33 protein-coding genes and 1 pseudogene (1 of these 34 only partly in view) are annotated in these 41,951 nt (G+C 50.6%); 9 read left to right on the top strand and 25 right to left on the bottom strand.

Features of this window, described 5'->3' with window-relative positions; all coding sequences use genetic code 11:
• Positions 1-280: 280 nt before the first annotated feature.
• The 3 genes from ACFVVF_RS22045 to ACFVVF_RS22035 form a co-directional block, all read right to left on the bottom strand.
• Positions 281-1,111 carry an energy-coupling factor transporter transmembrane component T family protein gene (locus ACFVVF_RS22045; protein ID WP_387814260.1) on the bottom strand — a complete coding sequence of 277 codons (831 nt, stop codon included), beginning with the start codon at positions 1,109-1,111 and terminating at the stop codon, positions 281-283.
• A complete protein-coding gene (locus tag ACFVVF_RS22040) occupies positions 1,108-2,820 on the bottom strand; it encodes an ABC transporter ATP-binding protein (RefSeq protein WP_387814258.1) in 1,713 nt (570 codons plus the stop codon). Before ACFVVF_RS22040 ends, ACFVVF_RS22045 begins: the two co-directional genes overlap by 4 nt.
• A 130-nt stretch (positions 2,821-2,950) precedes the next feature.
• Positions 2,951-3,511 (bottom strand): ECF-type riboflavin transporter substrate-binding protein, encoded by a 561-nt coding sequence (locus tag ACFVVF_RS22035; protein WP_387814256.1) that lies wholly within the window; start codon positions 3,509-3,511, stop codon positions 2,951-2,953.
• Between the two features lie 398 nt (positions 3,512-3,909).
• On the opposite strand from ACFVVF_RS22035, the gene ACFVVF_RS22030 reads away from it, so the two are divergent.
• Positions 3,910-5,874: an amidase family protein gene (locus tag ACFVVF_RS22030; protein ID WP_387814254.1), complete on the top strand. Its 1,965-nt coding sequence runs from the start codon at positions 3,910-3,912 to the stop codon at positions 5,872-5,874.
• A gap of 96 nt (positions 5,875-5,970) precedes the next feature.
• Here the strand turns inward: ACFVVF_RS22030 and ACFVVF_RS22025 are convergent, their stop codons facing one another.
• The 5 genes from ACFVVF_RS22025 to ACFVVF_RS22005 all read right to left on the bottom strand — a co-directional run bounded on the left by ACFVVF_RS22025 (position 5,971) and on the right by ACFVVF_RS22005 (position 12,360).
• Entirely contained in the window at positions 5,971-6,399 is a 429-nt protein-coding gene (locus tag ACFVVF_RS22025; RefSeq protein WP_387814252.1) for a DUF6157 family protein, read from the bottom strand.
• Positions 6,400-7,901: 1,502 nt separating this feature from the next.
• On the bottom strand, positions 7,902-9,317 hold the full coding sequence (locus ACFVVF_RS22020) for an NAD(P)/FAD-dependent oxidoreductase (protein ID WP_387814250.1): 1,416 nt from the start codon (positions 9,315-9,317) through the stop codon (positions 7,902-7,904).
• 10 nt (positions 9,318-9,327) lie between these two features.
• Positions 9,328-9,666 carry an antibiotic biosynthesis monooxygenase family protein gene (locus tag ACFVVF_RS22015; protein ID WP_387814248.1) on the bottom strand — a complete coding sequence of 113 codons (339 nt, stop codon included), beginning with the start codon at positions 9,664-9,666 and terminating at the stop codon, positions 9,328-9,330.
• A gap of 110 nt (positions 9,667-9,776) precedes the next feature.
• Positions 9,777-11,468: a dihydroxy-acid dehydratase gene (ilvD, locus tag ACFVVF_RS22010; protein WP_387814245.1), complete on the bottom strand. Its 1,692-nt coding sequence runs from the start codon at positions 11,466-11,468 to the stop codon at positions 9,777-9,779.
• Positions 11,469-11,694: 226 nt separating this feature from the next.
• Entirely contained in the window at positions 11,695-12,360 is a 666-nt protein-coding gene (locus tag ACFVVF_RS22005; protein WP_387814243.1) for a GntR family transcriptional regulator, read from the bottom strand.
• Positions 12,361-12,693: 333 nt separating this feature from the next.
• On the opposite strand from ACFVVF_RS22005, the gene ACFVVF_RS22000 reads away from it, so the two are divergent.
• Positions 12,694-14,049 carry a dicarboxylate/amino acid:cation symporter gene (locus ACFVVF_RS22000; protein ID WP_387814241.1) on the top strand — a complete coding sequence of 452 codons (1,356 nt, stop codon included), beginning with the start codon at positions 12,694-12,696 and terminating at the stop codon, positions 14,047-14,049.
• Positions 14,050-15,347: 1,298 nt separating this feature from the next.
• On the opposite strand, the gene ACFVVF_RS21995 is transcribed toward ACFVVF_RS22000, so the two are convergent.
• Together ACFVVF_RS21995 and ACFVVF_RS21990 are read right to left on the bottom strand one after the other, a co-directional pair.
• On the bottom strand, positions 15,348-18,236 hold the full coding sequence (locus tag ACFVVF_RS21995; RefSeq protein WP_387814239.1) for an S-layer homology domain-containing protein: 2,889 nt from the start codon (positions 18,234-18,236) through the stop codon (positions 15,348-15,350).
• 57 nt (positions 18,237-18,293) lie between these two features.
• The gene (locus ACFVVF_RS21990) at positions 18,294-19,043 is read right to left on the bottom strand and encodes a hypothetical protein (RefSeq protein WP_387814237.1); all 750 of its coding nucleotides are present in this window, start codon (positions 19,041-19,043) and stop codon (positions 18,294-18,296) included.
• Positions 19,044-19,516: 473 nt separating this feature from the next.
• On the opposite strand from ACFVVF_RS21990, the pseudogene ACFVVF_RS29225 reads away from it, so the two are divergent.
• The 4 genes and pseudogenes from ACFVVF_RS29225 to ACFVVF_RS21975 form a co-directional block, all read left to right on the top strand.
• A pseudogene (locus ACFVVF_RS29225) lies at positions 19,517-19,881 on the top strand (ATP-binding cassette domain-containing protein); the annotation flags it as partial.
• A complete protein-coding gene (locus tag ACFVVF_RS29220) occupies positions 19,876-20,373 on the top strand; it encodes a hypothetical protein (protein ID WP_483875032.1) in 498 nt (165 codons plus the stop codon). The pseudogene ACFVVF_RS29225 and the gene ACFVVF_RS29220, both read left to right, overlap by 6 nt.
• Positions 20,373-21,176 (top strand): ABC transporter permease, encoded by an 804-nt coding sequence (locus ACFVVF_RS21980; protein ID WP_387814234.1) that lies wholly within the window; start codon positions 20,373-20,375, stop codon positions 21,174-21,176. Before ACFVVF_RS29220 ends, ACFVVF_RS21980 begins: the two co-directional genes overlap by 1 nt.
• Before the next feature lie 5 nt (positions 21,177-21,181).
• Positions 21,182-21,958: an ABC transporter permease gene (locus ACFVVF_RS21975; protein WP_387814232.1), complete on the top strand. Its 777-nt coding sequence runs from the start codon at positions 21,182-21,184 to the stop codon at positions 21,956-21,958.
• 76 nt (positions 21,959-22,034) lie between these two features.
• Here ACFVVF_RS21975 and ACFVVF_RS21970 read toward each other — a convergent pair whose 3' ends face one another.
• The 5 genes from ACFVVF_RS21970 to ACFVVF_RS21950 all read right to left on the bottom strand — a co-directional run bounded on the left by ACFVVF_RS21970 (position 22,035) and on the right by ACFVVF_RS21950 (position 26,780).
• Positions 22,035-22,454 carry a hypothetical protein gene (locus tag ACFVVF_RS21970; protein WP_387814231.1) on the bottom strand — a complete coding sequence of 140 codons (420 nt, stop codon included), beginning with the start codon at positions 22,452-22,454 and terminating at the stop codon, positions 22,035-22,037.
• A gap of 185 nt (positions 22,455-22,639) precedes the next feature.
• Positions 22,640-23,770: a GerAB/ArcD/ProY family transporter gene (locus tag ACFVVF_RS21965; RefSeq protein ID WP_387814229.1), complete on the bottom strand. Its 1,131-nt coding sequence runs from the start codon at positions 23,768-23,770 to the stop codon at positions 22,640-22,642.
• A 28-nt stretch (positions 23,771-23,798) separates the two neighbouring features.
• Positions 23,799-24,011, bottom strand: a complete 213-nt coding sequence (locus ACFVVF_RS21960) for a hypothetical protein (protein WP_387814227.1) — start codon at positions 24,009-24,011, stop codon at positions 23,799-23,801.
• A gap of 13 nt (positions 24,012-24,024) precedes the next feature.
• Positions 24,025-25,221 carry a Ger(x)C family spore germination protein gene (locus ACFVVF_RS21955; protein WP_387814226.1) on the bottom strand — a complete coding sequence of 399 codons (1,197 nt, stop codon included), beginning with the start codon at positions 25,219-25,221 and terminating at the stop codon, positions 24,025-24,027.
• The gene (locus tag ACFVVF_RS21950) at positions 25,218-26,780 is read right to left on the bottom strand and encodes a spore germination protein (RefSeq protein WP_387814224.1); all 1,563 of its coding nucleotides are present in this window, start codon (positions 26,778-26,780) and stop codon (positions 25,218-25,220) included. The genes ACFVVF_RS21955 and ACFVVF_RS21950 overlap by 4 nt, the downstream gene beginning before the upstream one ends.
• Before the next feature lie 196 nt (positions 26,781-26,976).
• Here ACFVVF_RS21950 and ACFVVF_RS21945 point away from each other — a divergent pair, with 196 nt between their 5' ends.
• From ACFVVF_RS21945 to ACFVVF_RS21935, 3 genes are all read left to right on the top strand, one after another.
• Positions 26,977-28,506 (top strand): MDR family MFS transporter, encoded by a 1,530-nt coding sequence (locus ACFVVF_RS21945; protein ID WP_387814315.1) that lies wholly within the window; start codon positions 26,977-26,979, stop codon positions 28,504-28,506.
• A 143-nt stretch (positions 28,507-28,649) separates the two neighbouring features.
• Positions 28,650-29,276 (top strand): adenylyl-sulfate kinase, encoded by a 627-nt coding sequence (cysC, locus tag ACFVVF_RS21940; RefSeq protein ID WP_387814313.1) that lies wholly within the window; start codon positions 28,650-28,652, stop codon positions 29,274-29,276.
• A gap of 2 nt (positions 29,277-29,278) precedes the next feature.
• Positions 29,279-30,040, top strand: coding sequence for a sulfotransferase family 2 domain-containing protein (locus tag ACFVVF_RS21935; protein ID WP_387814222.1), 762 nt, complete (start codon positions 29,279-29,281; stop codon positions 30,038-30,040).
• A gap of 41 nt (positions 30,041-30,081) precedes the next feature.
• Here ACFVVF_RS21935 and ACFVVF_RS21930 read toward each other — a convergent pair whose 3' ends face one another.
• From ACFVVF_RS21930 to ACFVVF_RS21885, 10 genes are all read right to left on the bottom strand, one after another.
• Complete coding sequence (locus tag ACFVVF_RS21930; protein ID WP_387814221.1) at positions 30,082-30,531, bottom strand: acetyltransferase; 450 nt, start codon at positions 30,529-30,531, stop codon at positions 30,082-30,084.
• A 144-nt stretch (positions 30,532-30,675) separates the two neighbouring features.
• The gene (locus ACFVVF_RS21925) at positions 30,676-31,524 is read right to left on the bottom strand and encodes an NAD-dependent epimerase/dehydratase family protein (RefSeq protein WP_387814220.1); all 849 of its coding nucleotides are present in this window, start codon (positions 31,522-31,524) and stop codon (positions 30,676-30,678) included.
• Positions 31,525-32,004: 480 nt separating this feature from the next.
• Positions 32,005-33,465 carry a Sapep family Mn(2+)-dependent dipeptidase gene (locus ACFVVF_RS21920; RefSeq protein ID WP_387814218.1) on the bottom strand — a complete coding sequence of 487 codons (1,461 nt, stop codon included), beginning with the start codon at positions 33,463-33,465 and terminating at the stop codon, positions 32,005-32,007.
• The gene (locus tag ACFVVF_RS21915; protein WP_387814216.1) at positions 33,466-34,311 is read right to left on the bottom strand and encodes a carbohydrate ABC transporter permease; all 846 of its coding nucleotides are present in this window, start codon (positions 34,309-34,311) and stop codon (positions 33,466-33,468) included.
• Positions 34,308-35,195 (bottom strand): carbohydrate ABC transporter permease, encoded by an 888-nt coding sequence (locus ACFVVF_RS21910; protein WP_387814214.1) that lies wholly within the window; start codon positions 35,193-35,195, stop codon positions 34,308-34,310. Before ACFVVF_RS21910 ends, ACFVVF_RS21915 begins: the two co-directional genes overlap by 4 nt.
• A gap of 99 nt (positions 35,196-35,294) precedes the next feature.
• Positions 35,295-36,584 carry an ABC transporter substrate-binding protein gene (locus ACFVVF_RS21905; RefSeq protein WP_387814212.1) on the bottom strand — a complete coding sequence of 430 codons (1,290 nt, stop codon included), beginning with the start codon at positions 36,582-36,584 and terminating at the stop codon, positions 35,295-35,297.
• Positions 36,585-36,607: 23 nt separating this feature from the next.
• Positions 36,608-37,942, bottom strand: coding sequence for an ABC transporter substrate-binding protein (locus tag ACFVVF_RS21900; protein ID WP_387814210.1), 1,335 nt, complete (start codon positions 37,940-37,942; stop codon positions 36,608-36,610).
• Between the two features lie 71 nt (positions 37,943-38,013).
• Entirely contained in the window at positions 38,014-39,198 is a 1,185-nt protein-coding gene (locus tag ACFVVF_RS21895; protein WP_387814208.1) for an acyl-CoA dehydrogenase family protein, read from the bottom strand.
• Positions 39,199-39,319: 121 nt separating this feature from the next.
• The gene (locus ACFVVF_RS21890; protein ID WP_387814206.1) at positions 39,320-40,519 is read right to left on the bottom strand and encodes a response regulator transcription factor; all 1,200 of its coding nucleotides are present in this window, start codon (positions 40,517-40,519) and stop codon (positions 39,320-39,322) included.
• Positions 40,516-41,951 carry the 3' portion of a cache domain-containing sensor histidine kinase gene (locus tag ACFVVF_RS21885; protein WP_387814204.1) on the bottom strand. Its footprint extends 343 nt past the window's final position, so the window shows 1,436 of its 1,779 coding nt (coding positions 344-1,779); its start codon lies beyond the right edge, outside the window — the gene reads right to left on this strand; it ends in the stop codon at positions 40,516-40,518. Before ACFVVF_RS21885 ends, ACFVVF_RS21890 begins: the two co-directional genes overlap by 4 nt.

Genomic DNA, 41,951 nt, shown 5'->3' with positions numbered 1-41,951 from the left:
TTGGGTTATTTATCACCCAATCAATTTGAGTTGAATTATTACAAAAAAGTAAGTTGATACACTTAAGCAGTGTCTACTTTCTTGACAGAGGTCCACTATTGCATTTTGAAGCGGATAATCAGCGATTTCGCCACTCACAACCTGCACTTTTGCATTTTGATTCGCGATGCTGCCGCCTGCAGCAAACTGCTTCGCTAAGCAGAACAGCAAAGTTCACTTTAGGGTGAAGCGTGCGGCTGACAGGCAGGTGCCGCGCACCGTCTCACCCCGGTTGTCCAAGTTAAACAAACGGATTATAAAACCGTGAGCCGTTGCTAACTGTCAACACAATGGACACCGCCAATACGATTGCAATAACAGCAAACGCGGCATAGTCCCGCGCGGTGAACGGCTTAGCGTTATACCACGTTCTGCGCTTATGGCGGCCGAAGCCGCGCAGCTCCATGGCTGCACTGACTACCTCAATCCTCTCCACACTGGAGAGAGTGAGCGGCAAAAGGATCGAAACGACGTTCTTAAGCCGCTTGAACAGCTTTTCCTTTCGCGACGTATCAATCCCCCGTGCTTGCGCAGAAAAGGAAATATTCTGATAGTCGCGCTGAATATCGGGAATGTAGCGCATCGCCAGCGCCACGGCGTACGATATTTTATAACTGACCCCGATCCGGTTGAGCGACGCCGCAAACTCGCTTGGATCTGTTGTGAGAATAAACAACAGCGCAATTGGAACGACGGTCAAATATTTCAGCATAATGTTGAACTGATAGAATAATTGCTCCAGCGTGACGTTATACCATCCGGCAATATGGAACAGTTCATGCGTTGTTCCGTATAATTTGACGCCCTCATGCGGGGAAAATAAAAAGATCGCGATATGGTTAAGCAAAAAGAAAAACAGAATTAAATAGAGCACGAACGAATAGTCGCGGAACTTCACCTTCGAAATAGCGAACATGATCAAGCTGAACAGAAACATCGCTAGCAGGCTGCGGGTATCATACGTAATCATCGAAACGACGGACCATAAGGCGAAAAAAATGAGCTTCGTCGAGCCTGCCAGCCGGTGAATGGGCGAATCCAGACGCTTATAGCTTAGCATTTGTACCTTCATCTGCCCCTCACCCTCCGGTCATATGCAATAAATCGGCTGACAAATTCCCGCGGCTTCGCAAGTCCCGCCCGCTTCGCTAGTTCAAAGACAGACGTCTCCTTCAAATCAGCCGCTTCCACAATAGAGGCATCCGTCAAAATACGGGCAGGCGCATTGTCAGCCAGCTTCTTGCCGTCCGCCAAAACAATCGTCCGATCCGCATATTCCAGCATCAAATGCATGTCATGCGTAATCATCACTACAGTCATGCCCTCTCGGTTCAACGTCCGCAGAAATTCCATCATTTCATTGTAATGTTTAAAATCCTGGCCGGCCGTCGGCTCGTCCAAAATAATGACCTCAGGCTCCAGCACGAGAATCGACGCGATAGTTACGCGCTTTTTTTGCCCGAAGCTTAAGGCAGAGACCGGCCAATTGCGGAACGGATACAGCCCGCATATTTTCAACACCTCATGAACGCGCCGCTGGAGCTCCTCTCCCGCTACGCCGCGCACCTGAAGCCCCAGCGCCACTTCATCGAAAATTTGCGTCTTGGAGATCATATGGTTCGGATTTTGCATGACGAAGCCAATACGTTCAGCACGTTCCTTAATGGTATCGGAGCGCATGTCCGCACCCTTATATTTCAACACGCCGGAGCTCGGCCGATAGAAGCCGCAAATCAGCTTGGAAAGCGTCGATTTGCCCGCGCCATTTTTGCCAACGATGCTGACCATTTCCCCTTTATTAATGCGCAGGGACACATTCTGTAAAATAAGGGAGTCCGGATCGTATCCGAACGTCAGATCTTCAATCTCCAGCAAAGGCTCGCTCTCCTTCGGACGCTCCTCCTCGGACTGGGCATCCTGCCACGCCTGCAATTCTGCTGAGCAATGCCCGACCTGAAGTCCGTCCACCCGCTCCAGCTTCATCTCTGTCCGCAGCTGGCAGCCGGCATATTTCAAAGCGGTAATATAAAGCGGCTCCCGAATACCGGTCTGCCTCAGCAGCTCGGAGCGCAACAGCTCGCCGGCTGATTGGTCAGCAATAATGCTCCCCTCCTGCATGACGATAATCCGGTCAACGTCACGATGCAGCACATCCTCGAGCCGATGCTCAATAATGACGACCGTCTTCTTCATTTCCCGGTGCACACGATCGATCAGCTCAATCGCAAGCTTGCCTGTATGAGGGTCCAAATTGGCGAGCGGCTCATCGAACAGCAAAATGCTGGCATCGCTCACGAGCACGCCCCCAAGCGAGGTGCGCTGCTTTTGACCGCCTGACAGATTTTGCGGAGCAGCGCCCAAATGCTTTTCCATACCGACAGCCAGCGCCGCTTCCGCCACTCTCCGGTGAATCTCGGCTTGCTCAATCGCTTCGTTTTCCAGCTTAAAGGCGATATCCTCGGCTACTGTTAGTCCAACAAACTGCCCATCAGGATCCTGAAGCACCGTTCCGACCATTTCGGAGAGCTCAAATATGCCAAGCTCCTTTAACGGTTTCCCCTGAATAACAGCCGAGCCGCTAATCTCACCTGGATAAAACGCAGGAACCAGGCCGCTGATGCAGTGGCCAAGTGTGCTTTTACCCGAGCCTGAAGGACCAACAATCAGCAACTTTTCCCCTTCGTATATCGTCAGATTGATAGCGTGAAGCGTCGGCTCGGCTTGCGCTCTGTATTGAAAGGTAAAATTCTCGAAATGGATGACTGGTTTTCTCTCGCTCATGTCAGTTTCCTCTTCATTGTTGAAAAATAGGAAAGCCGGTGCAGTTCACCGGCTTTCGCTCTTAACCTATCAAGTTCCGGTCCATCTAGACTGATGACGTTCAAATAGGCAGGCAGGACCGGCCGGTCGTTTACACTTCTTTCGTCAGACTCCCCTGCCTCGTTCTCGTCCGGGAATAGGCGAGCAGGAGCAGCGTACCGATAACGCCTACTGCTGCAATATTGCTCCCGCCTGCAACGACACCTTGCGCGAATACCTTGTTAACCGGCTCCGCATAGATGAGAATATCCAGGAAAGGCGCTACAACAAGCCATGCAATGACGTTCGCAGCGATTTGGAACAGATTGAATTTCAAAATTTGCCGTCCTCCAAATTGGCCGTCCTCAATCTTCAACCTGCCGGATGCCAAGCCAATGATGAGTCCAACAACAGCAGATGCGATGACCCAGCTGAACCAAGGCGATCCATAAAAGATTGCATCCTTTAGCGTATGACCGATTAATCCCACCAATACGCCTGCAATCGGCCCGTAAAGCACCGCTATAAGCGCAAGCAATGCGTAGGTCGTTTCAATATTCGTATCCGGGAGACCGGACGGGATGGATCCGAATCTTCCCAGAATGACGAATAATGGCGATCCGATGCCTACCGCTACAATCGTACTGATTGAAATTCCGTTTCTTTTGGCCATTTCCTATTCCTCCTAACCGAGTATAAATACCTGCCTATTTAATCGTTCATTCGCCTCTTGCGAGTTATTATATATCGGAATAGTCGGAATTACAAAGGCTTTTTTATCAGGGGTATAGAAATAGCTTATGGTTTTTTCGGCCTCTTATTTAAATGTTATATTACATGACATATTTTATTTTGTTTTTGATAGATTTAATGAGTTTTCTTTATATTACGTTATATTTTATAACATAATAATTGATTGAAGAGAATGAAAGAGAATAGGGAAGATTCGTAGAGAAAACGCCGCTTCACTTCTCTTTTTTTATTAAATATAGGCATTGCCCCTTATATCACTCTACTACTATAATCACTTTAATGTTAGAATACCTTACACAAAGGAATGGGGCATACTTCATGAACAAACAGCTAAGATGGACCCGGAAAGCAGCCTTTGCCATCGTGACAAGCGTCATGCTGGCGACAGCGCCGCTCTCCGCATTTGCAGCATCACCAGCTTCAGCTACAACAGCAGTCTCCGTGTACACGGGGGATGCAGCTAAAGCTATCTCTCTTCAATTCGGATCTGAGAGCAAGGCCAAAAACAAGCTCGTTACAGCCTCCGAACTGAACACTATTTTTAACAAAGCTGCAAAAGCTGCCGGCGGTACTCAAAGCTTTAAGCTGAAAAACAGCGATTCCGTAACCCGCAAAGACGCTGCAACGCTAATTGCAGGAACGCTAAAGCTGCCGGCTAAGCCTGAATCCTATAAGGATGTTCCGGACAAAGAAGCCTATGCTTCGGCTGTTGGTGCAGTGTCCGCCTTCCAAATTATGACCGGATCAACTGAGGATCGTTTTAATCCGTCAGGAAAGCTCACTTATGAGCAAGCCTATGCACTCGCCTATCGGATCTATGATTATATTAAACCGTTCGAATTGGTAGAGGCGACGATCAGCTCGATCCAAAAAGCGGTTGACCAAGAGAAACTGACCTACGAAGGGCTCGTTCAGCAGTATCTGGATCGTATCGCAAAATATGATGATCAGAACGCATCGATCAACGCTCTCATTACCATTAATCCTAAAGCGCTCGAAATCGCTAAAGAGCTTGATAAGGAACGCAAAGTGAAAGGCAAGCGCAGTTCGCTGCACGGCATTCCAATCATCGTAAAGGACAATTTCGACACTAGCGACATGCCTACTACAGCCGGTTGTCTTTGCCTGAAGGATTCGATTCCTAAGGAAGATGCCGATCAAGTGGCGCTGTTGAAAAAACAAGGAGCGATTATCCTTGCCAAAGCCAATCTGCATGAATTCGCGTTCGGCATTACAACCGAAAGCTCGCTTGGCGGACAAACGCTTAATCCTTACGCGCTTGACCACTACCCAGGCGGATCAAGCGGCGGCACCGGCGCTTCTATCGCTGCAAACTTCGCACTCGCAGGACTTGGCACCGACACCGGCGGTTCGATTCGTATTCCGTCTTCGTTCAACAGCCTCGTCGGCATTCGTCCAACTGTCGGTCTGTCCAGCCGTGACGGAATCATCCCGCTCGCACTGACTCAGGACGTTGGCGGCCCAATGGCCCGCACAGTAACGGATGCAGCAATTCTGCTGGATGCTACAGCCGGCTATGACAAGGACGATGTTGCAACTGCATATGCAGTTGGACATATTCCTAGCAGCTATACCAACTACCTCGATGTGAACGGCTTAAAAGGAGCCCGCATCGGCGTAGCAGTAGAATTGCTGCCTGAGACCGCAGCAGAGAAGCCGGTAACCGATATCGTGAAAGCTGCAATTAAAGATATCGAGAAGCTCGGCGGCACAGCTGTTCCGATTGAAATTCCGAACATCAAAACATTGCTGGGATACCCTAGCTTGAGCGGCTACGAATTCAAGTTTCAACTGAATGATTACCTGGCCGAGCTGGGTGACAGAGCTCCTTACCACACACTGACGGAAATTATCGATTCCGGCCAGGTTCTTAAATCGCAGCTGGAATCCATGAAAGCCCGCAACGCGAGAACAGAGCTCGAAACCCAAGAGTACAAGGATATTATTTTGTACCGTACGAAGCAAAACCGCGATGCCATGCTGAAGCTGATGGCCGACAATAACCTGGATGCCATCGTATATCCGTCAACAAGCCAAACGGCGGCTAAAATCGGCGAAGGCCAAAATGCCGGCGTCAACAACCGCCTTAGCGCATTCACCGGCTTCCCTGCTATTTCCGTTCCGGCCGGCTTCACTCTGGAAGGCTTGCCAGTCGGCATTGAATTTATGGCACGGTCGTTCGACGAGCCAACACTGATCAAGCTGGCTTATGCTTACGAGCAAGGCACGCATAACCGCAAAGCGCCTGCTTTGCTTCCTTAGAAGCATATAGCAAAAGAAGCCCCGTACCGCCTTAAGTGGTAGGGGGCTTCTTTGTATAATGAATCGCGGCTCAATAACGAACCTGGTACGTTGGAATTATTTTGGCTTGCTGTTTCTCATAGCCGCTACTACAGTTATAGCTTTGTCTTCCCCGCTTGCAAATCTTTCATACTCGGGCGAACCAACTTCATATAGAGCCAATTTGCCTTCGGCGTTGAAATGGATGCCCCAGCCGTACTTTTTCGGCAGCATCGAAGCTCTTAGACATGCCGTCGGCCGCTGGTAAAACTCATCTTTAAGCTGCGTTCCGTTAGCCTCGATCTGCTCTTGCGGTATCTGCTTATGGCGAACGTGCACCTCATAGAGCAAATCTTCTTGGCTATATTGATAAGGATGATCAGCAACAAGCTCGTACTCAATACCGGGCTTTGACTTGCCGGTTTTCTTCTCAGGCGGAACCAGGCCCTGCTCTGCCGGACAATCCGGCGCCACTTTGATAAAGGTATTGTAGTAGTTCCATTCCACGCTAAGAATCCCCCTTATGGATTGATCGCTTAATATCCTCCATTATAAACGAATGGAGATCAAGTTATAAGGCGTTATGGTTTCTCTTAAACAACGCGACTCATTTTGTTCTCACGCAGCTTTCATCTCCGTCATCTAACACCAGACCGCGAGCTAAGCAGTCTTCATGCAAAACTTTTCCGAGAACTGCGTTCAAGCAATTGAACTCCACTCCATAAGGACACAGCTGTCTGAAGCTGTATCTGGCCGTTCCAATTCTATAAGTAACATTCGTTCGCAAAGCTGCTTCCCCAGGTAGGTGATGTGTAGTGCGCTAATTTACCTAGTACGCCTCTATCCATGAAGTTTAGTAACAATGATCAAATCCAAAGTAACCTAGTTAGCTGGTTTATGGCGGAATTAGCAGCATTGGCTTTATGGTGCAGGTTTGGATCATGTGAGCTCAACATGAACAACCGTACGAAATGAATTAGCGAACCCGATTCGCTTTTTAACGAACCTAATTTCGCTACAGTTCGCCTCGCAGCAGGCCATTCTCCCATTAGCGAAGAGATTTTCGCTATCCGTGAACCTGCGTTCATGAGTAGCGAAGATTGCTTCGCTGTGCTCTAAGGAGGCGTGAGCTACACCCTCCTACAGCGAAAATGTCTTCGCTATTTTGCGAACATGCTTCGTTGTAGACCCCGCATCAATGCGTAAAGCGAATTAGCGAACCCGATTCGCTTTTTAACGAACCAAATTTCTCTATAAACCGCCTCGCAGCAGGCCATTCTCCCATTAGCGAAGAGATTTTCGCTATTCGTGAACCTGCGTTCATGAGTTGCGAAGATTGCTTCGCTGTGCTCTAAAGAGGGACGATGTACACCCTCCTACAGCGAAAATGTCTTCGCTATTTTGCGAATCTGCTTCGTTGTAGACCTCGCATTCACGTGCGAAATGAATTAGCGAAGCTGGTTCGCTTTTTAACGAACCAAATTTCGCTATAGACCGTCTCGCAACAGGCCATTCTCCCATTAGCAAAAAGATTTTCGCTATCCGTGAACCTGCGTTCATGAGTAGCGAAGATTGCTTCGCTGTGCTCCAAGGAGGCGCGAGGTACACCCTCCTACAGCGAAAATGTCTTCGCTATTTTGCGAACATGCTTCGTTGTAGACCTCGCATCAACGCGTGAATCGAATTAGCGAAGCTAGTTCGCTTTTTAACGAACCAAATTTCGCTATAGACCGTCTCGCAACAGGCCATTCTCCCATTAGCGAAGAGATTTTCGCTATCCGTGAACCTGCGTTCATGAGTAGCGAAGATTGCTTCGCTACTCTCTGGGTTGGCTCATGCACACCCTCCTACAGCGAAAATGTCTTCGCTATTTTGCGAATCTGCTTCGCTATTTAACTCGCAACGCGATCACAGCGAATGCAACTTCGCTATTTGCGAATGCAGCTTCGCTTTTCGCGAACCTGCTTCGCCCAGCGCCTTCCCATCACAACCGTGCGTGCCTGCTCCGCCTAAGCTTCCGCCAGGTCGCCCGCTAATTGCCGGGCGACCTGACGGGCGACGTGAATGCCGCTCGCTGCCGCTTGCGACAGCGAATGCGTGACGCCGGAGCAATCGCCGGCGGCATATAATCCCGGGATGCGCGTCTCCAGCGCCCCGTTCATCTCTATGCTTGGCGCGTAAAACTTGCCATCGATACCATAGATCATCGTATCCTCGTCAATCGGCTCGCCAAGCAGCCGTTCCAGCGCTGCCAAAAAATCAAGCAGCGCCTTCGTATACAACGAAGGAACCTCGTCCGTCAGCCGCCCGGGGTCAACCTGAAGCGTTGGCGTTACACGGTTCCGCCGCATTGCCTCCGGCTCGGTCGCTCTGCCGAGCCGCAAATCTCCAAGCCGCTGGGCGACAATCCGCTCGCCGCCGCGATTGATGCCTCCAATAACGCCGCGTGCGAAGTTATCGGCGGCCTCCATGGAACCAAAATATCTCGGAACGAACAATGTAAAGTTCAGATTCGAAGAACCTCCCTCATCTCGCTCCCGGAAATTTTGGCCGTCCGGCATGACCATTCCGTCCTGATGCTTGCGAATGACGCGGCCGCTCGGGTTCATGCAATAGGTAGTCGCGATATAATCCTCGCTCGCATATTGCAGCTTTGTCTCGAACGTTTCCCCCAATATAGTATCCAACTGGTCACCACGCATTTCTACACGCAGACCAAGGTCTACTCTAGCCGAGTCTTGTCCAATACCAAGCGCCTGGCATTGCGCAGCCATCCAGTCGGCTCCGCTTCGCCCCGTCGCAAAAACGAGCTTCCGTGTAGTGAGCGTCCGCCCCGCTTCCGCACCTTCAACGTTAAGCTCAAGCCTAAAACCGCCTTCCACCACTTGAATTGCCGCCACTTCCATCTCAAACGACATTGTGATTCTGCTCAGCAAATAGCGCTGCAGCTTCTCCAGTATGACAGACGACAACGCCGAGCCAAGATGGCGCGTTCTCGTCGTTAACACCGATAGCCCGGCCTGCCGCGCACGCTCCGTTAACGCCGGATTTTCCGTGCTGTAATCTGCAGCAGCATCCCCGCCATACTCACAGAGCACGGCATCCACTTCATCCATTAAAGCCATGGCGTTCTCGCGGCCGACCTTTCTTTCCAAACCGCCGCCAAAATCATTCGTATAATTGAACTTTCCTTCCGATTTGCCCAGACCGCCAAAACCGATGTATTTGGCGCAGGATACACAGTCGCAGCTTTCCCCCCGGTCCAGCGGGCAAAGACGTTCTTCTACTCTTTTCCCCTTGTCGATCAGCAAAATATTCAGCGGCCTCTGTTCACTCTGTTCCCGCTTTTCCTGCATTTTCGCCAATTCATGAGCCGCGAACACGCCGCCGACTCCGGCACCAATTATCGTTACGTCATAATCCATATCGATCACCCTACTCTTTTAGCTCCGAGGAGTAGAAATCATATTCTTTTTCCACCTTGCATATTTTTACCTGATAGCTGGAGTACCACTGCTCCCGGCCGTTCCGTTGAGCGGTAAGATGCTCCTCGTTCCGCTTCCATGCGCGAATCGCCTCCAGGCTGTCCCAGTAGGATACCGTAATGCCTGCTCCGGAAGAATCTCTTACACTATCGGCACCGATAAAACCGGGCTGCTGCGATGCAAGCTCATCCATTCGTTCCGCTATCTCCCCATATCCATTATCGCCATTCGTCCGTTTGCTCGTAAAAATAACGGCATAGCGGCTGTCCGAACGTCCCGTTGTCTCCATTCGCTTTCCACCCTCCCAGCTAATCTTTCTATAGTATAGCGCACCAGCCCTTCCAACAACGACAAAAAAAGCCCCGCCGGACTCATCCGGACGAGGCTTTCCGCTCTCCTCTATTCAAAAAGATCGGTTACTGCGCCTTTCGAAGCGGAGGACACCAGCCTGGAATATTTGGCCAATACCCCTTTCGAAAATTTCAGCGGCGGCTGAACCCATGCCTTGGCCCGGCGCTCCAGCTCCTCCGCGGTTACCTCGAAGCCAATCTCCTGTGTTTCGCTGTCAATGACGACCTGATCGCCGTTTTGCAGCAGTCCGATTGGCCCGCCCACTTGCGCTTCAGGCGCGACATGACCGATAACAAAGCCATGCGAACCGCCCGAAAATCGGCCATCCGTAATCAGCGCTACTTCTCCGCCTAATCCTTTACCGACGATTAACGCCGTTACTGACAGCATTTCCGGCATACCCGGACCGCCCTTCGGACCGCAATAACGAATAACGAGAACATCCCCTTTATGGATTTCATCGTTCAAAATCGCTGCCGTTGCCTCATCTTCGCTGTCAAACACTTTGGCCGGGCCGGTAAAACGAAGCTTTTTCATGCCCGACATTTTCGCAATCGCACCTTCTGGAGCCAAATTGCCTCTCAGAACAACCAGCGGTCCGGTTGGTTTCAAAGGCTGGTCGAACGGCCGGATGATCTCTTGATCAGCCTGCAGCGGTTCGGCATCCGCCAAGTTTTCCGCCAGCGTCTTGCCTGTTACGGTCAAGCAGTCGCCATGCAGCAGCCCTTGCTCCAGCAGCAGCTTCATAACCCCAGGCACGCCGCCGATATCGTTCAAATCCTGCATGACGTATTTGCCGCTTGGCTTCAAATCTGCAATATGCGGTACGTTCAGACGAATCCGTTCAAAATCATCATACGTAAGATCGACGCCAACCGAATGAGCAATGGCAGTCAAATGAAGAAACGCATTAGTCGAGCCGCCGAGTGCCATGACAACGGTTATGGCGTTTTCGAACGCTTTTTTCGTCATAATGTCTCTTGGGTAGATTTCTTTCTCCAGCAGTTCTAGTACCTGCTTGCCAGCTTCAGCGCATTCTACAGCCTTGCCTGGCGAAATCGCCGGCGTCGACGAAGAACCGGGAAGGCTCATCCCCAGCGCTTCTGCGGCGGAAGCCATCGTATTGGCGGTATACATGCCCCCGCAAGCGCCCGGCCCCGGACATACACTGCATTCGACTTTGTGCAGCTCTTTATCGGTCATTTTACCGTCATGATACTGTCCAACCGCTTCAAAAGCAGTAACGATATCGACGTCTTTGCCATCCAACTTGCCAGGCTGAATCGTTCCTCCGTATACATATACGGCTGGAATATTCATTCTTCCGATCGCCATCAGGCAGGCAGGGGTGTTCTTATCGCAGCCGCCTACCGCAACGAGACCGTCGAAACGCTCCGCATTCGTTACAATCTCAATGGAATCCGCAATCGTCTCCCGGCTTGGCAGTGAGAACAGCATGCCTTCATGTCCCATAGAAATGCCGTCGGATACCGTAATCGTGTTAAAAATAAGCGGAGCACCGCCGCTCGCCTGAACTCCTTTTTTCGCATGAAGGGCCAGTCCGTCAATATGCATATTGCATGGCGTAACCTCGCTCCATGTACTGGCAACGCCGATCATCGGCTTTTTGAAATCCTCATCCTTAAATCCAACGGCCCGAAGCATCGCCCGGTTTGGCACCCGATTAGCGCCCTCGCTGATTACTTTACTCCGAATTCTTAAATCCTTCCCGGTTGTCATGCTGATCCTTCCTTTCATCATAATTTGATTGTGAATAGGACTACACGGTTGTTATGATATATGCAATATATCGCATACATATATGGAATGCAAGAGGTTTGTTTCTTGCTTTGGCTCTACTCGGCTTCAGCTATGGGTGCCAACATAAACAGCTTACGCCCCGATATATTAAATTACACATTACGGAAAATAAAAAACGCCCCTCGGGCGTTTTTTTTAGATAGGCCTAAATGAGCGAGTACAACTCATTCATCGGCCGGATTAAATTTTGCTTCATAATGGCGGAAGCTGCGGCGGCATCTCTATTTTCCAACGCGGAAATTAAAGCGGCATGCTCCTCGACTGAACCTAATGTCGACGTATTCGGCTGCTTCAAAAACACATACTTGAATCTGCGAATATGAATTTGCAGTGAGGCGCTGAACGAGGCGATGTAGGCGTTATCCGACGCTTCTACGATTATATTGTGCAGCTGCTCATCGATCTCCATCGCTTGATACGGCTGTCCGCTATCGATTGCAGCGCCGAATTGTTCATTTAATGACTTCAGCGTCTCGATCTGCTGCGGCGTGATGAGGGCAGCGGCATGCTCTGCAGCTAGGGCGTGCAGCACGGCCATCGTCGGATACATTTTCAGAATATCATCTTTCTCGATAAGCGTGACCCGGGTTTCTTTGCCCGGATGCATGGAGACGAGCCCTTGTACCTCAAGTAGCTGGAGCGCCTCCCGGATCGGCGTACGGCTTACCGCAAGAGATTCCGCAAGCTCAGCATCGAGCAATTTTTCACCCGGCAGCAAAGTGCCCTCGATAATCCATCGTTGAAGCTGGGAGAACGCCCGCTCTTTGGCCGTCATTCGGATCGGCGAAGCAAAATCTTTCGGTACCGGCATTTAGCTCATCCTTCTCTATCTTTTCTTCGCAATATATCGCATAAACATGCAGAATGCAAGCGTTGTCCAAAAGCTTAACTATGCCTGATGGACAGCCTATTGTTACTAGAATATCCGCCAGTATGAGAACATAAAATGATACCGGATCAGGCAATATATTGAAGAGTCTATCCGCAATCGCAACGATACCAAATGCAACCGAAACGATTGCTTTACATAAAAAATATCGTTGACAGTCTCGTTAAACGGGTGATATATTGTTTTCATTCTAAAGCATAGTAATCAGGTCGGCTTTATTCAAATACTATGTTATTTCGAGAGAGGATGTTCATCATGGAAAATAATCTGGTCACCGCCTTTCAGGATAACTGGATTACACTAGGCGTTTCCGCAGTACTTCTTGCACTGCTTTATTTTATGGCTAAAAAACGTGTCGGCTTCGGTACTCGGGTACTGGTCGCACTCGGCCTCGGCCTCGTTGCAGGCGTTATCTTCAACAACTTCCAGCTGAAGTTTGAAGGCGTCGGCACAATCGGCTCCATCTATGTCAGCTTGATCCGCATGATCGTAATTCCGCTAGTATTTGTACTCGTCATTAACAGTATTATTTCGATAACCAACATCGCTTTTCTTAAAAAAATCGGGATCAAAACCGTTGCCTGGTTCCTCGGCACGACTGGCGTAGCTGCTATTATCGGCTTGCTGGTTGCACTGGCAATCAACCCGGCCGGCACATTTGAGGCTAGTCAGCCTGAAGGATTCGAAGCCCGTGAAGTGCCAAGCTTCTTCCAGGTTATTCTCGATCTGGTGCCATCCAATCCGGTTAACGAAGCCGCTACTGGCAAAGTCCTTCCGGTATTGATCTTTGCCCTTTTCATTGCGATTGCAATCGTTAAAGTAGGCTCTAAAAAGCCAGAAGCCGTTCAGCCGGTTAAAGCACTGTTCGCTTCCCTAACTGAAGTGCTGCATCAAGTTGTAAAATTCGTTCTTCGCTTCACTCCATACGGTGTGTATGCACTGATCGCCGTAATGGCAGCGAAATACGGCTTGGAAACGTTGAAGCCGCTGGCAACACTCATTCTCGTCAGCTACATTGCATTGATTTTGCATTTTGTCTTCGTATTCGGCGGCCTTGTGGCTTTCGTTGGCAAGCTGAATCCGCTTCGCTTCTTTAAAAAGGCTTACCCGACAGTTGCCGTTGGTTTTACAACCCGCAGCAGCTACGCAACTTTGCCAATCAACCTTGAAGTTATTACGAAACGCCTCGGCGTATCTCCGAGAATCGCCAGCTTTGTTGCTCCGCTTGGCGCTACCATGAACTTCAACGGCTGCGGTGGCATCTGGCCGGCTATCGTTTCCGTATTCGTTGCTAGCGTGTATGGCATTCAATTAAGCTTTACCGACTACATCCTTATCGTAGCTGTCAGCATTATTTCTTCTATCGGCGTTGCAGGCGTACCTGGACCTGCCTCGATCTCGACAACTGTCGTATTGACGGCGCTTGGCCTTCCGCTTGAAGGACTTGCAATGGTTGTTGCCGTTGAGTCGCTGATCGACATGGGCCGTACTGCAGTTAACGCAACAGGCACAACGGTTACAGCGGTACTCGTTGCCAACTCCGAAGGCGAGCTCGACCGCGACGTTTTCAACAGCAATGACAACGATGAATTGGAATTGAACCCGGCTTAATGCCGGCTTGCAAAAGAGCTGCCCCTGATCACCGATGGTGATAGGGGCAGCTCTTTTGTTACTTGGAAACTGCGGCACTCGTATTACGCCACAATCGCAAACCTTAGATTAAGGACGAGCGCTGCTGCTGGCAGCGAAAAACGCCGACAGCGAAGCGGATTTGCTAATTTGCGAAGTTTGCTTCGCTGTAGGCTGATCTGCCTCCGCTTCACTAGCCAATAACGAAGCAGGTTCGCTAATTTACGAAGTTTTCGTCGCTGTAGGCTGATCCGCCTCCGCTTCACTAGCCAATAACGAAGCAGGTTCGCTAATTTACGAAGTTTGCTTCGCTATACGCTGATTCCCCTCGCTTCATAAGCCCATAGCGAAGCAGGTTCGCTAGTTTGCGAACCTAATTTCGCTCTCGAGTACCTAACAGCTTGCGCCCTCTCCTGGAGCGAACCTATTTTCGCTATTCGCGAACTTAGGTTCTCCAGTTGCGAAGCTAGCTTCGCTATCCGCTGATATGGCTCTGTTTCACTAGCTTACAGCGAAGTTTACTTCGTTATTTAACGAAGCCGCTTCGCTGTTGGCTGACTCTAATGACTCAGTTCATTAGAAGCAGTATTGCTTGGTTTACGACAGTGGTCGCCACTATCGTAAACCTTAAACCAAGGGCAAGCATTGCTGTTAACAGTTAAATAACGCCCACAGCGAAGCCGATTCGCTATTTTGCGAAGTTTACTTCGCTATCCGCTCATATGCCTCACTTCATAGACCTACAGCGAAGCAGGTTCACTAATTTGCGAACCTAATTTCGCTCTGGCGTACCTAAGAGCATGCGCCCTCTCCTGGAGCGAACCTATTTTCGCTATTCGCGAACTTAGGTTCTCCAGTTGCGAAGCTAGCTTCGTTACCCGCCAATATGTCTCTGCCTCACTGATCTGCAGCGAAGTTTGCTTCGTTATTTAACGAAGCTGCTTCGCTGCAGAACAAAATCACATGTTACTCTAAATAACGTGAAAGTTACTGCGTCGCTTAACCAAGCTAATCCTTATTCGCCCTTACGCCATACAGTTCCGTTAATTCCTGCCTCTAACTTGCTCCCAACAGTCCCATTAACTCCTACCTCTACCTTACTCCCAATAAACAATACTTCTTCGGTTAGCCGCCCAAGTAACTTGGCTCGTCTGCGACTGTACGCCATTTAGATTCTTCCGCACACCAGCATGTGTAGAACTCTGTGTCTCCTCCCGGCCTAAGCACATCCGCGCAATCAAACAAGGGCAGCCGATTGGCTGCCCTTGTTTGGTTCTTTCTTATTTGCTAAGCAAGTTGTAAATGACTTGAGCTGCTTCTGCTCTTGTCGTAACGCCAAGCGGGTTAAGCTTGGCGTTGCTGCCGGAGACAACTCCGCCTTCAACCAGCGCTTTGAATGCTTCAGCAGCATAGCCTGCGATTTGATTCGCATCGCTGTAGCTTGCAATCGTCGCATTCGTTTTCTCGGTTGGAAGCTCACCGATAATCGTCAGCGAACGATAGAGCAGCGTAAACAGATCTTGACGCGAGATCGCTTTGTTTGGCTCGAATTGGTTGTCGCCTGTGCCATTGGCAATGCCCAGACGCTTAGCAACCGCCAGGTATGGCGTGTAATACGTATTGCCTGCATCCGAATAGTTTTCGGTTGCATTGCTGTCAGCCTCGATACCGTACGCATTAAGCAGCAGGACGATAAATTGGCCTCTAGTAATCGTTGCATTCGGACTAAAATGGGTGTCGTCCGTTCCGTTAGCGATTTCTCTCGCTGCCAGATAGTGTACCGCATTAGCATACCAAGCGGCTGGCGATACGTCCGCAAAGGTTACTGCATTCAGACCGATAATGTATTGCGAGAAATGCTTCGTCGCAAATTGTACCGTTCCCGTCTCCGCACGGTACTGGCCGCGGATCGTCTCCAAGCCTTCTTCAGATACGTAGTAAACGACAATCGCGTTCGCATCTTCTCCAGCTTTGAGTGTGTACGGAATGCTTACGTTAACCGTACCGCCTCCGAAAGTAGTGATTTCCTTATCACCTGCAAAAATAGTCAAGTTATATACCGGGCGGTCGCCCAGCGCTTCCTTGCCTTCTGCAGTAAGCTCACCCTTCGAAATTCTTACGTTAATGTTGTTCGAACCCGCTTCCGTTCCGATGCTTTTAACGGCTGCTGCGTCAAACTCAATCGTACCCACATTTGCAAAATCAAACTGTACAGCCGCTTTTGTGCCGCTTCCGATTTGGGCAAAAGCACTGCCAGGGATCGTTACATCTGCGGATTTCGTTTGCGCAGGCGCATCGATCTTGATCGCTGCAAGCGCCGGTTTCCCTTCTGCTTCTACTTTCTTAATATTCTCGAGCAGGCCGGTCACCGCAGTCGCCGACACGGTTGCGCTTGTTGTACCCTTTGCTGCATTAGAAGTGGATACCGCTGTTATCGTTGTGGATACGGAAGTACCCGGATTTGTCGTACCCGATCCACCGGAAGCTGGAGGCGTACCGCCGCCTGTGTTGCCGTTGCCGCCATTGCCTCCGTTACCGCCGTTACCTCCGCCACTGTTGCCGCCATCTCCGCCACCCGTTGGAGGAACGTATGCCGGAACGTCCAATTTCACGGACGGACTTGGCTTGAAGCCTTCTTTGGCAGCGTATCGGATATAGTAAGTACCAGCGCCGAGACCTGTAATTGTAGTATCCGTAACTGGAGTGTAGGCCGTTGCCTGCGCCAGCTTGTACTCAAGGCCGACAGCTGCACCTGTAATTTTGCCGTCATTATTGCTTGCCGAAGTTGGCGCCGATGCCGTAAATGGCAAAGAAGGAGCTGTCTGCGCCGATTGACCTGTTAACGTTGGGAAGAGATTGTCCAAGCCTTCTGTATAGTTGTTGTAATTGACGCCTGTAGCGCCGTTGCGTACATAGTTCGGTTGAATATTGGTCCATGAGTACATAAGCTCAACATGGCCCAGAATCGGAGCCGCTTTGCCTTCTCCGTCTTTATGGTCTTTATCGTAAGTGAACAAGTAAGGTACTTGAAGCTTATTCGCTACAACCGTATTGTTGTTGTCATCCACATAGCTTACATTGTTTCTCGACTTGTCGTAGAGCGTTACGATATTCGTCAAGTAAGTATTGACCAGATCGACGTAAAGATTCGCATCCGGATGGCCGGTTGCACGAACTTGCAGCCGGTTATTTGCGTGCGGGTCATTCGTTGGGTCGGAGGCGTATACGCCCGCATCCAGCTTCGGATCCCACATGTAGATTTTATCGACATTGTAGGCTTTGGCATATTTGTTGATGAATTTGATCGCTGCTTGCGTATTCGGGCACCATGATCCGCCGAACAGAATCGCGTACTTGCCTTCGCTGCCAAGCAGGCCCAACAATTGATCGTAAGTTACATGCTCAAATACGATTGATTGGTCTGCGCTGTCAAAAATCGTCGCTTTTCCGTTCGTATTAAAGGCCGTTGTAAAATAGTCAAAATCGTTAATCGTATCGATTTTAGCCGTCTTTACCCCTTCAGCTTCCTCTGAAACTTGATCGAAAAGCGCTTCTACCTGACTTTTGTAGCTATCTGCCGCCAAATCACCAGCCTCTAACGAAGCGATGATTGGAGCACGGCCGCCTTCTTCATCTACATGATCCTTATTGTAAATGAACAAGTATGGCTCATTCACTTTCGGTGCAGTCACTGCTCCCACGCCAGCTTTATCATAGCTGACTGCTGCTTCCGAAGCCGTCTGCAGGTTGGTCAAATATTTATTAACCAGCTCCACGTAATAATCAGCAAACGGGCTGCTGCTGTCTGCAATATCCAGCGTTGCGCCGTCCAGCTTCGTATCGAAATTATAAATCGTATGAACGCCGTATTGCTTAGCCGTTTCATTAATAATTCCGATATGCTCCTGTGTGCTTTCGCTCCAAGCCCCGCCGATCAGGACGGCAAAGGTGCCTGCGCTGTCAAACAGATGAACGATATCCTCATAAGTGGCCGTTCTGAACACATGGTTCTCGTCATTTAACCCGCTGTATACAGAATTGAAATAATTATAATGGCTGACAACGCTTGATGAAGCTGCCGACACGCTTGGCGTTTGGAAAGCCGGCACGAGCAGCAACGCGGTCAGAAGCAAAGCTACGATTTTTTTAGATTTGTAGGCTAGTTTCATATTGCTTCGATTCTCCTTTGGTTAAGTATGATTTATCTAGGTGGAGTGAACTGCAAATTAGCAAATTTCTTCGTCCGAGCTAGAACCGGAAGAACCCGAACCGGAGGAAGAAGACGAAGAGCCGGAGCTAGAAGAAGAGCTGGATTCCGACGAACCGGAAGGCGCCGCTTTTTTATCTTCCTTCTGAACGAAGCTGCCCGATTTCTTGTCCTTTGGCTGAGCAGTTGGCGCAGGTGCCGGAGCTTCTTGTGCTGGCGCGCTCGCTTGCGGCTGCTTCACTTCTGCAACAGGCTTAGCTGTTGCTTGCGGCTTCGCCGGTTTCTCCTCTGCTTTTGGAGCAGCAGTTGGTTGTACTGCTGGCTTGTCATCGCCTTTCGCTGCCGCTTGCGGCTGCTGTTTTGTATCCGGTTTTGCTGCCGGCTCTGAAGTCTTCACTTCAGGCTTCGCCGTTGCATCAGCTGCTGCTGGCTGCTTTGTTTCCGACTTTGCAGCCGGCTCTGCTGCCGCTGCCTTCACTTCTGGCTTAGCAGCTGTCTCCGCTGCCGGCTGCTTTGTTTCCTCCGATACCGTCGTTGCTGTTGCCGCTGTTGCTGCCGCCTTCGGCTGCACGTCTGCCGGTGCCTCTGTCGCCTTTGGCTGCTCTCCAGCTGTCGTCGCTTGCTGCGCTGCAGGTTCTTTCGTTGCAGCTGCTGCCGAACGATCGCCCGATCCGTTATTTGCGAATACCGCCGCATACGTCACAACAAGAACGACTGCGGAGGCAACAATAATTGATGCCGTTAATTTTTTTGTCCCGAGCTTTTTCATGATATAAAACAACCCTTTCGTTTCGCTCTTTGAGCTTAATGTTTGCTATGACCCTGCTGTGTTCTTGTCTTTGTGGATAAAAAAAGAAGACTCAACAAAGAGCAGTATTCGCTCATCGTTGAATCTCTGGCCGTCCAGTAGATTATCATCCAATGTTATCCGATCAAGATGGTAAACTTTACATCCTGTTTTTTTATATTAACGGCGTATTTACACAGTGTCAATATATTATTTTATTTATCCTATCGATTTTATCGGAATTAAGCCAATTAAAGTTTTTATTGACAGCGATTACAATCAAATGGTAATATCTTCTCCCTGTCAAATTTACAAGGTTAGGAGGGATTTACACTTGATTCAAGTAGAAGGAATAAGTAAAACCTTTCTGGTAGCCAAGCGGCCGCCAGGTCTTAAGCATGCTGTCAAATCGTTATTCCACCGGGAGTACACGAAGGTAGAAGCGCTTCAGGACATCAGCTTCCATATCCCCAAGGGAGAGATTGTCGGTTACATTGGACCCAACGGAGCCGGCAAATCGACCACCATCAAAGTGATGAGCGGCATTCTGGTGCCGGATCGCGGCAGTTGCTCCATTATGGGTCATACGCCATGGAAGGATCGCGTAGCCTACGTAAAAAATATCGGCGTCGTATTCGGACAGCGAAGCCAGCTCTGGTGGGACGTGCCGGTCATCGATTCCTTCGAGCTGCTTCGCGATATTTATCGGATTCCACAGAGCGGATACAGCAGCATGCTCGCCTTATTGACGGATACACTTGATCTGGGCAGCCTTCTCCACATGCCTGTAAGGCAGCTCAGTCTGGGACAACGGATGCGCTGCGAAATTGCCGCCTCGCTGCTGCACAGCCCCGACATCCTGTTCCTTGACGAGCCCACGATCGGCCTGGATGCTGTCTCGAAAATCGCCGTACGCAACTTCATCAAGACAATCAACAAGGAGAAAGGCGTTACAGTCATTCTCACCACGCATGACATGAACGACATTGAAGCGCTCGCCCATCGGATTCTGCTAATCGGCAAAGGCACCTTGCTCTACGACGGGAGCGTACAAGGCTTGCGCGGCCGGTTCAGCACGAAGCGGACGATTACGGCGGATTATCGCGAGAGCTCAGTTCCGCTGCAGCTTCCAGGCGCATCCATTCTGTCCTGGACGCCAGACCGGGCAATCATTAGCGTAGATACCGAACAGGTTCTGATGGCGGAACTGCTGACCCAGTTGTCCAGCCAGGTCGAGCTGCTGGATGTCGCCATCGATACACAGCCTATCGAGGACATCATCGTCCAAATGTACAAGGAGTACCAATTGTAATGAAGGCCTATATCTCTGTTTTCAAAATGCGCTTGAACAACGGCCTGCAATACCGGGCGGCAGCGCTTGCCGGAATCGGGACTCAGTTTTTTTTCGGCTTCATCTTCATTATGATCTTCGAAGCCTTTTACGCCCATGCTGCTGCACCTCCTGAAATGACGCTTTCCGAGGTCATTACCTACACCTGGCTCAAGCAGGCTTTCCTGGCCTTTGTTGTCCTATGGCTGCGGGATAACGAGCTGTTTCAACTCATCACAAGCGGGAACATCGCCTATGAGCTTTGTCGGCCAAACGGCCTTTACGGACTTTGGTACGCCAAGCTCCTTGCCCAGCGCATCTCAAGCGCCCTGCTCCGCTGCTTCCCGATCCTTATCGTCACGATCTTTCTTCCCGAGCCTTACCGGCTTAAACTGCCGCCGGACCTGCCTTCGCTGCTGCTGTTCCTCGCAGTACTGATTGCCGGGCTGCTCATGCTGGTCGCGATCTCGATGCTCATCTACATATCCGTGTTCGTTACGATGTCTCCAGCAGGATCATTGCTTTTATTCAGCGTCTTTGGCGAATTTTTCGCCGGACTTGTCATCCCCGTTCCGCTCATGCCGGACTGGATGCAAAAAATCGTCTATGTACTGCCCTTCCACTGGACGGCCGACTTTCCCTTCCGGGTATTCACCGGCAACATTGGAATCGAAGAGGCTTCGACCGGCTTATTGATTCAACTCGTGTGGTTAGCCGCCTTAATTGCCTTAGGATATTTTACGATGAAAAAAGCGCTGAGACGCATCGTCGTGCAGGGAGGGTAATTGCGATGACTTTATATTTGAAATACATGCTGATGCTGTTTAAATCACAGATGCAATATCGCGTCTCGTTCTTCTTCCTTGCCATCGGGCAATGCTTAACGCCGTTTACTGTGTTCGCAGGCATTTACTTTATGTTCGATAAATTCGGACAGCTGCAAGGCTGGAGCTTCTATGAGGTAGCACTATGCTTTGCTATTACTCATATCGCATTCACGATTACGGAATGCTTTGCACGGGGCTTTGATTCCTTCTCGTCGCTTATCGTAACAGGGGATTTCGACCGGCTGCTTGTCAGACCCCGGGGCACAGTCGTTCAAGTATTGGGCTCCAAATTCGAATTTGCCCGCATCGGCAGACTGATTCTCAGCGGAATTGTGCTCGCATGGGCCGTCTCCTCCATTGAAATCGATTGGACGATGCTCAAAGCCATTGCCCTTCTGCTTATGATCACTAGCGGCGTCTTCATCTTCACCGGCATTTTCATTCTGGCCGCATCCATCAGCTTCTGGACGGTGCAAGGACTCGAGATCGCCAATATCTTCACCGACGGCGGCCGCGAAATGACACAATATCCGCTCGATATTTATACCAAGCGGGTTAGACAGTTTTTCACCTTTATCATCCCGTTCGCCTGCTTCAACTATCTTCCGCTGCTGTACATTCTCGGCCGCGAGGAACAAGGGCTTTATGCATTTATCCCGCTTGCCGGGTTTCTGTTCCTCATCCCTTGCCTGTTCATGTGGCGCATTGGCGTTCGCCATTACCGCTCCACCGGTTCCTAGTGCTGCTTCATGCACCAACACAAAAAATGGCGATCCGGTATCCGTACAAAACCTGTTCGCCATTTGATTTCCGCTTTTACTTGCAGTGTTTCTTCCACTTTGTTTTCGGCTTGGATACGACACCCACATCAACAGCCGTTATTGAAGAGACCTTAATATAAGAAACGACGCCTCTCGCATTCAGGATGACACATTCTCCCTCGATCCCAAGAAAGATCCCGGTATGCGCAACCCCGTCAAAATGAATTCGAATATTCGGGGTGCCTACACCGATTTTTTTCAAAATGCAGTGCGCAAAGCTTAGTGTTCCGCTGCTGCCATGCTGCCGGTTCCCTTCGCTTTTTGCATACTTGTCTCCCCGGCTCTTGCAGCCTCCGCTTTTACTGCCGTGGTTTTTGCTCCCATGGCTCTTGCTGCCATGGCTTTTGCCGCCGCTGCTCTTACATCCATAGCTATTGCTGTAGCCGCCTAAGCTTCCCGCTTCCTTTCTGGACATTCCTATCACTCCTTGTCACTATGCTTCTATAAAATATGCAGAATGCTAGAGTCATGCTTGTATCTTTTTACTAGATTGCAAGATTCACCGTCTATGTATGAAAAAAAAAAGAAAGCCTGGACAAACTCCAGGCCTCCTTCATTACTCGGCTATGCACTCGAATATCGCTTATACGTATGCCCCTGCTATGGCTTTGCTCCTCCCCCTCCGGTCTGAGCCTTCTTCCCTTTACCGGTAACCGCAAGCACGGCCAGAACGACAAGCGGTACCGCTATGCAGAACAAAGTGTCAAACCAAGGATAGTAAAAGATGAGCAATTGATTATACTCTGAAATGTTCGGCGTACCGACTATTGTCGCGACGATCAAAATCATGCCGTAAGGTATCGTCAGCATATGGCTCTCCTTAAGACCCAATACTTGCGCAGTTCCCGCCACAAGCGCGAAAAACAAAAGCAGCGTCTTATAGAAGACGGTAATGATCCATATTAACATGAGGATGACCTCAAGCCGCTCCAAAAACTGTCCAATCGTAATTTTTTGCGCCAGCACAAAGGTCGGATAATATTTGGTCTCCATCAGACTAGGTCCGAGCACAAGCACGCATAAATCGACCACGATGAACAGGATCAGGCCGCCGATGGCATAGCCCCATAAAATCGGCTTCGTCAGCTTGGCCTTCCCGGCAACATGGGGGACCAGCATTAGCAATACGACCATTTCAGCAAACCCGGTTACAAAAGCAGGCATTATACCCTTTATAACAGGAGTCAGCCCTCGTGCTACCATCGGCTTCATATTAGAGATATCTACTTGAGGCATCAATAAAACGACCAAAAACAGAAATAGAAACAGAAATAAAGGAAACAGCAGCTCGCTTACACGCGCAAACGATTCAATACCATACCGGTACGCAACAATAATTACGGTCATAAACAGCAGCAATATCGCGTTGACCGGTGTCTCCGGCATCATTTGCGTCGTCATGAACTGGCTCATTTCACTCATTAATGTGAGTCCGCACATAAAAAAATTAATCAAAAACAGCAGTCCTATAAAACCGCCTGCCGCCTTGCCAATCCGGCTCTTCAGAGCTGTTATGGGACTCTGCCGCTGCAAACGGTTGGCGATCGCTGCAAACACAGCCCCCAGAACAAGCCCTAGCAATGCAGCGATTGCCATCGACAGCCATGCATCCTGCTTGGAGGATGCAGCAACGATGGTCGGCATGATTAGAATGGAGTCGCCAATTACTCCGATTATAATGAGAATTGTAAATTGGCGAACCGATATTTTAGCATTAGCGAATTGTTCCATTCGTTTGTCCTTTCGGTTAGCCCGCCCTTTAGCCTGTCGTCCCTCCAAATGCGAATTTCAATAGGCCGAACGGGTTCGGAAGCTCCGTCTCCAGAGCCAAGGCAATGAATAAGCCGGAGCCTATGAACAGCAGGATGAGGAAAACGGCCAGCTCCCGTTTGCGTTTCCGTTTGACAAGTCCCGGCACTTCCAATCCGATGGCAGCTGCGGCTAATGCCAGCACAGCAAAGACTGATGACATAATCGCAGCTCCTTTACTTCAAGGTCGAATTGCCGGTCGTTCCCGTTTTGCGGATTAAAAGCTTGATCTTATAGGAGATTTTAATATCCGGCAAATAGGTGTCGTTCCAATCTGTTTTCACTTGCTTCCACACGGATGGATGATCCTTTTGGAGCTGAGCGCCAAAACCCAGAAAATCAGATTTCATTGACTTTGATCTCTTCACTGCCGCTTCGGCATGTCCTCGAATGATTTTTCCAGCCTCAAGCTGCAGCTTCTTGATCGTGGCAGGGTCAGAAATGTCAACATCTCGACAGCCCCTATCGACGATATTGCCTTCCGATCGGATATGTATCGTAAACTCCGGCTCTCCCCCGACGATTTTCGATTCAATACTGGCATTGGAAGAGGTAACCTCAATTCCGATATACGTATCTTTTTTGCAAGGAATTTCAATCGATGTGCTTTGCAGCTTATTGGTAACATCCGTAAAGCCTTTGCTTTCGGTCTCATTCAGCCAGCCAACCAGCTTGTCGCCTTTGAAGGCAGCGATCCCCTTGTAGCGGTAGCGGCTTTGCGGAAGAAAGGTCTCGACGTTTTTTTTGGATTCCGCCATCTCCTGACTGCCGATCAGCTTGATGCCTGTCAGTGTCAGCTCAATTCCATCGGCAGACAGCTTCTTAAGCACATCATCCATCGTAACGGAAACAGTTGGCGCCCAGTTTTTCTCAGACGTTTCAAGCGACCTCAGCATGCTGTTGGTCGGGAGCTTATCGAGAGGTGTATACAGTTTTAGTATATTTTCCGCTCTCGTCCCTCTCGCAACGACAAGGTTGAAATCCATTCTCTGCTCGTTGTCGCGGAGGGCATTGTCAATAAAATCGCCGATTCCCATTCTTGCCAGTTCTTCGCTTATGACATACAGCTGCAAATGTCCCATGTATACCTTCCGGGGCGCTTCTGCTGTCAAAGACCTCGCAGCTTCCAGCATCGTCTTGCCACGACCTTGATACAGGGTGCTGGGAGGGCGCTCTCCGCCTCTTTTTTGCGCGGAAATCTCACTAGGATTGACAACCTGAAACGATACGAGATATTCGCCATCCACCCAATCGAAGCCAACTCCAAGCACGATAAGCAGCTCGTTCAGCTCCCTCCGGCTCCAGCAGCCGCTAAGCATCAGCAAACAAAGCAGAACTACTGTCGTTTTATAAAATATCCCGTGCCCCCTCATGGTCTGCGAAGCCTTTCTGAACCGCCTGCAACAGATGTCTTCGGACGCTTGAACTGCAGCCAGCGAGGCAATCGCAACAGCGAATCATCCATTTCTACCGATTCAAGCGGAGATATTGGGGCCATATAAGCTTCTCCAAAGGAACGCAGCGAGCAGAGATGCAGCAGCAGGACGAAAAAAGCCATAATAATGCCGAACAGTCCGAAGCTGGCGGCGACCATCATAAACACAAACCTTAATATCCTGACGGGAATCGACATACTGTACGCAGGTACTGTAAAGGTAGAGATTGCGGTTACCGCCACGACGATAACCATCGCAGCCGAGACGATGCCGGCTTCTACGGCAGCTTGTCCGATAACGAGCGTGCCTACAACCGATACGGCCTGACCAATCGCACGAGGCATCCGCAAGCCCGCCTCCCGTAAAATCTCGAACGTCACTTCCATAGCAAACGCTTCGACAAAGGCTGGAAACGGTACGCCTTCCCGTTGTGCGGCCAGACTGATCAAGAGCGAGGTAGGAAGCATATCCCGATGAAATGTTGTAATAGCGATATACAGCGATGGAAACAACAGTGAAATAAAAAAACTCATAAATCTCAGCAGTCTTAGCAAACTCGCATAGATGGAACGCTGGTAATAATCCTCCGTCGATTGAAAGAAGGAAACAAATTGCGTCGGGACCAGCAATACATTGGGCGTACCATCTACCAAAATCGCGACCTTCCCCTCCAGCAGCTGCGATGCGACGCTGTCGGGCAGCTCGGTATTGTACACCGTTGGAAAGACCGAGTATTTCCCGTCCTCTACCAATTCTTCAATGTAGCCGCTGTCCAGTATGCTGTCAATCTGAATGGCCTTCAGCCTGGAGCGTGCTGTATCGATAACGGAGGTTTTTGCAATACCTTTAATGTACATCATCGTGACATCGGTTTTCGTCACGGTGCCAATCGCATAGGTTTCAAGTCTCAGACGGGGATCCTTGATTTTCCGCCTGACTAAAGCTGTATTGGTCCGCAGTGTTTCATTAAAGCTCTCTCTCGGTCCGCGAATGGACGTCTGATTCGTCGATTCGGAGATGTCCCGGCTTTTCCATTGGCGAATATCGGCAGAGTAAGCACAATCGCTTCCTTCCAGCAAAATGACGGCTTCGCCTGATAAAAGACATCTATAGAAGGAACCCATGTCCGATACCGTCCGGATTGAACCAACACCAATGAGCAATTCTCTTGCCAAAGCAGTCTGGTCGCCCTCCAATGGCCGATCTTCCAGACCGGGATCATGAATGCCTCTCATATTCCCGATTAGTACATCCAATATATATTGATTAATAATGACCGAATCCGACATTCCGTCGATATAGACGACTGCGGCTGCGAACGTATTCTTTCCGTCGTATGGAATCTCGCGGACGATAACATCGTCGCTCTCCCCTAAGTCGTGCCGAAGCTGCTCTACATTTTTCTCAATGGTGCGTCTAATGGGGATATGCGCATATTCCGGGTAAACTTGCGATTTATCGGGCTGTCTCGATTGAGGTGATGTCTTCCGTTCCATGAGGCTGCACCTTCTCTCTGCGTTGCATCTACTCCCCATTATGACCATTGGGAAATCCGGCTAAACGCGAACCAAGCGAGAATACGAACAGAATAAGTTTGGTTACCGCATTCAACACTGACATACTGCTGTCAGACTTCGTCCGCTACAATAAGATCATTCAAACGGATCAGCCGGAGAGGAAGATATGAGAATGATGACAACGAAAAACGGAAGTAAAACGGGGTGGATTGTAGCCGGCCTGCTGCTCTCCATCTTGATGGCTTCTATGGACAACACGATTGTCGCAACGGCTATGGGGACAATTGTAGGGGAGCTTGGCGGACTGGATCAGTTCGTCTGGGTTACTTCGGCGTATATGGTAGCGGAGATGGCGGGCATGCCGATCTTTGGCAAGCTGTCAGATATGTATGGACGCAAACGGTTTTTCCTGTTTGGAATTATCGTCTTTATGATTGGCTCCGCCTTATGCGGCACCGCAAGCTCGATCGCAGAGCTTAGTCTGTTCCGCGCGATTCAAGGTATTGGTGCAGGGGCGCTTGTGCCCATCACGTTTACAATACTGCTGGATGCGGTATCCCCTGAAAATCGCGGCAAGCTTATGGGATTGTTTGGCGCCGTATTCGGTATGTCGAGTGTATTCGGACCGCTGCTCGGTGCGTTTCTAACCGACTATTGGAGCTGGCAGTGGATTTTCTATATTAATCTGCCGATCGGTGTTGTTGCTCTGGTGCTGGTCTCCAAATTTTATAAAGAATCAACCGCTCATTCCAAACAGCAGATCGACTGGCTTGGCGCTCTATCGCTAATCGGAGCGATTGTCTGCCTGATCTTCTCGCTTGAATTTGGCGGCAAGCTGTTCGCATGGAATTCACTGCCGATTATCGGATTGCTCGGGGGCTTTATCATCTTGTCCATTCTGTTCATCATTGCAGAAAGACGGGCGATGGAACCGATTATTTCGTTCGCGATGTTTAGAGTACGGCTGTTTGCGAGCAGCACATTAATCGCAGTGCTCAGCGGAGCCGCATTCATTGCCGCTTCAGTCTATCTGCCTATCTACATTCAGGGCGTACTTGGCGGCACGGCTACCAACTCAGGCTTCATGCTGCTGCCGATGATGCTGGGTACTGTCGTAACGGCCACCCTTGGCGGCTTTGTGATGGCACGTCTGTCCTACAGAACGATCCTTGCCTCAACACTGGCTTTGCTAGTCATGGGTCTCGCGCTGCTGACAACCATTTCGGCTGACACTTCACGCCTCGTTATTACCATCTATATGATTATTGTTGGTCTTGGCATCGGTGCTTCCTTCTCTGTGCTGAGCAACGCAGCGATTCAAGATATCCCTCCGACTCAACGGGGTTCTGCCACTTCGACGCTTAATTTCCTCCGGTCGTTTGGAATGATGCTGGGCATAACCGTATTCGGCATTTTGCAAAATCATCTGATGACCCGTAAACTGTCTGACATGTTCCAAGGCGGCGGGATGGCGGACGTTCCGTCAAACGTCAATCTCAAAGATCCCTATGTGCTCATGGAGCCTTCCGCTCGCGCTGCAATTCCAGAAGGCATTCTAGACAAGCTGTTGAACGGCGTCTCCTCTTCGATTACAGACATTTTTCTGTGGGGGCTCATTCCCGCCGTTCTAGCTGTCGGAGCAGCCCTTGCAATGGGACGTAAAAAGCATGACCCGCAAGCTGAAATGGAAGCTTACGGGCATTAAGATCAAGGAGCGGGCTATGAGAGGAGAAACCTCTTGCAGTCCGCTTCTTTTCTTGGAAAAACGGGCGTCTTGTGTCTATATACACTCCCCTTCTCCTTACATAAACTAAGGAAAAGAATGTCTGGAGCGAGGTGAGTGAAGACATGCAGCTTGAATCAGACCGCGTTGCGTGGCATTCCTCCAAAGTAAGCAAACAAAGCAGGCAGTTGTCCAACGGTCACGGCAGCTGCGTATTGTGGTTTACGGGGCTGTCCGGCTCCGGCAAATCGACGCTGGCAGCGGAGCTGGAGCTTGCGCTGCATGAGCTCAATTGCAAGAGCTATGTGCTGGATGGCGATAATTTGCGACTCGGCCTCAACCGGGGGCTGGGGTTCAGCCAAGCCGACCGGTCTGAGAACATTCGGCGCATAGGTGAGACAGCCAGGCTGTTTGTTGATGCCGGTTTCATTACACTGGCCGCAGCCATTACGCCCTACCAAGCCGATAGAGAGCTTCTGCGTACCCGGTTCGGGCAGGATGAATTTATTGAAGTGTATGTCCGGTGTGCGATCGAAGAATGCGAACGGCGGGATCCGAAAGGACTGTATCGAAAAGCGAGGTCAGGCGAGATCCGCCAGTTCACCGGCATTTCGGCTCCTTATGAAGCACCCCGGCATCCGGAGCTTGAAATAAATAGCGAGAAGGTCACTGTAGCGGAGTCAGTCTCTATTCTTCTTAACTATCTTCGCAGCCGGGGCTGCTTGCCTGCTGAAGGAAAGGCAGGCGGATAACCTTGGCGAATGTAAATAACAATGACAGCCTTTTCTTGTTCATGCACATCCCCAAGACAGGGGGAACTTCGCTTACGCAGCTTTTTCTCCACCGTTTCCCTGAACTGGTATACTATTTTGAAGTTGCCGACAATCAGATGCTTCTTCTGGAGAAGCTGCAGGAAGCAGACGCCTTTTGCGGGCATTTCCCATTTGGCCTTCACTGCTTTACGGACCGTCCTTACCGCTATATGACGATGCTGCGGGATCCCGTAGAGCAGATCATCTCCCATTTCTACTTCAAATATAAAAATCCGGACTATCCCGAATCCTACAATATCGGAATAACGTTGGACTACTTTGTTAACGATGATCGTTTTGACCTTGAATATGTCAATTTGCAGACCCGGTTCGTCAGTGGCGAGCTATGTACGACACAGCCTGATCTTGAGCTGGCTAAAGCCAACCTGCGGAATCACTTCCACTTCATCGGCATTACAGAACGGTATGCCGAATCGCAGTTTCTGCTGTCGCGGCAGATGGGCTGGAAGCTGAAGTCTTATCCGAGATTGAATGAGACACCGAATCGCGTGCTGCAAAGTGAGTGTGCGGTAGAGACGATCGAGCGGATTCAAGCGAAAAACGCAGCGGATATGGAGTTGTATCGTTATGCCCTTGAACTGTTGGATCAAAGAATAGCGGAGCTGTCTCCTTCGCAGATGAAGGCGCTCCGCAGATTCTGCAAAGCCTCGCTAAATGATAGAAAAAAGCCCCGCCGGACCTGATATTCAGGGCTCTGACGGGGCTTTCACTCATTTAGTACAGATTATGATGGGCGCAGTTCCAGATGAAGCAGCGGGAACGGCTTGCCGGAGCCGTCCAGCTCTGAACGTCCCGTCTGAACAAATCCGTAATGCCGATAGAAGGCGCAGGCCCCTTCATTTTGTTCATTAACATCGACTTGAAGGACATTTCCCTTCAGCTCCTCGGCATGCTTAAGCAGTGCACGGCCGATTCCTTGGCCATGACGAACGGGATCAACAAACAGCATTTCGACTTTCGTTCCGTCGAGCCCGATAAAGCCCGTTGGTTTGTTAGTTTCATCATAATGGGTCCACAGCTCAACACCGGTCAGCGCTTCATTCCGAACCATTTCGTGGAAAAACTCAATATCTTCTTCCGTCAAAAAATGATGGGTAGCTGTCACCGCCCGATGCCAAATGGCAACAAGCTGCTCATGATCTTCTGCTCGATAAGGGATGATGTTATTGCTCATAATAACTAGAAATCTCCTTTCAAAGAGGCCGTTATAAGACCCGCTCTATGAAATCGATTCTAGCATATTCATACGGCATGTATCAAAAAACGCCATTGGAGGTGGTGCATAAGCTCCCTCCTACGGCTTATATGCTTACAGAAGTCATTCCTTTACATAAGTCCGCCAAGCATGCTTCGGCTGCCAGTTCAATAGCGCCTTCGCCTTCTCATTGCTCAGCAGCGACTCATAGCCTTCGAGCGGCTTGCGGAAGTCATTAACCTCCGGATAGCGGGCAGCCATCAGCTCCCGGCTTGGAATCGCCATACTGGAATCATCCGCCGCCAAATTCAACGCAACGCTGCCTAGTCCATCGGCTTCTATTGCCAGTTGAAACGCCTGTGCCGCATCACGAGTATCAATATAGCTCCAAAGAATACGCTCTCGCTGCTCAGGGTCATGAATAAATTGCGGGAACCGCTCGTACGCTTCAGGCGCGATAACGTTGCCTAGCCGGAACGATACAACCTGCATGCCCGTCCGTCTGTTGAACATATCCGCCGTTTGCTCGTTGACGATTTTGGACAAGCCGTAGCTGTCTTGCGGCAGCTGCGGATGTGCCTCATCAACGGGTACATATTGCGGTCCAATCGGATGCTCCGCGAATACGAGTCCATACGAGGATTCACTGGAGGCGATAACTGCCTTACGGATGCCGAGCCCTGCCGCTGCTTCCAATACGTTATAAGTAGACATTACATTATTATGGAAAGTCACTTCATTCGGATGAGAGTAGGCTACCGGTATAGCCGCCAGATGAACTACGGCATCTGCACCCGCCAATATGCCATATACCTCGCCCAGGTTATTCAAATCAACAATGACCGTGCGGCTAACCGGTTCTGCCGGATGCTTCACGTCGGCATTCAGCACCTCATACCCTTGCTCTGCGAAATGCTTGACTACCCACTTGCCCAGCATGCCGCTGCCGCCTGTTACAACTACCTTTGGCACTTGCAGTCACTCCTCTAGTCAGGTTGCGGGCTTCAACTGCTGCCCTGCACTTCCATTCTAGAGAAGTTTGTCCGGATTTGTAAGTAGGGAAAACAAAGTCACTATATTATAGAAAGTTTAGTTAGTATACAATAGGTTACTATTGTTCAGCGGATCCCCATATTGTCCATTTCCAACCGTTTTGAGATAAACAAAACAGACAGAAAAGCACTCAAAACAAATCAAAATGTGTTCGCCGATTTACCGGCGATTAATGGCATCAAAATGTAAATGTGCAGGTTGATCGGGCTAAAACGTACCGAATGAGCCAAAATATTAGGTTTCAACTGTACTTTTGCATTTTGATCACTTTTTCAGGTCTTTTTGGGCACATCAAAATGTACGTTTACATTTCAAGTTGTTGTCGAAGAAGTCTATCAAATCGCCCGCCCTCTCACACATAAAACAAGCCCTTTCATCCTCAGATAAAAGGGCTTTTGCCTAATCCGGCTGCATCGCCTCGTTCAATGCGATAAGCGCCATGACGTAAATTTTCAATGCCGTTAATAGATTCGGTATCGATTGCGCTTCATCCGGGCCGTGAATTTGCCCGTGACCGGCAGGCATGCCCAGCACGCCAATATCTGCTGGTAATCCGGGGCCGAAGGCAACAGCGTTCGGGATTTTCCGGGCGTAAGTTCCGCCACCCATGACGAAGGGCTCCGTCTGCGTTCCCATTACCCGGTTGAACGTATCGTTCAACAGCCGGACCTCGGCAGCATCTTTATTGCCGCGATTCGCTTCATTAATATGAACGCTTGCCAGCTTGAAGCCGCCAGCTTCGGCTGATTGGCGTAACGAAGCTAATAAGGCTTGAGCTTCGGCTGTAATGGGATAGCGAATGTTGATCGCGAGACGAACCTCGCCATCCTCCAGTCTTCCCACCGCTCCCACGCAGGTCAACTCGCCGGATAGCTCATCGGCACATGTGATACCGAGTGCTGCGCCGTCATTGGTTGCGCAGATCGAGCGAATGAAGCGGAACGCGCTATCGTCAGCGTCCTCCAGCAGCCCCGCAGACAAAACAGCATCCAGCAGCAGGTTAATGGCATTAACCGAGACCGAAGGAAATGCGGCATGGCCGGAGATGCCTGTTGCAGCTAGCTTTACCACTTCCATCCCGTTTACCACAGTCCGCGCAATTACGATGGACGCCGGCAAATGCTCCAGCTTGCCCGCCAACGCATCATCCCAGCGCAGTGTTAGTTCCGCATCGCCCGGCACGATGTTGGAGGCGCTGCCCGCCCGGAAATCGACGACAGCGCTGCTCCCGCTCTTCCAATCTGCGGAAGCCAGCTCCGCCTCGATAATGCCCTTCTCCCCGTAGCAGACCGGAAACCCGCTGTCCGCCACAATATTGAAATCCGGCACGTCATGATGCTCAACAAAATAAAGGGCGTCCTCCATGCCCGCCTCTTCCGAACAGCCGACAATTTGCTTCACTGTATAATGTAGCGGAATTTGCAGCTCCTTGATGCAGCGCAAAGCATACAACACAGCGACCGCAGGCCCTTTGTTGTCCTGCACGCCTCTGCCGATCAGAAAATCACCCTTCCGTGTAGACTCGAACGGAGGATGAATCCAATGCTCGCCGGCCGGGACGACATCCACATGTCCCCAAATGCCCACGCTTTTACCCGCCCGCTGCTGTCCGGCTTCAATCACACCGCAGCGGTAATCAGCGTTGAACGTCTGGAAACCATACTGCCCGCCCAGCGTCAGCATCGTCTCCAGTGCTTCCGCGCAAGCTTCGCCATAAACTTTCGGCTCGGCGCTTACCTCTGCTACGCTCGGAATCGCTACAAGCTTGCCGATATCGGCAAGCAATTGCTCCCGGTGCGCCTCGATCCACTCATCAATTCTCGCTTCCAGCATAACGGCGCCTGCCCCTTTCCACTTCAATTAACCTTTTACCGCACCCTCGGTCAGTCCTGCAATAATGTGCTTTTGCCCAAAGGCATAGACGATAATAATCGGGAGCATCGCCAGCAAATAAGACGTAAATGCCATCGTATAGTTGAAGGAATACTCGGTCTTGAAATTGTATTGGAACAGCGGCAGCGTCCAGAACTCTTTTGCCTTATTGAGCAGCAGCAACGGCAGCATGAAGTCGTTCCAGAACCACAGAGCGTCCATAATAACCAGCGTTACCAGCATCGGGGCAATGAGCCGCAGAATGATCGAATAGTAAATTTGAAACGTGCTGCAGCCGTCAATGCGGGCTGCTTCTTCAATTTCCGCCGGCATTTGCTGGATGTAGTTGACCAGCAGAAATACGCCCCTCGTCAAGCTGAGCGCTCCGTACAAAATAATAAGGCCAAACGGATTCAATAGCTGAATGCCGGTCATGATTTTCGTAAGCGGCAGCATGATAACTTGGAACGGTACAAACAAGCCCAGCAATAAATAGAAATAAATGATTTTATAATAGGTTTTATGCGAGTTTCTCGCTATCGCATAGGATACGGTCGGATTGATCAGCACGACTAGGAGAATGGCAAAGAACGTAATATAGGTCGTATTCCATACATAACCCCAATACTCGCCTTTGGACAATAGCTCGGCATAATTGTTGAAGTTCAGGCTCTGCGGCAGCGCAAAAAAGTTTTTTCCCGCTTCCGGCAGCGTCTTGAAGGAGTTCGTGAGAACGAGATACAGCGGACCAAGTATGATAATAATGCCCAGCGCCAGAACGACGTTGCGAAGTATTCTCCAGCCCAAGCCTTCGGATTTGATTGTCAGCCTCATTTTCCGTTCACACCGCCTTTACGGGATAGCCAGATCTGGACAAATGACAGGACGGCGATGATGACGAACAGCACGACCGACTCCGCATTGGCCATTGCGAATTTCATATTTTGGAAGGCATCGTTGTAGATCATAATGCCAATCAGGTTGCTCGCCTTAATTGGCCCGCCTCCGGTCAGCGTATAAGCATAATCGAAGGAAGTAACCCCCGCCTTGATCGCCAGTACCATGTTGACCGTAATCGTCGGCACGAGAAACGGCATCGTAATGAACCGGAACCGTTTGAATGTCGAGGCGCCATCGATCCGGGCAGACTCGTACAGCTCATCCGGCACTGACTGCAGTCCCGCGATAAAGATAAGCGTAGGCAGCGCCACCGCCTGCCAAATGTTGACCAGCACAATCGCAATCAACGCATACTTTGGACTCGCCAGCGGGCTTTGATATAAAGCTGCAATATTCAGCGCCTCGCCGATTTTCGGCGCGATCCGGTAAAACATCTGATCCCAGATAAGGGACAGCGTAACGGCGCTTATCATCGCCGGCAAGAAAAAGACGGATTTGGTAAACGTCTTAAAGCGCTTGAGTGAATTCAAGCTGATTGCCAGCAGCAAGGATAATACCATCACGCCGATGACGAGCATCAACGCATATTTGCCCGTAACCTCAAGCGACTGCCAGAAGTTCGGGTTTTTGAACAGACTCAAATAGTTATCAAAACCTATGTAATTGTAACTTTTGCTAATCCCGTTCCAATCCGTAAAGCTGTAATTGATGCCGACGATGACGGCATATACGAAAAAGAACGAATACAAGATGACCGCAGGAAGCGAAAACAGGAAATAAGTAAAACGGTCCCATGAGAAGACTATCTTTTTGTTCATGCCGCACCTCTGTTCCTTTGGATTCGGATAGAAATAGGAAGGGGACAACTATTGAATTGTTGCGCTTCAAATGATCGTCCCCTTGCTTCTTACGGCGCGTTAGTTCGCGGCGTTTAACTTAATCGTAGCGTCGATATTTTGCAAATATTTCTCCACGCTTTGCTTCTCCAGCAGGAATGCCTGCGTCGTGCTGTACAGCTCTGTTACGATGTTGCTTGGAATCGTGGAAGCCATCCAGTCATGCACTTGGCCTTTGTTGATGAAATCGAGCAGCGGCTTCAAGTTGGCATCATCATATACCGTGCCCTCGATAATGGAAGGCTCCCCGGACAGATCGGACCATTTTTGCGCAACTTCCGGACGTGCAAGATAGTTAATGAACGTAATCGCTGCTTCCTTCTCCTCTGGCTTCGCTTTCGCGGATACGGAGAGAGCCGCGTTCACACCGCTGAGCACATTTGTCGTCTCAACCGTATCATTCGGCAGCGGGAATGCCCCGAATTTCAGGTCCGGATTCGCAAGCTTAATGTTGCCGCGGCCGTAAGAGCCGGAAATAATCATCGCCACCTGGCCGTTAGCGAAAGCTTCTTGCATCATCGCCGTGCTAGCGCCAGCTGCATCTTTATTGGCGTAAGTGAACAGCTCGTTCAGCTTGTTGCCGAATGCGAGGAATGCCGGGTTGTTCGCCACTTGAGCTTCGCCTTTGGCAACCTTCACCATTTCCTCTACGCCGCCTGGCACGTAAGCGATGTTCGTCGCTTGGAAAATGTGACCGACGTCTTTAATCGGCAGGTAAAGCGGAGTTACGTCGCTCGCCGCAAACTTTTTGCAGGCTTCGATAAATTCGGCATACGTCGTCGGAATAGCAACGTTGTTCTTCTCGAACAGCTCGATATTGTAATAGACGGCCATGTAGTTGCGGGCATACGGGAGCGAGTAATATTCGCCGTCTTCCGCAGGCGTCATCGCCAAGTACGATTTATTCACTTTCTCGATGAACGGCTGTCCGCTCAGCTTCTCGATATAGCCGTTTTTCACTTTTTCTTTAAATTGCAGTTGAGTCGGCCAGTCTGTGAACAACGGAGGAATATCGCCGGAAGCGACTCTCGCTGTCAGCACCTTAACAGAGTCAGGCACGGTGTTCATCTCGATTTTAATATTCGGATATTCTTTGGAAAAGTCCTCAATAACTGCCTTGTAGGCGCTCTGAATCGCTTCTTCCCCTTGCTGCTGGAAAAACTCGATCTTCACAACGCCGTCGCCCGAAGCTTTACCGCCGTTGCTATTAGTGCTGCTCTCGTTATTCGCTGCTTTACCGCAGCCGGCTGCTACAATCGTAAATGCAGCCAGCAACAGGCAAATCAACGTGAACTGTATTTTTTTATTCATCGTCGTCCTAGTCTCCATTCTCATTATGGTGTCGGATTTGACTGGCCGGACAGCTTGCCCGCAGCCTCGCTTCGGAAACGGGCAGCGCCTGCCTCCGGAGTAATCCGCTTATACAAAATTTCCCGCTGCAGCGAGTTGAACAGCTTAACCAGCTCAGCCCCGGCCGCCGATTCCGGCGGATCGATCGGGCTTCCCCGCTGCTCCACCAGAGCGAGGTAATCCAGTACCTTTCTTTGCGTTAAAGAAAGGGAATCTTTAATGCTGGCAATAACGGTAGGATTGTATGGCAGTCCAAAATAACCGCTTAACGATTTCGCCGCCTCAATATTGTTCGTGAAAAAATCGATGAACAGCGCCGCTTCATCCGGATGTGCCGAGCTCCTCGCGATTCCGTGGTAGAAGGACGGCTTAATGTACATGCCCCGCTCTCCCGATCCCGGATACATGGCAAGTCCGATCGGGAAGCCAAGCTGATTTTCCATAATATCGATCTGATTGCTCCAATACGTCTGCGCACCAAACGCCGTTAAGCCTTTTGGAAAGGCCCCGTCATCCAATCCCCTCGTGCTTTGCTCCAGCGCCGCTGTGCTGACAAGATCCTCATCCATCCAGCGCAGCTGCTGCTTGAAGAAGGCGACGAATAATTCGTCATCCTCATACCCTAGTCCGCTCCGCGAGCTGTTGTACAAGGATTTGCCCTGCTGTCTCAGCCACACCTGAAAGTGCTTGAAGGTCAGCGTCGTATCTCCGTATACGCCGGTACGCTGCTTGATCATCCGAAGATCGTCTTCGTATTGCTCCCAAGTATAGTCCGGGCCGGGCGGCTCCACCCCTGCCTCTTCCAGCAGCCTCGGATTGTAAAACATAACGAGTGCATTATTGCCGATATTAATGCCATAAGTGAGTCCGTTGACGGTTGCTCCCTGATTATGAACCGGATGGCTTGACCGCAGGTCAATGACATTCGATTCAATATACGAATTCAAAGGCAGCAGCAAATCCTTCTCGATATATTCTGAGATATCGGTGTAGTCGATGCGGATGATGTCGGGCAGGCTGTTCGTCGCCGCCATTACCGACAAATTGCCGGTATACGCGTCGCCCCAGAAATACTCCGCCTTAACACGGATACTCGGATGCGCCTGCTCGAACAATCGAATGACCGCTTCATTCTTCTCGACCGTCAATTGGGAGTTGGCCCAATAAGTCATTCTCAGCGTTACGGGCTCCGGACTTTCAGACGCACGGATAGAAGACATCCGTTCCCGGTCGAATACCGAGCCCGTGCCCATTGCGCTCATGCATAGCGTCAGAACGACCGCCACCAGCAGCAATATTCCGATTCCGATTTTCCTCATGTGCACCATAGCGCTGCTTCCTTTACGAATAAACTTACTGCCCTTCCGCAATTTAAGTCTCAGCTTCCGTTCTAGTCCGTTTCGGCGATAGCCCGGTTGGCTAGATTCGTCAGTACGATGTCGTCCATCGGCGGATTGTGCAAGCCCGCTCTAACGTCCCTGTACATGCGCTCCAATGGCAGGCTGCGGGACAGGCTGAGGCCTCCGACGATGCGCATCGCCTGATCCACAATACGAACGGCCGCATTGGTCGCGATGTACTTGGCCAAGCCGAGATCAGTTCGCAGAGAAGCCCGGTTGTCCGGCTCCTTATCCCAGCGGTCCGCCGTTTGATACAGATAGCTTCTGGCGGTAATGAGATCGATCTCGATCTGCGCCAGCTGGCGCTTCACATTAGGCAGCTCTGCGATCGGAACGGTCAGCGAGTTCGGCTTATGCTTCCGGGCGAAGGCCAGTGCAAAATCGCGGGCACCATATGCAATTCCGATATAGCAGGCCGGAATATGCAGCATCGTGCCTTCAGTCGGAGCAGACGGCGTACCCGCCGCAGACTGCTCCAGTCCGCGAATCGTCTCCGCGTCCGGGACGAATACGTCCTGCAGCAGGACGTCATGGCTGCCGGTCGCCCGCATGCCCATCGTATTCCACGTCTCAGCGACCTCTACGCCAGACCCGCTTCGCACGAGGAAGGCGCCGACCTTGTCGCTGCCTTCGATTCCCGCCGTTACGACGAACTGCTTCAGAATCGGACTAAGCGTACTGAACGTTTTGCGTCCGGTAATCAGCCAGCCGCCTTCTGTACGTCTAGCCGTCGTCTCCGGTCTGCCGCCGCGGGTCGGACTGCCGGTCGCCGGCTCGCTTGCCAGCTCGTTAATGACGACGCCGTTCTGGACAACGTCATTGCAAAGCTGTGCATAGAGTGATTCCGGCCATGCGCGGGACAGCCGCAGCTGCATCATCATATGAAGATGCCAGCCGACAGCAAGTGCCGTAGAGCCGTCTCCGCGGGCTAGCCGCTCCTGCGACAGCACCATTTCGTACGCCGATGCTTCTTCTCCTCCGTAGGTGTGCGGGACGGTCAGCTTCAAATACCCCGAATCCTTCAGGTCTTCAAAGTTCTCATACGGAAACGATCCCTCCAGATCATGCTTGGGAGCTCTCTCCGCGAATATCGACGCAAGCCGGTCCGCTCTTGCCGCGATTTCCGCTTCGCGTTCATTGCGGATGAATGCATCTGGTGTACCGGGTCGAGTCATGTTCACCCCTACCGCCTTTCCCATATTTCTGATGAATTTACTGTGCTTTATACCTATATTAAGCCTAATACCTATTCGAAAATAGGTAAAAAACCGTACTCTTTGTTGTAAAAATCCGTTCTTATTCCGACACGCCGCTTATCCGTTTCCGGTATTCGGCAGGCGAGCAGTCATAGATCTTCTTGAACACATTGGCAAAATATTGCGGGTCCTGCTCGAAGCCGCACCGCTCCGCGATTTCATACATTTTCAACTGCGGCAGCGACTCGATTAGCTCCTTCGCCTTCTCCATCCGCTTGACCGTCAGATAACGGGTATACTTCTCCCCCGTATCCTGACGGAACAGCTTGCCCAAATATTCAGAGTTCAGGAACAGGTGATGCTGCGCCAGCCATTGCAGCGATAATTGACGATTGTCCAAGTGATCATCGGTTAACTGCTTAATCCGGGCGATGACCCGTGAACGCTTATCCGAGCGCAGCTGGCCCTCTATAATGGCAGACAGCTCCTCCGTTATATAGTGCTGAATCTCCTGCAGCGTCTTCATTTGCCAGATGCGGACACCGTCACTTTCCTTCTTATAGCCAAAAGCAAGCGCCGCCTCCTTAAAGACAGCGTCAAGCAGCTCCATACAGCGGCCTGTCGCAAACTTCGCCTCTGGTCGCTTCTCGTACAGCGCATGGAAAAATACGGCCAGGCCGCTCTTGGCCTCCGCTGCCTCGCCGTTCCGAACTGCGGCCGCAATGGCCCGCACATATTCATCCTCTTCAGCGGACCAGACCGCTGCATTCGCAGCAGCCACAGGTTCATGGTCACCAGAGACTGCCTCTCCGCCTTCGGCCGCTGCATAAAATGTATTCACACGAGCCTGTTGACTGATGCCGCCGCTCTCGGCCAACTGCTGCTGCATCCCTTCCCACTCGCGCTCCTTACTCCGATGAACATCAAGCTCTGCTGTCACCTCATGCAGCACCTCGATAATTTCCTCTTCATTGCTTGGCTTCAGCAAATAGTGCTTAACCCCGAACTTCATCGCCTGCGCGGCCAGCTCAAACTCCCCATAGCCCGACAGGACGATGAAGGCGGTGCCGGAAAACTCCGATTGCGTCTTCTGAATAAGCTCCAGACCGCTTAACTTCGGCATCTTAATATCGGTAATGACGATATCCGGACGCTGCTCTGCAATTGCCTGGTAAGCCAACAGACCGTCCGGCGCCGTTCCCGCAAGCGTCAGTCCAAGCGACTCCCAATCGATCATTTCGGCGATCCCTTCGCGGATCATCCGTTCGTCATCTACTACCAGCACTTTATAATTGCTCATCCCGCTGCCTCGCTCTCCGTGATGACCGGCAAAGATATCCGTATTGTCGTTCCTTGATCCAGTCCCCGATGAATGCTAATCCCGTATTGATCCCCATACAGCAGATGGATTCGCTCGTGGATACTCCGCAAGCCAAACCCTCCGCTTGACTTCCCTTGCTCTTCCTTGCTGCTTCCGGCACCAGCGGCTGCAGATGGCCTGCCCTCGGCCGCATCCAAATAACTGGCGTCCATACCCGGTCCGCGATCTGTAATCCATAGATCAAGCCGGTCGCCGAATCTCTCGCCGCTGATCGATATCTCACATTCGCCCGTCATCTCATCGATGCCGTACTTCATGCAGTTCTCCACAATCGGCTGCAAAATCATGCTTGGCAAATACAGCTCCTGAAGCTCCTTGGCAATCTCAATTTCATAGCGCAGCCGGTGCTCAAACCGGAATTGCTGAATCGAAAAATAGTTGTTCAGATGAGTGATCTCATCCCCAAGGGTGACGATTTCCTTGCGGCTAATCGTATTGCGCAGCATGTCGCCAAGCGCCTTGACCATTTTCGAAATGGCAGCTTGTCCGTTCCGTCTAGCCAGCCAGTTAATCGAATCTAGCGTATTATATAAAAAATGCGGATTCAGCTTCGCCTTAAGCGTCTCGTATTGCGACTCCTTCAGATGAATCTGCTTCACATAGTTTTCTTTAATCAGATGATCAAGCCGGTCCGCCATCTTTGAGAAATTAATCGTAAGCAGACCGATTTCATCCGGCTTCTTCACCGGAACAGGGTGGATGGAGGAGAAATCCCCTTTCTCTACTTTAGCCATCCGAAGCGTCAGCTCCTCCAGCGAGCGGGTTATGCTTCTGGAGAAAATAAGTCCAAACCAGATGAGCACGGCGAAGATACATCCGTACAAGACGAGCAATATCCGCCTCATAAAGACCGCGGCTTCGAATAACGATTCATACGGAACAAGATGAATGAACGTCCAGCCTGTATAGGTAAGCGTTGAGTAGGTTGCCAAATATTTATGATTTTTCACGCTAAGCATGCTGTACGGCTCCGGGTTTCCCGCTTTCTCTCCATTGCGGAAGCCGGCCGGCAGCTCGACAGACAAAGCTTCGCCCGTGTCGGAATAGACCGGCTTCTCTCCATCCTGAATGATGAGCGAGGTATTGTAGCGGGTGCTCTTCTTATCCTTCAAGCTAACCACCTGGCTGGCTTCCACCCGGATAATAAGCGTACCCAGCGGCTGCAAGTCCATATTCTGAACGGCGCGGATTTGCCGTACCGACAAAAACGTCATCGGCTCCTTGCCCCCGACCCAATAGCTGGCACCGGCTTTATCGGCCGCTAGGCGGAGCATCTCCGAGTCATGCGCCGGCACCGGGGCATCAGCGAGCGAGCCCGCCAAATATTCATTGCCGCTCGTATCCACGATTA

The sequence above is a fragment of the Paenibacillus sp. NPDC058174 genome (genome assembly GCF_042883865.1).
Taxonomy (GTDB): Bacteria; Bacillota; Bacilli; order Paenibacillales; family Paenibacillaceae; genus Pristimantibacillus.
The sequence above is the reverse complement of the archived record's forward strand: the minus strand, read 5'-3'. Positions and strand labels throughout refer to the sequence as shown.

Excerpts from the sequence above, each read along its gene's own strand:
- ACFVVF_RS21895 (WP_387814208.1), bottom strand. The coding sequence starts at position 39,198 with ATGACTCGACCCGGTACACCAGATGCATTCATCCGCAATGAACGCGAA.
- ACFVVF_RS21955 (WP_387814226.1), bottom strand. The coding sequence starts at position 25,221 with ATGAGGGGGCACGGGATATTTTATAAAACGACAGTAGTTCTGCTTTGT.
- ACFVVF_RS21900 (WP_387814210.1), bottom strand. The coding sequence starts at position 37,942 with ATGAGGAAAATCGGAATCGGAATATTGCTGCTGGTGGCGGTCGTTCTG.
- ACFVVF_RS21995 (WP_387814239.1), bottom strand. The coding sequence starts at position 18,236 with ATGAAACTAGCCTACAAATCTAAAAAAATCGTAGCTTTGCTTCTGACC.
- ACFVVF_RS21910 (WP_387814214.1), bottom strand. The coding sequence starts at position 35,195 with ATGAACAAAAAGATAGTCTTCTCATGGGACCGTTTTACTTATTTCCTG.
- ACFVVF_RS29220 (WP_483875032.1), top strand. The coding sequence starts at position 19,876 with ATGCGCTGCGAAATTGCCGCCTCGCTGCTGCACAGCCCCGACATCCTG.
- cysC (WP_387814313.1), top strand. The coding sequence starts at position 28,650 with ATGCAGCTTGAATCAGACCGCGTTGCGTGGCATTCCTCCAAAGTAAGC.
- ACFVVF_RS21970 (WP_387814231.1), bottom strand. The coding sequence starts at position 22,454 with ATGTCCAGAAAGGAAGCGGGAAGCTTAGGCGGCTACAGCAATAGCTAT.
- ACFVVF_RS21980 (WP_387814234.1), top strand. The coding sequence starts at position 20,373 with ATGAAGGCCTATATCTCTGTTTTCAAAATGCGCTTGAACAACGGCCTG.
- ACFVVF_RS22045 (WP_387814260.1), bottom strand. The coding sequence starts at position 1,111 with ATGAAGGTACAAATGCTAAGCTATAAGCGTCTGGATTCGCCCATTCAC.
- ACFVVF_RS22015 (WP_387814248.1), bottom strand. The coding sequence starts at position 9,666 with ATGGAGACAACGGGACGTTCGGACAGCCGCTATGCCGTTATTTTTACG.
- ACFVVF_RS21975 (WP_387814232.1), top strand. The coding sequence starts at position 21,182 with ATGACTTTATATTTGAAATACATGCTGATGCTGTTTAAATCACAGATG.
- ACFVVF_RS21960 (WP_387814227.1), bottom strand. The coding sequence starts at position 24,011 with ATGTCATCAGTCTTTGCTGTGCTGGCATTAGCCGCAGCTGCCATCGGA.
- ACFVVF_RS22035 (WP_387814256.1), bottom strand. The coding sequence starts at position 3,511 with ATGGCCAAAAGAAACGGAATTTCAATCAGTACGATTGTAGCGGTAGGC.
- ACFVVF_RS21930 (WP_387814221.1), bottom strand. The coding sequence starts at position 30,531 with ATGAGCAATAACATCATCCCTTATCGAGCAGAAGATCATGAGCAGCTT.
- ACFVVF_RS21890 (WP_387814206.1), bottom strand. The coding sequence starts at position 40,519 with ATGAGCAATTATAAAGTGCTGGTAGTAGATGACGAACGGATGATCCGC.
- ACFVVF_RS22000 (WP_387814241.1), top strand. The coding sequence starts at position 12,694 with ATGGAAAATAATCTGGTCACCGCCTTTCAGGATAACTGGATTACACTA.
- ACFVVF_RS21990 (WP_387814237.1), bottom strand. The coding sequence starts at position 19,043 with ATGAAAAAGCTCGGGACAAAAAAATTAACGGCATCAATTATTGTTGCC.
- ACFVVF_RS22005 (WP_387814243.1), bottom strand. The coding sequence starts at position 12,360 with ATGCCGGTACCGAAAGATTTTGCTTCGCCGATCCGAATGACGGCCAAA.
- ACFVVF_RS22030 (WP_387814254.1), top strand. The coding sequence starts at position 3,910 with ATGAACAAACAGCTAAGATGGACCCGGAAAGCAGCCTTTGCCATCGTG.
- ACFVVF_RS21950 (WP_387814224.1), bottom strand. The coding sequence starts at position 26,780 with ATGGAACGGAAGACATCACCTCAATCGAGACAGCCCGATAAATCGCAA.
- ACFVVF_RS21965 (WP_387814229.1), bottom strand. The coding sequence starts at position 23,770 with ATGGAACAATTCGCTAATGCTAAAATATCGGTTCGCCAATTTACAATT.
- ACFVVF_RS22040 (WP_387814258.1), bottom strand. The coding sequence starts at position 2,820 with ATGAGCGAGAGAAAACCAGTCATCCATTTCGAGAATTTTACCTTTCAA.
- ACFVVF_RS21945 (WP_387814315.1), top strand. The coding sequence starts at position 26,977 with ATGACAACGAAAAACGGAAGTAAAACGGGGTGGATTGTAGCCGGCCTG.
- ACFVVF_RS21905 (WP_387814212.1), bottom strand. The coding sequence starts at position 36,584 with ATGAATAAAAAAATACAGTTCACGTTGATTTGCCTGTTGCTGGCTGCA.
- ilvD (WP_387814245.1), bottom strand. The coding sequence starts at position 11,468 with ATGACAACCGGGAAGGATTTAAGAATTCGGAGTAAAGTAATCAGCGAG.
- ACFVVF_RS22020 (WP_387814250.1), bottom strand. The coding sequence starts at position 9,317 with ATGGATTATGACGTAACGATAATTGGTGCCGGAGTCGGCGGCGTGTTC.
- ACFVVF_RS21915 (WP_387814216.1), bottom strand. The coding sequence starts at position 34,311 with ATGAGGCTGACAATCAAATCCGAAGGCTTGGGCTGGAGAATACTTCGC.